At 63.6% G+C, this 55,813-nt stretch carries 60 protein-coding genes and 4 tRNA genes (2 of these 64 cut by a window edge); 23 read left to right on the top strand and 41 right to left on the bottom strand.

Annotated features, from left to right (window positions below; all coding sequences use genetic code 11):
- The 4 genes in view from thrS to F600_RS0110960 are tightly spaced (at most 45 nt apart) and all read right to left on the bottom strand, a layout consistent with a single transcriptional unit that may run on beyond the window.
- Positions 1-1,824 carry the 5' portion of a threonine--tRNA ligase gene (thrS, locus tag F600_RS0110945; RefSeq protein WP_018160658.1) on the bottom strand. 195 nt of this gene lie to the left of the window's left edge, so only the first 1,824 of its 2,019 coding nucleotides appear in the window; its start codon is at positions 1,822-1,824; the stop codon falls past the left edge of the window.
- A gap of 45 nt (positions 1,825-1,869) precedes the next feature.
- Positions 1,870-2,301: a (2Fe-2S)-binding protein gene (locus F600_RS27775; protein ID WP_018160659.1), complete on the bottom strand. Its 432-nt coding sequence runs from the start codon at positions 2,299-2,301 to the stop codon at positions 1,870-1,872.
- Entirely contained in the window at positions 2,274-2,693 is a 420-nt protein-coding gene (locus tag F600_RS0110955) for a TIGR02611 family protein (protein ID WP_018160660.1), read from the bottom strand. Before F600_RS0110955 ends, F600_RS27775 begins: the two co-directional genes overlap by 28 nt.
- Positions 2,694-2,709: 16 nt before the next feature.
- Positions 2,710-3,174 (bottom strand): SRPBCC family protein, encoded by a 465-nt coding sequence (locus F600_RS0110960; RefSeq protein ID WP_018160661.1) that lies wholly within the window; start codon positions 3,172-3,174, stop codon positions 2,710-2,712.
- Positions 3,175-3,362: 188 nt separating this feature from the next.
- Here F600_RS0110960 and dhaK point away from each other — a divergent pair, with 188 nt between their 5' ends.
- The 6 genes from dhaK to F600_RS0110990 all read left to right on the top strand — a co-directional run bounded on the left by dhaK (position 3,363) and on the right by F600_RS0110990 (position 9,610).
- Positions 3,363-4,352 (top strand): dihydroxyacetone kinase subunit DhaK, encoded by a 990-nt coding sequence (gene dhaK / locus F600_RS0110965; protein ID WP_018160662.1) that lies wholly within the window; start codon positions 3,363-3,365, stop codon positions 4,350-4,352.
- The gene (gene dhaL, locus F600_RS0110970; RefSeq protein WP_018160663.1) at positions 4,353-4,925 is read left to right on the top strand and encodes a dihydroxyacetone kinase subunit DhaL; all 573 of its coding nucleotides are present in this window, start codon (positions 4,353-4,355) and stop codon (positions 4,923-4,925) included.
- A complete protein-coding gene (dhaM, locus tag F600_RS27780; RefSeq protein ID WP_018160664.1) occupies positions 4,922-6,184 on the top strand; it encodes a dihydroxyacetone kinase phosphoryl donor subunit DhaM in 1,263 nt (420 codons plus the stop codon). The genes dhaL and dhaM overlap by 4 nt, the downstream gene beginning before the upstream one ends.
- Before the next feature lie 11 nt (positions 6,185-6,195).
- Complete coding sequence (locus tag F600_RS0110980; RefSeq protein ID WP_018160665.1) at positions 6,196-7,161, top strand: zinc-binding dehydrogenase; 966 nt, start codon at positions 6,196-6,198, stop codon at positions 7,159-7,161.
- Between the two features lie 66 nt (positions 7,162-7,227).
- Positions 7,228-9,039 carry a patatin-like phospholipase family protein gene (locus F600_RS0110985; RefSeq protein ID WP_018160666.1) on the top strand — a complete coding sequence of 604 codons (1,812 nt, stop codon included), beginning with the start codon at positions 7,228-7,230 and terminating at the stop codon, positions 9,037-9,039.
- A gap of 85 nt (positions 9,040-9,124) precedes the next feature.
- The gene (locus F600_RS0110990; RefSeq protein WP_018160667.1) at positions 9,125-9,610 is read left to right on the top strand and encodes a GNAT family N-acetyltransferase; all 486 of its coding nucleotides are present in this window, start codon (positions 9,125-9,127) and stop codon (positions 9,608-9,610) included.
- Here the strand turns inward: F600_RS0110990 and F600_RS0110995 are convergent.
- From F600_RS0110995 to F600_RS0111010, 4 genes are all read right to left on the bottom strand, one after another.
- On the bottom strand, positions 9,599-10,792 hold the full coding sequence (locus tag F600_RS0110995; RefSeq protein ID WP_018160668.1) for a hypothetical protein: 1,194 nt from the start codon (positions 10,790-10,792) through the stop codon (positions 9,599-9,601). The two genes, F600_RS0110990 and F600_RS0110995, sit on opposite strands and share 12 nt — an antisense overlap.
- Positions 10,789-11,013 (bottom strand): hypothetical protein, encoded by a 225-nt coding sequence (locus tag F600_RS0111000; RefSeq protein ID WP_018160669.1) that lies wholly within the window; start codon positions 11,011-11,013, stop codon positions 10,789-10,791. Before F600_RS0111000 ends, F600_RS0110995 begins: the two co-directional genes overlap by 4 nt.
- A gap of 70 nt (positions 11,014-11,083) precedes the next feature.
- Complete coding sequence (locus tag F600_RS0111005) at positions 11,084-11,368, bottom strand: DUF1876 domain-containing protein (protein WP_018160670.1); 285 nt, start codon at positions 11,366-11,368, stop codon at positions 11,084-11,086.
- Between the two features lie 39 nt (positions 11,369-11,407).
- Positions 11,408-12,181, bottom strand: coding sequence for an HAD-IIA family hydrolase (locus F600_RS0111010; protein ID WP_018160671.1), 774 nt, complete (start codon positions 12,179-12,181; stop codon positions 11,408-11,410).
- 139 nt (positions 12,182-12,320) lie between these two features.
- On the opposite strand from F600_RS0111010, the gene F600_RS0111015 reads away from it, so the two are divergent.
- A complete protein-coding gene (locus tag F600_RS0111015) occupies positions 12,321-13,760 on the top strand; it encodes an acyltransferase family protein (RefSeq protein ID WP_081628805.1) in 1,440 nt (479 codons plus the stop codon).
- A gap of 4 nt (positions 13,761-13,764) precedes the next feature.
- On the opposite strand, the gene F600_RS0111020 is transcribed toward F600_RS0111015, so the two are convergent.
- A complete protein-coding gene (locus F600_RS0111020; protein ID WP_026306419.1) occupies positions 13,765-14,604 on the bottom strand; it encodes an alpha/beta fold hydrolase in 840 nt (279 codons plus the stop codon).
- Positions 14,605-14,793: 189 nt separating this feature from the next.
- On the opposite strand from F600_RS0111020, the gene F600_RS0111025 reads away from it, so the two are divergent.
- The gene (locus tag F600_RS0111025; RefSeq protein ID WP_018160674.1) at positions 14,794-15,003 is read left to right on the top strand and encodes a hypothetical protein; all 210 of its coding nucleotides are present in this window, start codon (positions 14,794-14,796) and stop codon (positions 15,001-15,003) included.
- Positions 15,004-15,056: 53 nt separating this feature from the next.
- Here the strand turns inward: F600_RS0111025 and F600_RS30320 are convergent, their stop codons facing one another.
- The 5 genes from F600_RS30320 to F600_RS0111050 all read right to left on the bottom strand — a co-directional run bounded on the left by F600_RS30320 (position 15,057) and on the right by F600_RS0111050 (position 19,017).
- A complete protein-coding gene (locus F600_RS30320; RefSeq protein ID WP_018160675.1) occupies positions 15,057-15,653 on the bottom strand; it encodes a TetR family transcriptional regulator in 597 nt (198 codons plus the stop codon).
- A 27-nt stretch (positions 15,654-15,680) separates the two neighbouring features.
- Positions 15,681-16,928 carry a ferritin-like domain-containing protein gene (locus F600_RS0111035; protein WP_018160676.1) on the bottom strand — a complete coding sequence of 416 codons (1,248 nt, stop codon included), beginning with the start codon at positions 16,926-16,928 and terminating at the stop codon, positions 15,681-15,683.
- Between the two features lie 12 nt (positions 16,929-16,940).
- Positions 16,941-18,083 carry a ferredoxin--NADP reductase gene (locus F600_RS27790; RefSeq protein ID WP_162141411.1) on the bottom strand — a complete coding sequence of 381 codons (1,143 nt, stop codon included), beginning with the start codon at positions 18,081-18,083 and terminating at the stop codon, positions 16,941-16,943.
- Positions 18,084-18,194: 111 nt separating this feature from the next.
- Complete coding sequence (locus tag F600_RS0111045) at positions 18,195-18,662, bottom strand: hypothetical protein (protein ID WP_018160678.1); 468 nt, start codon at positions 18,660-18,662, stop codon at positions 18,195-18,197.
- Complete coding sequence (locus F600_RS0111050) at positions 18,649-19,017, bottom strand: hypothetical protein (protein WP_018160679.1); 369 nt, start codon at positions 19,015-19,017, stop codon at positions 18,649-18,651. The genes F600_RS0111045 and F600_RS0111050 overlap by 14 nt, the downstream gene beginning before the upstream one ends.
- A gap of 108 nt (positions 19,018-19,125) precedes the next feature.
- On the opposite strand from F600_RS0111050, the gene F600_RS0111055 reads away from it, so the two are divergent.
- Positions 19,126-19,908: an SDR family oxidoreductase gene (locus tag F600_RS0111055; RefSeq protein WP_018160680.1), complete on the top strand. Its 783-nt coding sequence runs from the start codon at positions 19,126-19,128 to the stop codon at positions 19,906-19,908.
- Here F600_RS0111055 and F600_RS0111060 read toward each other — a convergent pair.
- The 3 genes from F600_RS0111060 to F600_RS0111070 are packed head-to-tail and all read right to left on the bottom strand — an operon-like array spanning position 19,893 to position 22,098.
- Positions 19,893-20,936: a sulfate/molybdate ABC transporter ATP-binding protein gene (locus tag F600_RS0111060; protein WP_018160681.1), complete on the bottom strand. Its 1,044-nt coding sequence runs from the start codon at positions 20,934-20,936 to the stop codon at positions 19,893-19,895. The genes F600_RS0111055 and F600_RS0111060 overlap by 16 nt on opposite strands.
- On the bottom strand, positions 20,933-21,697 hold the full coding sequence (locus F600_RS0111065) for an ABC transporter permease (RefSeq protein ID WP_018160682.1): 765 nt from the start codon (positions 21,695-21,697) through the stop codon (positions 20,933-20,935). The genes F600_RS0111060 and F600_RS0111065 overlap by 4 nt, the downstream gene beginning before the upstream one ends.
- A complete protein-coding gene (locus F600_RS0111070; protein WP_018160683.1) occupies positions 21,694-22,098 on the bottom strand; it encodes a TOBE domain-containing protein in 405 nt (134 codons plus the stop codon). Before F600_RS0111070 ends, F600_RS0111065 begins: the two co-directional genes overlap by 4 nt.
- A 70-nt stretch (positions 22,099-22,168) precedes the next feature.
- Here F600_RS0111070 and F600_RS0111075 point away from each other — a divergent pair, with 70 nt between their 5' ends.
- The gene (locus F600_RS0111075) at positions 22,169-22,711 is read left to right on the top strand and encodes a GNAT family N-acetyltransferase (protein ID WP_018160684.1); all 543 of its coding nucleotides are present in this window, start codon (positions 22,169-22,171) and stop codon (positions 22,709-22,711) included.
- Between the two features lie 11 nt (positions 22,712-22,722).
- Here the strand turns inward: F600_RS0111075 and F600_RS0111080 are convergent, their stop codons facing one another.
- The 4 genes from F600_RS0111080 to F600_RS0111095 all read right to left on the bottom strand — a co-directional run bounded on the left by F600_RS0111080 (position 22,723) and on the right by F600_RS0111095 (position 24,749).
- Complete coding sequence (locus tag F600_RS0111080) at positions 22,723-22,995, bottom strand: helix-turn-helix domain-containing protein (RefSeq protein ID WP_018160685.1); 273 nt, start codon at positions 22,993-22,995, stop codon at positions 22,723-22,725.
- A gap of 226 nt (positions 22,996-23,221) precedes the next feature.
- The gene (locus F600_RS31600) at positions 23,222-23,398 is read right to left on the bottom strand and encodes a hypothetical protein (protein WP_018160686.1); all 177 of its coding nucleotides are present in this window, start codon (positions 23,396-23,398) and stop codon (positions 23,222-23,224) included.
- A gap of 205 nt (positions 23,399-23,603) precedes the next feature.
- A complete protein-coding gene (locus tag F600_RS0111090) occupies positions 23,604-24,545 on the bottom strand; it encodes an enoyl-CoA hydratase/isomerase family protein (protein ID WP_018160687.1) in 942 nt (313 codons plus the stop codon).
- Between the two features lie 132 nt (positions 24,546-24,677).
- A tRNA-Val gene (locus tag F600_RS0111095) sits at positions 24,678-24,749 on the bottom strand.
- 216 nt (positions 24,750-24,965) lie between these two features.
- On the opposite strand from F600_RS0111095, the gene F600_RS0111100 reads away from it, so the two are divergent.
- From F600_RS0111100 to F600_RS0111120, 5 genes are all read left to right on the top strand, one after another.
- A tRNA-Gly gene (locus F600_RS0111100) sits at positions 24,966-25,038 on the top strand.
- Positions 25,039-25,063: 25 nt separating this feature from the next.
- Positions 25,064-25,134, top strand: a tRNA-Cys gene (locus tag F600_RS0111105).
- Position 25,135: 1 nt separating this feature from the next.
- A tRNA-Val gene (locus F600_RS0111110) sits at positions 25,136-25,210 on the top strand.
- Between the two features lie 72 nt (positions 25,211-25,282).
- Entirely contained in the window at positions 25,283-25,786 is a 504-nt protein-coding gene (locus F600_RS0111115) for a hypothetical protein (protein ID WP_156024532.1), read from the top strand.
- 75 nt (positions 25,787-25,861) lie between these two features.
- On the top strand, positions 25,862-26,086 hold the full coding sequence (locus F600_RS0111120; protein WP_018160689.1) for a hypothetical protein: 225 nt from the start codon (positions 25,862-25,864) through the stop codon (positions 26,084-26,086).
- Between the two features lie 54 nt (positions 26,087-26,140).
- On the opposite strand, the gene F600_RS0111125 is transcribed toward F600_RS0111120, so the two are convergent.
- From F600_RS0111125 to F600_RS32370, 9 genes are all read right to left on the bottom strand, one after another.
- Entirely contained in the window at positions 26,141-26,557 is a 417-nt protein-coding gene (locus tag F600_RS0111125; protein ID WP_018160690.1) for a YkvA family protein, read from the bottom strand.
- Between the two features lie 66 nt (positions 26,558-26,623).
- Positions 26,624-28,591: a hypothetical protein gene (locus F600_RS0111130; RefSeq protein ID WP_018160691.1), complete on the bottom strand. Its 1,968-nt coding sequence runs from the start codon at positions 28,589-28,591 to the stop codon at positions 26,624-26,626.
- Between the two features lie 4 nt (positions 28,592-28,595).
- On the bottom strand, positions 28,596-28,811 hold the full coding sequence (locus tag F600_RS0111135) for a hypothetical protein (RefSeq protein ID WP_018160692.1): 216 nt from the start codon (positions 28,809-28,811) through the stop codon (positions 28,596-28,598).
- 24 nt (positions 28,812-28,835) lie between these two features.
- Positions 28,836-29,624, bottom strand: coding sequence for a universal stress protein (locus tag F600_RS0111140; RefSeq protein ID WP_018160693.1), 789 nt, complete (start codon positions 29,622-29,624; stop codon positions 28,836-28,838).
- A 9-nt stretch (positions 29,625-29,633) separates the two neighbouring features.
- The gene (locus F600_RS0111145; RefSeq protein ID WP_018160694.1) at positions 29,634-31,064 is read right to left on the bottom strand and encodes a DUF445 domain-containing protein; all 1,431 of its coding nucleotides are present in this window, start codon (positions 31,062-31,064) and stop codon (positions 29,634-29,636) included.
- A gap of 45 nt (positions 31,065-31,109) precedes the next feature.
- Positions 31,110-32,147 carry an Abi-alpha family protein gene (locus F600_RS30325; protein WP_018160695.1) on the bottom strand — a complete coding sequence of 346 codons (1,038 nt, stop codon included), beginning with the start codon at positions 32,145-32,147 and terminating at the stop codon, positions 31,110-31,112.
- A gap of 191 nt (positions 32,148-32,338) precedes the next feature.
- Positions 32,339-33,388, bottom strand: coding sequence for a Rieske 2Fe-2S domain-containing protein (locus tag F600_RS0111155; RefSeq protein WP_018160696.1), 1,050 nt, complete (start codon positions 33,386-33,388; stop codon positions 32,339-32,341).
- Complete coding sequence (locus tag F600_RS0111160) at positions 33,385-34,359, bottom strand: PDR/VanB family oxidoreductase (protein WP_018160697.1); 975 nt, start codon at positions 34,357-34,359, stop codon at positions 33,385-33,387. Before F600_RS0111160 ends, F600_RS0111155 begins: the two co-directional genes overlap by 4 nt.
- A 71-nt stretch (positions 34,360-34,430) precedes the next feature.
- Positions 34,431-35,591: a PucR family transcriptional regulator gene (locus tag F600_RS32370; protein ID WP_018160698.1), complete on the bottom strand. Its 1,161-nt coding sequence runs from the start codon at positions 35,589-35,591 to the stop codon at positions 34,431-34,433.
- A gap of 255 nt (positions 35,592-35,846) precedes the next feature.
- Between F600_RS32370 and F600_RS0111170 the strand changes: the two genes are divergently transcribed.
- Positions 35,847-37,124: a PucR family transcriptional regulator gene (locus tag F600_RS0111170; RefSeq protein ID WP_018160699.1), complete on the top strand. Its 1,278-nt coding sequence runs from the start codon at positions 35,847-35,849 to the stop codon at positions 37,122-37,124.
- Here F600_RS0111170 and ybaK read toward each other — a convergent pair.
- Positions 37,121-37,597, bottom strand: a complete 477-nt coding sequence (ybaK, locus tag F600_RS0111175) for a Cys-tRNA(Pro) deacylase (RefSeq protein ID WP_018160700.1) — start codon at positions 37,595-37,597, stop codon at positions 37,121-37,123. The genes F600_RS0111170 and ybaK overlap by 4 nt on opposite strands.
- Before the next feature lie 10 nt (positions 37,598-37,607).
- Positions 37,608-37,793, bottom strand: a complete 186-nt coding sequence (locus F600_RS0111180) for a hypothetical protein (RefSeq protein ID WP_156024533.1) — start codon at positions 37,791-37,793, stop codon at positions 37,608-37,610.
- Positions 37,794-37,935: 142 nt separating this feature from the next.
- Here F600_RS0111180 and F600_RS0111185 point away from each other — a divergent pair, with 142 nt between their 5' ends.
- The gene (locus tag F600_RS0111185) at positions 37,936-39,960 is read left to right on the top strand and encodes a glycoside hydrolase family 15 protein (RefSeq protein WP_018160702.1); all 2,025 of its coding nucleotides are present in this window, start codon (positions 37,936-37,938) and stop codon (positions 39,958-39,960) included.
- Between the two features lie 52 nt (positions 39,961-40,012).
- Here F600_RS0111185 and F600_RS0111190 read toward each other — a convergent pair whose 3' ends face one another.
- The 5 genes from F600_RS0111190 to zapE form a co-directional block, all read right to left on the bottom strand.
- Complete coding sequence (locus F600_RS0111190; RefSeq protein WP_162141412.1) at positions 40,013-41,005, bottom strand: LCP family protein; 993 nt, start codon at positions 41,003-41,005, stop codon at positions 40,013-40,015.
- A gap of 261 nt (positions 41,006-41,266) precedes the next feature.
- A complete protein-coding gene (gene gnd, locus F600_RS0111195) occupies positions 41,267-42,289 on the bottom strand; it encodes a phosphogluconate dehydrogenase (NAD(+)-dependent, decarboxylating) (RefSeq protein WP_018160704.1) in 1,023 nt (340 codons plus the stop codon).
- A 43-nt stretch (positions 42,290-42,332) separates the two neighbouring features.
- Positions 42,333-43,799: a glucose-6-phosphate dehydrogenase gene (gene zwf, locus F600_RS0111200; RefSeq protein WP_211220058.1), complete on the bottom strand. Its 1,467-nt coding sequence runs from the start codon at positions 43,797-43,799 to the stop codon at positions 42,333-42,335.
- 97 nt (positions 43,800-43,896) lie between these two features.
- Complete coding sequence (ppgK, locus tag F600_RS0111205) at positions 43,897-44,658, bottom strand: polyphosphate--glucose phosphotransferase (protein ID WP_018160706.1); 762 nt, start codon at positions 44,656-44,658, stop codon at positions 43,897-43,899.
- Positions 44,659-44,760: 102 nt separating this feature from the next.
- Positions 44,761-45,777 (bottom strand): cell division protein ZapE, encoded by a 1,017-nt coding sequence (gene zapE / locus F600_RS0111210; protein ID WP_026306425.1) that lies wholly within the window; start codon positions 45,775-45,777, stop codon positions 44,761-44,763.
- Between the two features lie 83 nt (positions 45,778-45,860).
- Between zapE and F600_RS0111215 the strand changes: the two genes are divergently transcribed.
- From F600_RS0111215 to msrB, 4 genes are all read left to right on the top strand, one after another.
- Complete coding sequence (locus tag F600_RS0111215) at positions 45,861-46,637, top strand: pyrimidine reductase family protein (RefSeq protein WP_018160708.1); 777 nt, start codon at positions 45,861-45,863, stop codon at positions 46,635-46,637.
- A 3-nt stretch (positions 46,638-46,640) separates the two neighbouring features.
- Positions 46,641-48,200 (top strand): alpha/beta hydrolase, encoded by a 1,560-nt coding sequence (locus tag F600_RS0111220; protein ID WP_018160709.1) that lies wholly within the window; start codon positions 46,641-46,643, stop codon positions 48,198-48,200.
- Between the two features lie 74 nt (positions 48,201-48,274).
- Positions 48,275-49,501, top strand: coding sequence for a glycosyltransferase family 87 protein (locus tag F600_RS27800; RefSeq protein ID WP_018160710.1), 1,227 nt, complete (start codon positions 48,275-48,277; stop codon positions 49,499-49,501).
- Between the two features lie 24 nt (positions 49,502-49,525).
- Complete coding sequence (gene msrB / locus F600_RS0111230; RefSeq protein ID WP_026306426.1) at positions 49,526-49,918, top strand: peptide-methionine (R)-S-oxide reductase MsrB; 393 nt, start codon at positions 49,526-49,528, stop codon at positions 49,916-49,918.
- Positions 49,919-49,968: 50 nt separating this feature from the next.
- Here msrB and F600_RS0111235 read toward each other — a convergent pair whose 3' ends face one another.
- The 4 genes from F600_RS0111235 to hemE form a co-directional block, all read right to left on the bottom strand.
- On the bottom strand, positions 49,969-50,538 hold the full coding sequence (locus F600_RS0111235) for a CBS domain-containing protein (protein ID WP_026306427.1): 570 nt from the start codon (positions 50,536-50,538) through the stop codon (positions 49,969-49,971).
- A gap of 102 nt (positions 50,539-50,640) precedes the next feature.
- On the bottom strand, positions 50,641-51,336 hold the full coding sequence (hemQ, locus tag F600_RS0111240) for a hydrogen peroxide-dependent heme synthase (RefSeq protein ID WP_018160713.1): 696 nt from the start codon (positions 51,334-51,336) through the stop codon (positions 50,641-50,643).
- A gap of 123 nt (positions 51,337-51,459) precedes the next feature.
- Entirely contained in the window at positions 51,460-52,836 is a 1,377-nt protein-coding gene (locus F600_RS0111245; RefSeq protein ID WP_245541519.1) for a protoporphyrinogen oxidase, read from the bottom strand.
- A gap of 90 nt (positions 52,837-52,926) precedes the next feature.
- Complete coding sequence (gene hemE, locus F600_RS0111250; protein WP_018160715.1) at positions 52,927-53,997, bottom strand: uroporphyrinogen decarboxylase; 1,071 nt, start codon at positions 53,995-53,997, stop codon at positions 52,927-52,929.
- 107 nt (positions 53,998-54,104) lie between these two features.
- Between hemE and F600_RS0111255 the strand changes: the two genes are divergently transcribed.
- Both F600_RS0111255 and F600_RS0111260 read left to right on the top strand, forming a co-directional pair.
- Positions 54,105-54,725, top strand: coding sequence for a DUF3000 domain-containing protein (locus tag F600_RS0111255; RefSeq protein ID WP_018160716.1), 621 nt, complete (start codon positions 54,105-54,107; stop codon positions 54,723-54,725).
- 40 nt (positions 54,726-54,765) lie between these two features.
- Positions 54,766-55,813: the 5' portion of a wax ester/triacylglycerol synthase family O-acyltransferase gene (locus tag F600_RS0111260; protein ID WP_018160717.1), read on the top strand. 311 nt of this gene lie beyond the right edge of the window; 1,048 of the gene's 1,359 nt are visible here — the first part of the coding sequence; it begins with the start codon at positions 54,766-54,768; its stop codon lies beyond the right edge, outside the window.

Consider the following 55,813-nt stretch of genomic DNA (forward strand, 5'->3'; position numbering starts at 1 on the left):
GAAGATCTTCTTCTGCATGCGGTCGTCACTGCGGTCTAGCTCGGCGCGAATGCCGCGCGCCCGAAGCTCCGACACGACCTTCTCGAGGTGCTCTTCGAACGACTCGGCGACCGGAATTCCGACGACCTGAACCGGCGCCAGCCACGCCGGGAACGCGCCCGCGTAGTGCTCGGTCAGAACACCGAAGAACCGCTCGATCGACCCGAACAACGCACGGTGGATCATGACCGGACGCTGTTTGGTGCCATCCGCGGCGGTGTATTCGAGGCCGAAACGCTCCGGCAGGTTGAAGTCGAGCTGGATGGTCGACATCTGCCAAGTACGGCCGAGGGCGTCCTTCGCCTGGACCGAGATCTTCGGGCCATAGAACGCGGCGCCGCCCGGGTCCGGCACGAGGTCGAGACCGGAAGCCTGCGCGACCTCGGCGAGCGTGTTCGTCGCCTCTTCCCACACCTCGTCCGCGCCGACGAACTTCTTCGGGTCCTTGGTCGACAGCTCGAGGTAGAAGTCGTCGAGTCCGTAGTCCTTGAGGAGGTCGAGCACGAAGTTGAGGATGCTGGTCAGCTCGTCGCGCATCTGCTCCTTGGTGCAGTAGATGTGCGCGTCATCCTGGGTCATTCCGCGAACGCGAGTCAGACCGTGTACGACGCCCGACTTCTCGTAGCGGTACACCGAACCGAACTCGAACATCCGGAGCGGGAGCTCGCGGTACGAGCGACCGCGCGTGCGGAAGATCAGGTTGTGCATCGGGCAGTTCATGGGCTTGACGTAGTAGTCCTGCCCAGGCTTGCGGATCGTGCCGTCCTCGTTGTACTCGGCGTCGAGGTGCATCGCCGGGAACATGCCGTCCTTGTACCAGTCGAGGTGCCCGGAGACCTCGAACAGATGCCCCTTGGTGATGTGCGGGGTGTTCACGAACTCGTACCCGGCCTCGACGTGACGACGACGCGAGTAGTTCTCGAGTTCCTGGCGGATGATGCCGCCCTTCGGGTGGAACACCGGCAGACCCGAGCCGAGCTCATCCGGGAAACTGAACAGGTCGAGTTCGGTACCGAGCTTGCGGTGGTCGCGACGCTCGGCTTCCTTGAGCAGCTCGACGTGGTGGTCGAGCGCCTCCTGCGACTCCCATGCGGTGCCGTAGATGCGCTGCAGGTCCTCGCGTGACTGGTCACCACGCCAGTACGCCGCCGAGCTGCGGGTCAGCTTGAACGCCGGGATGTGCTTGGTGGTCGGGCAGTGCGGGCCGCGACAGAGATCGCCCCAGATCTTCTCGCCCGAACGCGGGTTGAGGTTGTCGTAGATCGTCAGCTCAGCGCCGCCGACCTCCATGACTTCCGGGTCGTCGATGCCGGACTTGTCGGTGATGAGCTCGAGCTTGAACGGCTCGTTCGCGAGCTCGACCTGGGCGTCCTCCACGGTCGTCACCCGACGACTGAAGCGCTGTCCGTCCTTGATGATCTTCTTCATCCGGGACTCGAGCTTGGTCAGGTCCTCGGGAGTGAACGGCCGGGCGACCTGGAAGTCGTAGTAGAAGCCGTCCTTGATGAAGGGGCCGATGCCGAGCTTGGCGTCCGGAAACTCCTGCTGAACAGCCTGGGCGAGCACGTGCGTGCACGAGTGCCGGATGACGTTGCGGCCATCCTGGGTGTTCGCGGCGACCGGCTCGATTTCGACGTCTTCCTCCGGAACCCACGACAGGTCCTTGAGTTCACCGTTGTAGCGGGCCACGACGATGGTGTCTTCGCCCTTGCTCGTGAACCCAGCCTCGAAGAGTGCGCGGCCGACGGCCGTTCCTGCTGGAATCCGGACAAGCGCGGAACTCACGAGTCAACACCTCTGTTTTGCAGGTTTCGGGGAACGCGCCCAACTCTATCGGGACCGGCGAACGAATTCCTCAAGGAGTCTCTCCCGCTCCGCAGGGAGATGCTTCGGGCAGCTCAGGCACAGGTCGGCCTGCGGAGTCTCGTAGATCAGACAACACGATTGGCGCTTGACGAACCAACGGCCCGCCACCTCGACGAACCGGGGTGCGAGCAGCGGCGACTCGACTTTCGCGTCCCGATTTCCCGACGCGAGGAGTTGTTTCGCGAGGTCGTCGCTGGCGATCGCCCACAGCGCCTGCGGACTGGCGCCGCTGACCTCGGCGAGTTCATCGATCACGGTCCGCTGATCTGCGAGCGCATAGTTGCCGCAGTTCATGTACCACCAGATCGTGCCCGCGACGCGAAGGTCTGGGGTGCCGAACTGGCGGGCGGTCTCCGCGACCGCCCGCGCTATCCGGCGAGGGGGCTCTTGAGCCATGGCCAGTCGAGTCCGACCCAGCCGCCGACGAGCGCGAGCGCGCCGAGCAGCCACAGACTGAGGAAGGTGATGGCCGTGACGCCTATTGCCGATACCAACTTGACCCACAGCGGCGACCGCTTGAACCACGCTTCGAAAGCCTCGTAGCGAGCCTTCGCCCACTTCAGGAGCCGGTGCGCCCACTCGAACTCGGTGGCCAGAATGGCCAGGCCGAAGAACACGATGAGCCAGCCCGGTCCCGGGTACGGAACCAACGCGATTCCGACGGCGACGACCACCACGCCGAGCGCTCCGACGCCGATCCGGTACGCCAGATTCAGGCTCGAGTTCGCTCGAATGTTTTCGCGCAACCGATGCCCACGACCTTTGGCTTCGGTTTGTCCGGTTTCCACTCCGCCAATCTTAGGACTAGGCGTTGGTGCGAGCCTTGTGGAAGTCGATGATCTGCTTCCGGAGGCTGTGGGTGCTGAACTTCACCGCGATCTTGATGAACGGCTCGATGGTGCGCCCCAGGACATTGCCCGCGATGCCCGACCCGACGCGGTACGTGACGAGCACGTCGACACGAGCCTTCTCGGCCTCGAGCTCGATGAACTCATAACGGAAGTCGACGTCGAACCCCTTGATCGTGTCGACGGCGATGACCTTGTTCTCTTCCCACTCCACCACGCGAACACGTGACTTCACCGTCACCGGGCCCAGACCCATGCCGCCGTCGAACGTCGCACCCTTACCGCGGGTGTGCTCGGTGACCGGAACCAACGGAAGCGATCCGTGCAGGAACTTCGGGTGGTTCGTGTAGTCATCGATGTACGCGAACGCAGACTCGACCGAGACGTCTTCCGTCTCACTGATGCGGATCTCGACAGACAAAGTGGAACTCCTCGACACCGGTGTTTTGGGTGGTACAGAACGTACCAACGCGAGAATCATAGACAAATCGGCGAGTTTGTCGACGTACGGATAACCACCGGGAAGTCGGCCCAAACCTCGTCGGAGTCGGCCTCGGCTGACCAGAATGGGCAGGGAGTGAGATCGCCGATGGCACAAGGGAGCCCGGGATGAAGAAGCTCATCAATGACCCAGCCGATGTCGTGGTCGACGCGCTGCGAGGCATGGCCGCCGCCCACCCGAATCTGCGAGTGGACGTCGAGAACAAGATCATCGTGCGCGCCGATGCCCCCGTCGCCGGCAAGGTGGGAATCGTTTCCGGTGGTGGGTCCGGGCACGAACCGATGCACGGCGGTTTCGTCGGCCTCGGCATGCTCGATGCCGCGTGTCCAGGTGAGGTGTTCACCTCCCCCGTGCCCGACCAGATCCTCGCGGCCACCAACGCCGTCGACAGCGGCGTGGGCGTGCTGCACATTGTGAAGAACTACACGGGCGACGTCATGAACTTCGAGATGGCGGCCGAACTCGCGGAGACCGAGATCGCGACGGTCATCACCCGCGACGACGTTGCCGTCGAAGACAGCCTGTACACCGCCGGCCGGCGCGGCGTCGGCGTGACCGTTCTCCTCGAGAAGATCGCCGGTGCAGCGGCGGAGGAACGTCGATCCCTCGCCGACGTGGCGGAGATCGCGCAGCGCGTCAGCGACAACGGACGCAGCATGGGAATCGCGCTGACATCGTGCACAGTCCCAGCGGCCGGCAAGCCTACGTTCGACCTCGGGGACGACGAAATCGAGGTCGGGATCGGCATCCATGGTGAGCCCGGACGTCGGCGGGAACCGCTCGCCAGCGCCAAAGAACTCGCGGGGAAGCTCGTCGATCCGATACTCGGCGACTACGACTTCACCGGTGGCGCCGGAGTCATCGCGCTCGTCAACGGCATGGGCGGGACTCCCCTCCTCGAGCTCTATGTTCTCTATGCCGAGATTGCGCAGCGGCTCGACAAAGCGGGAGTCCAGATCGCACGAAATCTCGTCGGCTCCTACATCACCAGCCTCGACATGGCAGGTTGCTCGCTCACGCTCCTGCGCGCCGACGACGAGATGCTTCGACTGTGGGACGCCCCGGTGCACACCCCGGCGCTGCGCTGGGGTTTGTAGATGCTGTCGGTTGACGAATTCATTTCGTGGATGAGGGAATTCGCGAGAAGTATCGCCGCGGAGAAGGACCACCTCACCGAACTCGACAGCCCGATTGGCGACGCCGACCACGGCAGCAACATGCATCGCGGAATGTCGGCGGTTGTCGCGGCGCTCGACCCGCCACCGAACACCGTCGCGGAAGCGGCGAAACTCGCCGGCATGAAGCTCGTCAGCACGGTCGGCGGCGCGAGCGGTCCGCTCTACGGCACCTTCTTCCTCCGGTTCGCGGCCGGTGCGACGTTCGCGCAGGCCTTTCGCGCAGGCGTCGACGGTGTCGCCGCGCGTGGAAAGTCGGCGCTTGGCGACAAGACGATGCTCGATGCGTTGATTCCCGCAGCCGTGGCGCTCGAAGCCGGTAAGACAGCCGCCGAGGCAGCGCAGGCCGCCAACGACGGCCGCGACGCCACCATCCCGCTCATCGCCCGCAAGGGACGCGCGAGCTACCTCGGCGAACGCAGCGCCGGACACCAGGATCCCGGGGCCACGAGCGCCGCACTCCTCGTCGAGGCTGCGGCCAAGGTTCTCGCGTGACCGGAATCGTCGTCGTGTCCCACAGCGCAGCGCTCGCGACGGCAGCGATCGAGCTGGCGCGGGAGATGGCCGGTGACGTCCGGATGGTCGCCGCAGCAGGCATCCCCGACGGATTCGGCACCGACGCCACGAAGATCGCCGAGGCGATGCAGGAGGCGGATGACGGCCAGGGCGTCGTCGTCCTCATGGACCTGGGCAGTGCCATCCTGTCGTCGGAATTGGCGCTGGAGTTCCTCGACGACGACCTTCGTGAACGCGTGATCCTGTGCGCAGCGCCGTTCGTCGAAGGTCTGGTCGCCGCGGGAGTAGCCGCTGCTGCCGGCGCCTCGCCCGGTGAGGTCCGCAGGAAGGCCGAGACCGCACTCGAACCCAAGCGCGCGGACATCGTCGGTGAATCCACCGACCGCACAGTCGTTTTGGAGAGTGGACTCCACGCGCGTCCGGCGGCGAGACTCGTGGCGGCGCTGCAGGGATTGAACGCAGTGGTCGAGCTGCGGAACATCACCCGCGGCTCCGACTGGGTCGACGGCGGGAGCGTCACCGGCGTCGCGCTTCTCGGCGGCACCAAGGGCGACGAGATCGAAGTCCGGGCCAGCGGTGACGACGCGGAGGCAGCAATCACGACGGTCGCATCGGTTCTGACGAACAATGGTCCGACCATCACGGGAACCGTCTGGCAGTACCGACGACAGTCGGCTTCTCTCCCGCAGCCCGGTCCGGACGAACAACGTCGACTCGACGAAGCCCGCGCGACGGCAGCTGAGGAGCTCCGCCGCATCCGCGACAACGCACCCGACGAGGTGAAGGAGATCTTCACCGCGCACCTGGCGTTCCTCGACGACATCGCTCTGGTTCGTCGGGCCCGGGTCTCGATCACGGTCGGCGAATCTGCAGAGAGTGCGTGGCTGCAGGCGACCGAAGCGACCGCGGCAGATTTCGCACGTATTCAAGACCCGTACCTACGCGCTCGCGCCGCCGACGTCCGCGCGATCGGCGACTCGGTTCTCCGCGCGCTTGGCGGTGTGGAACTACCAGCCGGCCACGACGTGGTGATCGCCCGCGAGTTGAACCCGGTCGAGGCGGCGACATTTGCGCTGGCAGGAGCGGTTCTCACCGAATCCGCGGCGACCGACCACGCAGTGATGATCCTCCGCGCGCGAGGCATCCCGACGGCACTGAACGGGGACCCATCGTTTCTCGACATTCCCGACGGTGCAACAGTGACAGTCGAACCGGGCACCGCCTCCGTCAAACAGTAAGGTTCCGAAACATGTTCGCCGTATACGCCGCTGAGCCAAACATGAACGACCCGCTCTCCTCGATCCGAGCGGGCGAGCGTCCGGACCCCGAGGTGCCGGCCGGTCATGTCCTGGTGAACGTCAAGGCCGCGAGTGTGAACATGCACGACATCTGGACCCTGCGCGGTGTCGGCATCAAGCCTGAGCAGTTCCCGATGATCCTCGGCTGCGACGGCTCTGGGGTTCTCGACGACGGCACTGAGGTCGTCATCCACTCGGTCATCACGTCCCCGGGTTACGTTGGCGAGGAGACGCTCGACCCGCGCCGCACGCTGCTCACCGAGAAGTACCAGGGCACGTTCGCCGAGAAGGTCGTCGTGCCGCAGCGCAACGTCGTGGTCAAGCCGGCCTCGGTGAGCTTCAGCGAGGCCGCGGTCATGGGCACGGCGTGGCTGACCGCGTACCGGATGCTGTTCGTGAAGTCGGGTCTGCGCCCGGGTCAGACGATGCTCGTGCAGGGCGCGTCCGGCGGTGTATCGACTGCCCTCATCCAGCTCGGCGCCGCCGCAGGAATGACCGTCTGGGTTACCGGACGAAGCGAGGAGAAGCGCGAACTCGCGCTCGGTCTCGGTGCGCACGCTGCGTTCGAGTCCGGCGCTCGACTCCCCGACCGCGTGGACGGTGTCTTCGAAACCGTCGGCAAGGCCACATGGTCGCATTCGATGCGTTCGCTCAAGCCCGGCGGCATCATCGTCGTCTCCGGTGCCACGACGGGCGACCCCACGGCGGCCGAACTTCAGCGCATCTTCTTTCTGCAGATGCGCGTCGTCGGCTCGACGATGGGCACCCGCGAGGAGATGGAGGGCATGCTCGCCTTCTGCGCGAACAAGGGAATCAAGCCGCAGATCGGCGCCGAATACGCACTCTCCGATGGTGCTGAAGCGTTGCGGGCGATGCACGACGGCGAGACCGCCGGAAAGATCGTGCTCACCGTTTAGCGCACACCAGGCCGCGGGGCGCGGCTAGGCTGCAGTCGACACCTGTCGTGAGAATTGGTGAGTCGAATGCTGCCGCAAACCCAACGTCGGACCGGCACCCGGTCCGACCTGCATCTAGCCGCCCTGCTGGCCGAGACTCCGGAGTTTGCCGGGCTCGCGCAAGACGAGATCGAGAAACTGGTCTCGATCAGTTCCGTCGCCGATCTCACAAGTGGCGCAACGCTTTACAGCGAGGGCGATCCGTCCGATCACATCTATGTGCTGATGCATGGTCGGCTCCGGGTCGCGCGCGGCGACGATCTCATCGGCTACATCAACCGACTCGAAACAGTCGGCGAGATGGGCGTTCTCACCGGTGAGAAGCGGACGTCGACCGTTCGGGCTATCCGCGACAGTGTGGTCCTGACGATCGACGCCGACGAGTATCGCCACTTCATGGACATGCATCCGGCGGGCTATCGGAGCCTCATGAAGGTCGCGATCGACCGGTTACGCCAGGATGGCGTCGCCTCGCGCCTGGGCACCACGACGAACGGCACATTCGCAGTTATCCCATCGGGTCCCGATGTGCCGGTTCGAGTGCTCGCCGAAACGATGGTCTCCCGCCTGTCGGGGTGGCCCGCGGCCCGTCTCATCACCGCCGAGCACGTCGACGCCGCCCTCGGTGAAGGCACCGCGCGCGCACCGCTGTGGGACAACGCCGCGAATGCCCGGATCGAGGACTGGCTCGCCGAACTCGAGCGTCGTCACCGCTACCTCGTGTTCGCCGCCGACAGTGGGCGCGATCCCTGGGCCGCGCGATGCCTGCACAATGCGGACCGCGTTCTCGTCCTCGCCGAGGCGATGTCGCAGCCGACGCCCGTTCCGGTGCTGCAGGAACTTCGCAACAAGGGCCTCATCGCGCCGGTCGAGTTGGTGCTGCTGCGTCCGGTCGGCGACGGCTCTCCGCACACGATGGCGTGGCGTGCCATGACAGGCGCCCGTGCACACTACTTCGTGCATCCGTGGGAGCGCGCCGAACTAGATTCGCTTGCGCGTCAGGTCACCAGTCGCGGCGTCACACTCGTGCTCGGCGGTGGTGGGGCCCGCGGATTCGCACACATTGGCTTGGTCCGAGCGATGGAAGAGGCCGGCATTCCGATCGACGTCACCGGCGGCACGTCGATGGGCGCGTTCATGGCGAGCCTCATCGCCTGCGGATTCAACAGCATGGACATGACGGAGATCGCGCGCGAGACGTTCGTGCGGGCCAACTACCTCAACGACTATGCGATCCCGCGGACGTCACTGCTCAAGGGCACGCGATTCTCCAATCGCCTCCACGACATCTTCGGGGAGCAACAGATCGAGGATCTGCGGCGGACGTTCTACTGCGTCGGCACGAACATCACCACCGGTCAGGCCATCATCGGCGACCGCGGGCCGCTTTACCGCTGGGTCGCGGTATCGATGGCAGTCCCGGGTGTCGCACCGCCGGTCGCCTTCGAAGGCGACCTCCTGTGTGACGGCGGCGTCGTCGACAACCTGCCGATCAATCAAATGCGCAAGCTCGAACGTGGCGCCATCATCGCCTGCAACGTCAGCACCGATGGCGCGCTGCGGGCGCCTGGCGCCGGTATTGGCGAGCCGGATCTCGCGGCGATGCTGAACTGGAAGGGCGCGACGAAGCCGCCGTCACTCGGCGAGATTCTCGTGCGTACGGCGATGCTGTCGAGTTCGGTGGCGGTCGAGCAGTCGGCACGAAACGTCGACGTCTACGTGAAGATGCCGGTCCAAGGCTTCGGCATGTTCGATTGGAAGGGACTCGACGCGCTTGTCGACCTCGGGTACGAGCACGCTCGGGAGCAGTTGGATCTGATCAAGGATCAGTTGCTCTGAGGGTGACCCTTCTCTCGCAGACTGGCTTGTACGAAACTAGGGGTTTTGTACAAGACACCCGTTGCGAGAATGGTTCCCCTGAGCGATGACGATGATCCGGCCGGCGACGGCCGACGACGCGGCCGCATGTGCGCAGATCTACGCGCCGGTCGTGACCGACACCGCGGTCACGTTCGAGTACGAGCCGCCCTCCGCCGAGGAGCTGGCACGCCGAATCGAGGCTGCGCACGTGTGGCTCGTGGCGGTCGAGAACGACACCGTGCTCGGATACGCCTACGGCGGACCCTTCGCTACCCGCGCCGCCTTCGCGCGAACGTGTGAGGTCAGCGTTTATCTCGCACCGGATGCACGTGGCAAGGGTCTTGGGCGACAGCTCTATACGGTCCTGCTCGAGCGACTACGCGACAATGGTCTCCACGTCGCCATCTCCGGGATCGCCCTCCCGAACGACGTGTCGATCGCTCTGCACACGAGCTTCGGATTCGAACTCGTCGGCATCTACCGCGAGGTCGGCCACAAGTTCAACCAGTGGCATGACCTTGCGCGCTACCAACTCCGGTTAGGCGACTAGCTCGGCCGGCTCCGGCAACATTTCGCGCGAAATCCCAGCCTCGACCGCCATTTCCACGATTCGGGTGTGAAGCGTCGGATCGACCTCACCGATCGCCTGCAGCACCCGCCCGAACTCGGCCTGCTTCGTCTCCTCCATGCGCGTCACGAGATCCAGGAGCACCGGCCAGCACTCGCCCATCAGAGCGGCTTCGGTAGCTGCCTGCATCGACGTCGCGCCGAGCGACACCATGATCTCCGAGACCGCGGCCCGGTTTTCGTCCCCCATCTGGCCGATCATCGGGAGAACGACACCCCACATGTCGTGTTCCTCCGCGGCCAGGAGAATCGATCGTTGCACCTCGTCTTCCCGCAAGGCCGGAAGATTGACGACGCGGTGTTGCGAAGGCGGTGACATGGCGGACACCACCGGGAGCACATCGATCCACAGTCCGCGGCGATGGGCTTCGAGGATGTATTCGTTGATCAGGCCTTCCGCCTGGTTGGCGAAGATGTCTCCGAGTTCGCGCTTGAACCCATAGCTGACGTGAACGAGAAGCGAGAGGAACTCGGACAGCAGTCCCGCCGGGTCCTGCTGAATCCGCTGGAGCAGCCGCTCGATCCGCTCGCGCGGCAGCATCCGGAAAATATGGTCGACCCGGTTCTTCGACTCCATCATGAACGCGACCTTGAGCAACGCGGTCTCGTCCGGGAGCGCTTCTTCGACGGCCCGCAGCGTCTCATCGGAGACGTAGTCGATGAATTTGCTGATGGTCGAGAAGTCGCCGCGAGCCTCGAGTTCCAGTGCCACGTCGACGATCACGTCAGCGGGCAGGAGTCGAAGCACTTCCCGAACCCGGCGAGGGTCAACGTAGACGCCGACATCGGCAAGCATCGGGATCGGGAACGCACAGGCGTAGGTGACCATCCGGCTCGGCTTCAGTAGTGCTGCGATTCCGCCCAGCAACACCGGGTGCACTCGACCGGCGACTTTGACGGCAAGCTTGGTCGGCACCCTCCCGACAATCGGCGCCAATGCGCGGAACATCGGCTGGTCTTCTTCGTACAGGTACTCCGTGATCGACTCTCGGAGGAGGCGAAGCGCGTCCGGTTGAATGCCGACCAGGAACTCGACCTCATCGGGATCGACATCGAACAGGCGGGCAAGTTTGAGAACTTCGGCCTGGGTCGCGAGTTGGCTCATCGACGATCCCTCGCAAAGACGAACTTGTAGGCGGCGTTCGTCACTCGGCCGCCGAGATCGGTCATGGATTGCTCGATCTGCGTGCGGTGCAAGGCCCGCGCATTGTCGATCAATTCCGTCAGCTTGGCGACCTCGTCCAGAGACAGGCCACGCAGCGACGCGAGACTGGATGGGGGCAGGCGGAGCTGAGCCGCGAGATAGCTGATCGAAGTCACTCGCATGCTGGGACCCTAACGTCCGGCGGGCGGTGACGACCGCGGGTTCGCGGGATTGGTTCACTGTGTGCGCAGGTCAGTGGGTCAAGTGGGCGTGCTCGTGGGTCGTGCCCTCGATGTCCTTCGAAGTGCGGTGGAGCAGCACATTCCCAAGGTCCGTCAACGCCCGCGAGACCGCGAGTTCGTCGCCGATCGCGGGTACGTCGTCGTCGCTCGGATTGAGACGTGCAAAGCCGACGCCCACCAGCCGCTCGCCGGCGAGATCCAGCCGCGCACGTGCCCGCGTGTAGTTGTCGTGCTCGTCGATGTCGACGTCAATCGACCAGATCTTCTTCATCGGGTTGTTCGAACGAAAGTCCATACCCCAAGAGTCCGCTGGTATGCGACCTACCGCCAGCCCTCAGAGCTCGGCGATCAAATCCGGCAGCTGTGCAATCGAATCGATGATGTAGTCCGGCTGCGGGTTTGCCTCGCGCGCGAGGCAAACCCGATACTTTCCGGTCCGGACCAGCACGCCGATCAGCCCTGCCTTCTGTGCGGCCTGGACGTCAGCTTCGACGTCGTCGCCGATCATCAAGACACTGTCAATCGGAACGCCCAGCACTCCGGCCGCCGTTTCGAACGCGGTGGTCGAAGGCTTTCCGATCGCCGGGATCGCAGCGTTCCCCGCCTCTTCGAGGCCGGGGAGGTAACCGCCCACGTCGAGACGGAGCCCCTCGGTCGTCATCCAGGTGCGGGCTCGGTGCATGGCGATCACCGGGATGCCGTCGAGCATGAGTTCGGCGACGCGACTCAACGCGAGATGACTGAACTCGGGGCCCGCGCCACCGAGTACGACGACGTCTGGAGACGTGTCGTCAGTCAGTTCGATCCCGGCGAAGTCCTCGTCGATGGAACCGCTGTTGAGAATCCAGCAGCGTGCGCCCGCGTGGTGACTCTTGAGGTACTCGGCAGTGAGGCTGCCTGCGGTCAGAACCTCGTCGACGTCCACGGACATCCCGCAGTCGGTCAGCTTCTGCGCAATGTCCGACCGGGTACTCGACGTCGTGTTCGTCAGGAACGCGCGCGGAAGTCCGGACAACTGGATGAGCGCATCAGCCGCGCCACCGATAGGGTGCCAGGAGGTAACCAGCACGCCGTCGATGTCAAACAGGACTCCGCGGATTCCGGTCATAATCCGATGTTAGGAGCGCGTGCGCCCGTGGTTTGCTTTACCCAGAGCTTCGGCCCCCACAGCCGCTCACAGTCAAGCGATACGCGATCGCAATTCGGACGTTTCCGACAGGCAACTAGCCGGTCGGTAAGTTAACGTCGTGTCGTCTCCCACTGATATCCGCAGTGACTTCCGACCTGCCGAAAACGAAGCGAGTTTCGCCCCCACGGAGAGCCCTGTCATTGACAGTGCTCGTACCGGTCGGGGTACTGACAGGGCGCGAACGTGGCTCGGAATCGGCCAGTCGTCAGGTCCCCGCGATCGGTACTTGGATGGCCTCCGCGCGGTTGCCGTCACATCGGTGGTTGCGTACCACTCCTGGCAGTTTGCTGGGATGCCGAACATCGGCTGGTGGAGAATCCCGATCTCGTGCGGCTACCTGGGCGTGGATTTGTTCTTCGTCCTCAGCGGATTCCTGCTTGCACGACCGTGGTTCTCATCCGAACTGACGGGCAAGCCGAAGCCCTCGCTGCGCACATTCTGGTCCCGCCGCCTTCGGCGTATCGCGCCCGCCTATTACGCCTCAGTCATTGTGGTTTTGACGCTGGGCCTGGGCACCCCGCTACTCCCCCGGTCAGCCATCGAGGGCTCGCTCGGCGCCTGGAACCTCGGCAGCATTCTGTTGTTGGTCCAGAACTACGTTCCGCTGGCGTCCAACAACCTGGGTGGAATCGGCGGCCCATGGTGGACTCTGAGCCTCGAGCTCACGTGGTACGTGGTCTTGCCCGTTGTCGTCCTCGGCTTCATCGGGCGGCGGTGGCGCGTGACTCTCCCGGTGTTGCTGGCGGTATCGGTCGCATGGATCTTTCTGTCGGCCAACTGGTTCGATCCGCTGATCCATTTCATGCAGAGCACCATCAGTCCGACGACGTCCACCACCCTCGGTGTCCCGAACGATGAACTCCGCATGCGCCAATTGCTTTTGAAGCAGTTGCCGGCCTATCTGTTCGAGTTCGGGATTGGCGTTGCGCTCGCTCGCCTCGAAGTGATCAAGCGATTGGCCCCGGCGAAGTCGACCCTGTGGTGGACCTGGCCGGCGATTCCGGTAGCGGCGTTCTGCGCCGGAGTGTTCTGGCTGGCAGCGACCCAGATTTCGCTGTTCATGACGTGGATTCATCCCACCGCTGGCGGGGTTCAATGGATTCGCTATTCACACACGGTGTTTGCGATCGGAATCGGGCTGTGCGTCTTCGGAATCGCCTTCGGACCGAAGGTACTGAGGGCGCCGTTCACGATCCTTCCCGCTCGATACATCGGGTGGGTCAGCTATGGCATTTACCTCTACCACGTGCCGATCTGGTTTTGGACATCACAACACTGGCACCGTAGTCCCGACTCGGCGGCCGAGGCCTATCTGACGGTCTTTCTCGCAGTACTCGGGGCGTCGACCCTCGCCGCGACGATCTCGTGGCTTCTTATCGAGCGTCCGTTTCTCGCGGGATCCGGAGTTCGGTCCCGGTCCGCCGTGGCGGTGGTCGTCGTGTTGGCGGTCGCGCTCGTCGCCACGTGTTTGTTCAGCGGCCGAGCCCTACTGTCGTAAGCCGTCAGTGTTGACCGGCGAACTCTGCCGTCAGCCGCGCAATCAACGCCGGATCATCCGCCACGATCCAGTGCTTACCCGGCACCCGCTTGACGGTCAGATTCGACGTGTACGGAGTCGCACTGCGAATTTGAACCGCCGGCTTCACGAACTCGTCTTGCTCCGGCGCGATCAGGAGTACCGGAACATCGGAGTGCCGCTCCTGCGGTGCCCCAAGCTTCCGAAGCATATTGGCGCGGTACAACTCCAGACCATTGATGACGTTGCGCTCGGCGAGCGGGTCGTCGACGTGGGGCGATCCCGCCGCGACCGGGGTGACCTTGCCAAGAATGCCGGCGCGCGCCGCCAATTCAGGCAGCTGTGGCAGTTGGAACAGCGCCAAGTAGTACGACGACACGATCTGCCGGGCCACCGGGATCGGCTCGAGCAGCAACCGCCGAATCCACTTACCCGCGTGATCGAGCGACATGCACGACACCGATGTGTACGAGGCCACCCGCGGTGCGAACTCTGGTGTGGTGACCGCTTCCCAGCACTGGATCGAACCCCAGTCATGGCCGAGCAGATGAACCTTGCGCCCCGGCGCGACCTCGTCGGCGACCGCCTGCAGGTCGAGCACGAGCTGCTCGAGACGGTAACCGCGACGAGAATCCGGAGCCTCGGATTCCCCGCAACCACGGACGTCGTAGGTGACGACGTAGAAGCGGTCCTGGAGGATCTCGACGATCGGGTCCCACAGGACATGACTGTCGGGGTACCCGTGAACGGCGATGAGGACGGGGTTCGCGGGATCTCCCGACGTCTGAACGGCGAGGGCCAATCCGTCGGAGGTTCTTACATACATGAAGCTCCTTGACTCACAGAAACAGAGGTACAGCGCGGCCACAGTGTAGATTCGGCGGCCACCCGATACCAGCGCCATTTGGCCCCGAATTCGACCTGTCGGTCTCTTTCCACGGCGTTGTTCGAAGAGGAGAATTTCAAGTGCAGACCACCTCTGTGACCTGCGCTTTTCTCCAAGGAAGCAACGACGATGAAGAAGTCCACAACCTCTCGCATCGCAGCGACCGGCAAGTTCGCAGCCGAGCTCGTTGCAGCATCCGCAATCCTGGCAGGATCGGGCGCTTTCGCCTTCGCGAATCCGACGCCAACGACTCCCACGACTTCCGACGTGCAGACCGTCGCCTGGGGCCACCACGGTGGCGGGTATGGGTACTACTACTACTACGACCACGGCTGCTAAGGAGCCAATCAGCCCGACGGGACCCGCGGACGCACCGTTCGCGCGCTCGCGAACTACTTCTCATCCACCTGGTACGTGTTGATCACGAACATCGCCAGGTGGATGAGTCGGTTAATCGCATCGTTGCGCTCGACCGCGGGAACGACCGCATGGCTGATCGCGATCCGGGCCATCGAGTCGCCGAACATGACGGCATCGTAATCAGTCATGGTCGGACACAACGCCTTCAACACGTTCGACAGTCGGGACGTGGCACGCGCGTTCGTCTCGCGCACGAGCTCGACCAACTCCCCCATGTCGCCGGTGAGGACGATCTGGATGAGCGGTTCGTCGATCATGTCGAAGAACAGGTTGAACGCGTCCCGGAGTCCGGTTTCGGAATCGGGTGCGTCGGCCATGATCTTGTCGACGGCGTCCATCAGATCGTCGAGTCGGTTCACGATGTACGCATCGGCCAGCGACCGGCGCGAGCCGAACTCCTTGTAGATCGTCTGGCGGCTCACACCGGCCGCCGCCGCAACAGCCGCGACGCTCGTGGCGGCCCAGCCGTTGCGGCGAATCAGCTCATCGACAGCCGTCATCACCGAATCGCGCAGTAGGTCGCGCGCGGCCTCTGCGTAGGGAATCCGGGGAAATGGGTTCGCGATCATTCTCGCCTTACGGGTTGGACGGATCAGTCACATGTTCTGGGCGATTTCCCGAAGCTCATCGGGCATCTCGTCGTCGGCCGTGTCCTCGGCGGTGAGGTCGTCTTCAGTGAGCTGAGTGGCGTTCAGACCACCCAGGTATCGCGTCAGACCCGCCTTGTCGTAATGCTCCTTGATGCGATCGCTCATGAGACCGATGTACTCGAGGTTGGGCACCAGACGCTGGAACATAGTACTTCGGAACGACAGCATCGACGGTGCCTGCAGGATTTCCGCGTCCCATGTCTTGAGCGGAATCTTGTGTGAGAACCACTCGTCGTAGATCTCGCGAAGCTTGAACCGGTTTCGCATGAGCAGCGCGACCTCGAACGCCCAGTCCTCGCGCTCGCGACGCTCGGCCTCGGAGACGTTCTTCGTGATGTGCTCGCGCAGAGCCAGCACGCCGTAGTGAACGTGCCGCGCTTCATCCTGGATGACGTACTTCAGCAATTGCTTCACCAGCGGCTCCCGGGTCTGCTGGTACATCGTCGTGAACGCGCCGAGCGCCAGGCCCTCGATCATGATCTGCATGCCCAGGAACTTGATGTCCCAGCGGCCGTCGGTCATCAGGTCGTCAATGATGACGAACAGGTTGTCGTTGACGGTGTAGATCTTTTCCATCTTGGTGTCGAGATACCGCAGGAAAACCTCGAGGTGCCTGCCCTCGTCCATCACCTGAGTGGCGCCGTAGAGCTTGCCGTCCATCCATTGCACGCACTCGGTGACCTGCGCCGCGGCATACAACGCGCCCTGCTCGCCGTGCATGAACTGGCTCAGCAGCCAAGCCGCGACATCCCACGTGAGCTGCTGCTCTTCCTTCTTGTTGAGCTTCATGCCGTACTTCTCCGGCACCTCGAACGGGATGAACTTGCGCGGCAGGATCGGGGTGTTCGGATTGTCCGGCGTAACCTGCGTCCCCCACGGCAGATCGGCATCGCCGTCCCACTGGTGCGACACCGCGCGGCGGTAGAGCTCGTACATCTCGGTGAAGTCGCCCTGGTAGTTCAGCGTGTAGTAGGCCGAGTGGTTCGCCTTCAGGTCGACGTGGTCGGCACCCTTGTTCTCTTTGAGTACCAGCCCGCGGATGGCCGACGGTGCCATGGCCGCGGCGACCTTCGGGTTCTGAATCGACAGCATCGTTCCGACGTTGTCGAGAGCTTGATGAATCTCGTTCTGCGCCTTCATGGGCAGTCCGTGCATGAGCGAATCGAACGAAATCCTAGGCGTGGTGAAGACCATGATCGTGACTCCCTACGCGTCGAGTACGGCGCTGGTGTTGGCGTAAGCGGAGCAAGTGAGGACGTAGCCGTCGGCTTTTTCGGCGTCCGTGAGGCAGTTGGGTTCGTCGACTGTGACGTCACCTTCGAGAACCCGCACCTTGCAGTGAGCGCAGCCACCGACGGTGCAGCTGAAATCGAGCTTGACGCTGTTGCGTAGGCCCGCATCGAGAATCGTTTCGCCGGGCTTTTGCACGGCATGCTTGCCTGACTTCTGGAACAGGAGCTGCTGCGGTTCCGTCGGCATGGCCGACGTGTGTTTCGGTGCCGCGTAGAACTTTTCGGAGTGAATGCGGTCTGCGGTGATGCCTGCGTCGCGGAGCGCCCGCGACGACGAGTCCATGAGATCAGCCGGACCGCACAGGAACACATGGGTGTTCGCGCCCGGCGACAGCAGTTTCGCGACCCGTTCGCCGGTCAGTCGGCCGGTCTCCCCCGACCAGCCCGAACTGGGCTGACTCAGAACGTGGAAGACCGAGAAGTGCGGGTACTCCTCCTCGAGCGCCGCGAGCCGGGCACCGAAGATGATCTCCGACTGACGTCGCGAGCCGTAGAGCAGGCGGACCGACCGCTGCGGGTTGGTGTGTAATGCCGTCTCGATGAGGCTGATGACCGGAGTGATCCCACTTCCGGCCGCCAGGAACGCCAGGTTGGCGTCCGGGTCGGCCGGAAGTTCGAAATCTCCCGACGGCCCGAGCACGGTGTACTCATAGCCGACGGCGATGTTTCCGTTGACGAACTGCGAAACCCGACCGCCATCAACAGCTTTGATGGTGCACGCGAGGTGGTCACCCTCGCGCGTGCTGATCGAGTACGCGCGCTTGACGATGTCACTTCCGATGCCGAAGCAGTGCGTCAGGTACTGGCCAGCGCGGAACGAGATCTTGTTTGAACCGGTGTCTTCGAGGATCAACGTGACGGCGTCGGTCGTTTCACGGACCACATCGACAACCCGTACGTGGTGCTGAGCGATTGCTGTGGCCGACTGACCCCACCGCTTGGACGGTCCGTTGGGCCTGGCGATCAGGTATCCGTGTTCCCGGAACGGGTTGACGCGGCCGACGAGTCTCCTGCCGCTTGCCAATCCGGGCAATCGGCCGACGACGCTATTGATCATCAGCACCCCCTGCGCCATTGCAGCTATGAGGTGGACACTACGCCCCGAACTGTCCCACGGCTAGACATTCCGGGCAGTTTGTAAACTTTCTAGGCAACCGACCTTGTTTGTCTACTTGTCCTTCGGCTGGTCCGACGGCGGTGGCGTCTGCGGTTGACGCGCGGACGGGTTCGTCAGCCCCTTCAGCAGACCACCAACAGCCTTATTGACCTCGGAAATTGCGGTGTAAACACCCTCGGCGGTGGCGTCATGGACCTCACGTGCGGCCCCCGCGCCCTGCTTTGTCTGCGGGATGGCGTCGAGGATTCCGAACACGCTCGACGCGATGACACCGTGCGTACTTTGGACGACGTCGGTCCCCAAGGCGACTGCCTGTGTTCCGGCTTCGAGCGTCTTGCCGATCTGCTCGGCCCGCTTGATGACCAGTGCCCGCTCGACAGTGACCGCGTTGAGGCGGTTCACCTCGTCCGCGGCGGTCTGGATTGCACGCCGGGTCTTGAGCCACGACCGCAGCGCGACCAGGCTCAGGAGCAGAACAACGACGGCACCGACGACGGCGATGAGTTCAGTTTGCGACATGGATCCTCACGTCAGCCTTGACGCCCTCTTTCTCGAACTGTTCTTTCATCATCTTCACGGCCTGCTCGTAGACGACCTTTCGAATCGCGCCCGGAGCAATACCGCCCACGACCCCGGCGAACTTGACCTGCGAGGACGCCAATTCAACGGGGTTGAGGATCTCGATGGCAATCACCCGGTTGCGTCCACCGGCGAGTTCCTGAGCGACCGACACCGGCGCCACGACCGCCGCCGATGCCACCGCCGCGTTGGCCCCGATGTCATCGGCCCGCTTTCGGGCCTTGCTCGATAGCGCCAGCAGAACCAGCAGTAAAACGAGATTCACGGCTGTCAAAACGACCGCGACCGCCGCCATGGCGATCCTCCTCAAATCGGTGAGAAATGTGCCTCCAGCCTAAGCTGCTCCGGAGGGCAGCGCCGCCGATACGACCAGAGGACCGAACGGGTGACCTAGGCTTCGCGTATGACGACTCGTTCCGTGTTCATCACCGGCGCAGCGGCGGGTATTGGTCGTGCCACCGCGCTGCAATTCGCGCGAGAAGGCTTCCACGTCGGCATATACGATGTGGATTCGCGCGGGCTCGAAGAGTTGAGTCAGCAGATCCTGGCCGCCGGCGGAAGCGTACGCGCGGGACTGCTCGACGTCACCAATGTCGATCAGTGGCGGTCGGCGCTCGAGGAGTTCTACAACGACACCGACAGCCTCGACGTGCTCATCAACAATGCGGGGATTCTGTCGTCGGGCAAGTTCGCCGAGATTCCGCTCATGCGACAGAAATTGATCGTCGACGTGAACGTCAACGGCGTCATCAATGGCTCCCACACCGCGTACCACTACCTCCGGGACACCCCGGGTTCGGTGGTCGTGAACCTGTGTTCCGCATCGGCGATCTACGGTCAGGCCGACCTCGCTACCTACGGCGCGACCAAGGCTGCGGTCAAGAGCCTGACGGAGGCGCTCGACATCGAGTGGAGTCGGCACGGAATCCGCGTCATCGCCGTGTGGCCACTGTTCGTCAAGACCGCGATGACCGAGGACATGGACGCCGCGTCGATTCGCCACCTGGGCATCCACCTCACGCCCGAGGATGTCGCGGGCGAGATCTTCAAAGCCGCCACCCACCGGCCGAAGATTCCGAAGGTTCACTACGACATCGGTTTCGGCACGAAGGTGTTCTCGATCGTCACGAAGCTGTCGCCGAACATGGTGACGCGCGCGTTCAACCGGTACTACCTGAGTTCCTGACCCAACTCGTAAAGCTGAGTCTCAGCCGCTTTGACGACGAAGTGCACCGCTGATCCCGGTGCCAGCTCGAGTTCCGCCGCGGATGCCAGCGAGATGTCGGCCATCAGATCGCCCGCGCGAACTCGTACCCCCGAACCGTGCGGCTCGACTCCGGTGACGGTGACCAGGAAATGATTGCGCGGACTTCCGTGCGGAGTTTCGAGAAAGACCGATACCGCGGCGGGCGTGAACGCCGCGAAGGCTGCGGCACCGACAGGCAGTTGCTCGTCGCTCACGCCGAAGATCGTGCCGATCGTGGTGTCGAGCGTCGCCTCCCGCACCACGGTTCCGGCGACGAGGTTGACCCCGGCGAGCTGTGCCGCGAACGAACTCCGGGGCCGGGTCAGGACCTCACGGGTCGGACCGAACTCGGCGACCCGGCCATCTTCGATCACGATCACGTGGTCCGCGAGAGTCATGGCATCAAGGGGATCGTGCGTGACCAAGAGAGCGGTCAATCCCGGCGTTCGTAGCACCTGCCGCAGAACTGCACGGACTTCCGGCACCGCTGTCGCATCAAGCGCCGCCATCGGCTCGTCGAGGAGAATCAGCGCCGGCTCGGCGGCCAGCGCCCGGGCAATCGCGACGCGCTGCGCTTGCCCCCCGGACAGTTGTGACGGCTTTCGCGATTCGAAGCGCTCGACGCCGACCGTCGCGAGCCATTTCTGCGCGAGTCGGCGACTTTCCGCGCGTGACTTTCCGGCGCACCGCGGCGCGAACGCGACGTTGTCGAGCACGGTGAGGTGCGGAAACAACGTCGCATCCTGGTCAAGCAGCGCCACACCTCGACGATGTGCCCGAAGTCCGGTCAACTGACGACCGGCCAGCACCACGTCGCCGTCAATGGAATGGACACCGGCGATCGCGTCGAGAACTGTCGACTTGCCGGCGCCGTTCGGGCCGAGGATTGCCGTCACCGAACCAGACTCTGCACTGAACTCAACGTCGATCCCACGCGAGGGGTCATTGAGGCACACCGTGAGGGTCATCCCCGCCTCCCCCGGATCGCCGCGATCACGATGGCGGCGACAACGATCAGCACCAGGGACAGCGCGATCGCGGCGTCGGGGTCGGCCTCACGCTGCAGGTAGATCTCGAGCGGCATCGTCCGGGTGACGCCCTGCAGGCTTCCGGCGAAGGTGATAGTCGCGCCGAACTCGCCCAACGCCCGAGCGAAGGCGAGGACCGTGCCCGAGATGAGGCCGGGCATCACCAGCGGAATCGTCACGCGATACAACACCGTCGTCGGACCGGCACCCAGCGTCGCCGCAATGCGCTCGTACCGCTGACCCGACGTGCGCAGCGCCGCTTCCAGGCTCGTGACGAGGAACGGCAGCGCGACGAAGGCCTGGGCCAGGACGACGGCCGTCGTGGTGAAGGCGATCGAGATCCCGAACGCTTCGAGGTGCTTTCCGATGAGCCCTTGCCGCCCAAACGTGTACAGCAGCGCGATACCGCCGACGACCGGCGGGAGAACCAGCGGCAGAACAATTGCCGAGCGGAGCACGACGATCCCGCGGGATTCGTTCCGAGCCAGGACAAAGGCCACGGGAACGCCGACAACCAGACACAGGATCGTGCTGGCGGAGGCCGTCTCGAGGCTCAGTTTCATTGCGGCAAGAGAGGATTCGGACGCGATGAGATCGAAGAAGTGTGGCCAGTCGACCGACCCGGTGAGCGCAACCAACGGCAGCAGCACAAACAGCGCGCCGAGCGTCGCAGGGAGGTAGATCCACCGGGGCAGCGTCACGGGCCTGGGGTCTCCACGATGACGGTGGTCGCCTTGACGACCGCAACCGCGAGGCTGCCTGGCTGGAGACCGAGTTCGCGGACCGCCTCGGAGCTCATCAACGACACGACCGTGAACGGACCGCACTGCAGCTCGACCTGCGCCATCACGGTGTCGGCCACAACCTTGGTGACCAGACCGGTGAACCGGTTACGTGCCGAACTACCCACCCCCAGAGGTTCGAGTCCCGGCACGCTCGCACGGTCCCGCGCGAACTCGGCGAGCGTCGCACCGTCGATGACCTGTCGGCCCGACGAATCCTTCGATGCCGGGAGGGTGCCCGAGTCGACCCACCGACGGACTGTGTCGTCACTGACGGCCAAGAGAAGCGCTGCTTCCTTGATCCGGTACTGCGGAACCATGGGAGTTAGGTTATTCCGTTGATCACCGCGCCTCGTCCAAGACCACACTTCACCTGGCAATAATCGAAAGGTGCGCGATATCCCAGACACCGCAACAATCCGGCTCGCTTCGATTGCCGACGCGCAATCGTTGAGCGAGTTGGCTGCCGAGACATTTCCGCTCGCCTGTCCCCCGTTTGCGACGGCAGAAGACATCGCGCTGTTCATCGCCGACGTGTTGTCGCCGGCGCGCTTCGAGGAGTACCTCACCGATCCCGGGCGCGTTCTCTTCGTCGCGGAGACGGACCGGATGACGGGTTACGCCATGCTCGTGACGAGCGCTCCGGCCGATCCCGAAGTCGCAGCACTGGTTTCCGGACGCCCCACGGCCGAAGTCAGCAAGATGTACGTGCTGCCGAGCGCACACGGGACAGGCCCGGCGACGGAGTTGATGCAGGCAGCGTTCGAGGCGGCTCGCGCTGCCGGGGCCCGGAGCGCCTGGCTTGGCGTCAACCAACTGAACGAGCGGGCCCAACGGTTCTACCGCAAATGCGGCTTCGAGATCGTCGGCACGAAGTCGTTCTGGGTCGGTCACCAGCGGCACGACGACTACGTCATGGAGCGCACATTCTGACCGGACGGTGACTACAACTCGTCGAGCTCGATGATGCTGTCCTGAAGGGCACGCACCAACAGAGACGACTTGCTCGACGCTGCCCGTCCGGCGAGTTCGTACTTGGCACGAATTCGGAGCAGATGGGTGTTCACGGTGCCGATCGACAGAAACAGTTTCTGGGCGACATCCTGCTTTGAATCCGATAGGAGCCATTCCCGAAGCACTTCTCGCTCACGTCGCGACAGCACGGGCGTTGCTTCGCCGGCTGCCACGTCGTCCGGCCGGTCAGGTTGCTGGTCCACTCGTTCCCTAGCTCATTCATCGCGGACGCAACATTGCGCCGAATGCTTAGGAGCGTAAGCGGTCATAACCACAGGTGAGGGGGTCGAAAGCCGCACCTATGCGACATTCGCACCAAAGATCCTTTGAACGCAGGACAGTTCCAGACCACAGCGTCATTCGCTGAAACGACAGCTGCCCTGCCTCATCCGAGGCAGGGCAGCTGTCGTTCCCCTGTGCGATGTTCGTCTATGCCGCCCGATCCAAACTGCGTCGCGGCTCCGGCTTGACGACGGTGCGCGGGGTCGGCACAGGTTCGTCATTGTACTTCAGGAACAGGGACAAGGAGACACCTGCTCCGGCCAGAATCAGTACCAACGAAATGCCGGCTGCCAAGCCGACCAACAGCTGCTCGAGATCGCTCACGGCGCCCTCCTACGTCTCTACTGGGGCAGTTACCTCGGGTTCATCGCGAGACTGGATGACCCTCGTTTCCGATCTTGAACGACGCATGCATCACGTTGAAATCGAAGGGATCAAGGTAGCGATACGGCCCGCTGTGAACTCGCTGGAGCTGCGGTTTTGGACAAAGGGGAAAGGTCACGATTTCGCCGTCGGAGACCGGCTTTTGTCAGTGGGGATAAAACGGTGCAAACGTGCCGCCCAAGAGCTGCTTCCGAACTTCGGGGTCATCCGAGGGCATCGCCCCGTGCTCATCGATGTAATCGACATATGTCTTCATCGACTGCTGTGCCCCCTTCTCCCCGAGCATCGCAAGAAGGCCGGCTTGCTCCAGGAGGAGGCCTGCCTCCAATGGTTGCGACGCTCCCTCGAGCGCCGCCCGTTTGATCACCCCAACCGCCGGCTTGAATCTCGTCGCCAACGAGTTGGCGACTTTGAGAACCTCATCCAGGAATCGGTCAGCGGGAAACAGTCCGGTGACCAGGCCGATGCGAAGCGCCTCGTCCGCCGGGACGACTCGGGCCGTCAGCATGATCTCCAGCGCGGCTGCGCGACCGATCAGGCGGGTCAACCTCTGGGTACCGCCGCCGCCTGGGGGAAAGCCCAGGAGAACTTCCGGCTGCGCCAATTCGCCACCTTCTGTGAGGTAGCGCAAATCGCACGCGAGGGAGAGTTCAAGTCCGCCGCCCGCAGTCTCGCCGTTGATTGCGGCGATGAAGATCGCGCCGCTGCGGCCGATCTTGAGGAGGACCTTGTGCATGAGCTGCAGATCGAGAACCCCGCGAGCGGGCGAATGCGCCAGCAGCACCCTGGCGCCGGGCAACGACGATGCTCGGGAAGCAACTCTCAGCGCCGCGTGGGCTTGAGACTCCGACAGCGCCGGCGCTCCCTGCGCTGCCTGCAGTAGTTCACGCACGTCGAAATGGGCGAGAAACCGATCCGGCCGCGCTCCCGTTATGACTACGACACCGATGCCGTCGTCGGAATCCGCGCGGTCGACGATGGCATCGAGCTCGGCAACCATCTGAGTCGTCATCAGGGCATACGGTGGATTGTCGAGCCGGGCAATCAGCACACGTCCCACTTGCTCGGTCTTGACCTGCTGAACCACGCGACTCACCTCGGCTTATGCCTGAAGATCAGGCGCAGTCCTCAGTATTCAGCGTCCGTTAGGGGAAGTTTCGAGAAGTTCGAGATGCGCTTCGACGAAAGGCATTCGCCTTGCAATACAAGGCAGTTCAAGTGGTTCTAGCTGGGTTCGAACCAGCGACCCCTCGCGTGTGAAGCGAGTGCTCTTCCACTGAGCTATAGAACCGAATCGGCGGGATCGAATCTAGCACGCCACTCCCCCGGGTTCCGAATTGGGTCCAGTGCCGCGCCCAGGGATCCGCGCGAGGGAACAAACAGCACGCGTACGGCGCTTGAAAAACAGGAGACACACCGTTAACCAGCGGATTTGTACGTCGCGCAGATCGTCGGCTAGTGTTCTCTTCGCACGCCACGGAGAGCGAAAAGCGAGCCGGGTGAGCATGCGGATGTAGCGCAGTTGGTAGCGCATCACCTTGCCAAGGTGAGGGTCGCGGGTTCGAATCCCGTCATCCGCTCGCAGGTTGGATTTCAACCCTGTGCGGTGGGGTGGCCGAGTGGTGAGGCAACGGCCTGCAAAGCCGTGCACACGGGTTCGATTCCCGTTCCCACCTCGCGCGATTAGCTCAGCGGGAGAGCGCTTCCCTGACACGGAAGAGGTCACAGGTTCAATCCCTGTATCGCGCACCATGAAAGCCCCTGTCTAACAGGGGCTTTCGGTGTTTCTACGCCGACTCGCGAATGCGCTGTACCGTGCTCCGCATGCGAGACCTCTACTCCGCGGCGGGTCGCGGCGCAGCGTACGGATTGTTGATCACCATCGTGCTCGCCGTCATCGCTGTCTGGACGAACGTCATCGCGCCAGGTGGGCCTGACGAGAGTGATAGTGACCCCGAATACCGAGTCTGGTACCTGATCACGCTCATCGCGCTCGCTGCGGCATTTGCGGCTGTTGGCTGGTTGGTCCGCGGTGACCAAAAGTTCCGAACCGGTGGGATGGCGGGGGCATCTGCGGGAGCCGTCGTCGCGATCGGCGTCACCGTCACCTTTCTCGCTATCAACAACGCCTTCCTTGACCTCGTGATGCAACAGCACGACAAGCGCGTCGCGTTCGCCAGCAGTGGCTGGACCTCGGCACGCGCGTACCTCGCAACCGTCCAGATCGAAGGTGGAGCGGTCCTGCTACCCGTTCTCGCACTGTTCGGTGGAGGACTCGGACTGCTCGGCGGATTGGTGCGCGGACATCAGACAATTCGGAACCAATGACCCCGAACCGGCGCGGACCTTCTCGCAACTCGACAGAATGCCGCTGAGGAACCGTTCATTTCAGAAAGGGACACCATGGCAGTCAGCGTCAATCTCGAGAAGGCACTCGACAAGGCATTCGAGAACGCCACCATCGCGGAGGTTCTGGCCGCACCCCCGTCAGCACTCGCCGGCCTGACCGCAGCGCACGACGAGCAACTGCTCGCGGCACTCAAGGTCAAGACCATCGGCGAACTCGGCAACAACAAGTACATCCGCCTCGCGGTCGCGCTCGCGGACCTCGGTGGCAAAGAAGGCTGAGCAACAGCTCCCCTGGACAGCCCTGCCAACGTCGCACAGACTGGCGGGGCTGTCTCATGTCAGCCGGCAAATCCTTCGCACGGTCTCGAACCCGGCGTCCGATCCCGGCCACTGGTCTCGCACCGCATCGATTCCCACCCTGCGCACGATGCTGCGCAGAACCCAAGCGACGATGATCGCGTCGTCGGCGTATCCCAGAACGGGGATGAAGTCGGGCACCAGATCGATCGGCAAGGCGAGATAGACCATCAACAAGCCGAGTCGTACGCGCACGCCTCGCGGCTGTGAACGATCCGCGGACAGCCGACGAATAAGTCGCAGCAGGTCCGGCAGGATTCGCATCGCATCGCGGAGCACGACGCCCTTGGGGCGAATGACCGCCAGCGCGACGATCATCACGATCCACAGCAGAATCAGGGCGATGACAACGTCCACCAGAACGTCGAACACGCGCGAACCCGTCACGGTCACAACGTAACTCGTGACGGGTTCGGCAGTCCCTGCGGGCCCCTCAGCCGCGGGCGTCTTTCCCGGCGGTCAGTCGCCGCCAGACTTCTCCTTCTGCTCCTTCTGGGCCTCGACGGCCGCATCGCGCAGCGCCTTTCCAAACCCGAACAGCTTTCCGGCCACGCCCGAGACCTTGGCTGAAGCCTCGCCGGCGAGTTCGGACAGGGTCTTCTCCCCCGCCACACTGGCAGCCTTGCTCGTCGCCTCGGAGGCCGACTTGAACAGATCGAGAGAAACCGAGACGAGGGCGTCGGCGGGCGACGAGCCGTCCGACGAGGCAGAACTCAACCCGTGTTGCAGGCTGCCGAGCACGCCATCGGGCCCGGCGATGTTCCCGACGGAGTCGGTGACGGTCTTGAGCAATCCCATCGGCAGCGCGAACTCGACCGGCACCCCTTCACGTTCGGCGATTTTGTTGATCTCATCGAGCAAGGTGAAGCTCGTGGCAATCCGGCCTGTCGCCTGGCCCGCCTTCACGATGAACGGCAGCACGTCATCAAGCGACAGCATGGTCGCCTGCTCCCCGAGCTTCGACATCAGCTGCGAGGGCAAATCGTCGGTGAGCTTCAGGAGTCCATTCCACGTCTCCTGCTGATGCTCTGGTGTGCCTGAACTGCTGAGCAGATCGTCGTCGGGATTGTCGGCAATGATGGTGACGATCTTCTCCCGCGCTTCCCGCGGCATCTCGGCAGCAACCTGCAGCAGGTCAGGCAATACACCCCGATCGTTGGCATCGATCAAGGCTGTCCGGAGCTGGTCCGTGTCAAGGTTGGCGGTGATGTCAGCGACGACGGCCTGACGCGGTTGGGGTAGCAATCCGACCAAGGGAAGCAAAGCACCCGTCCCGCCGAACGCGATGCCTACTTCGACCGCTCGCCGGAAGGTCTGGTCGCTCGCCGCGGCAAGTGGTTCGGCAAACAGTCTGCGGTCCTCGGCAGGCATGCCATCGGTGAACTGCAGGAAGGACACGACGAGTTCAGGTTCGGTATCCAGGTGATCGAACGCCGTGTTCGCGGCCGCGCGCACCGTATCCGGATCGCTCCACAGCCGTGACGCCACCAGTTGCGCCCGCGACGCCGCCGGAAGCAGCGGGACCAGCCGCATGGCCGCGGCCCAGTTATCGGTCCGGCCGGCTGCCGCGAAGAGAGACTTGAGCGTTGGCAAAGCGGTCAACGCAGGATTGCGACCCAGCCGAATCAGTTCACTTCGGCCCATGAGCGGAATAGCCGACAACAGCAAGTCGAAACGATCCTCGGCCGCCAGTTCGATGAGGAAGCTCTCCAGGACCGAATCGCTCTGGTTCATCGCGATGTTCGTCGTGTGCGCCCGAATCTCCGGATCGACGTGCTCGAGAAGTTCGAAGATGATCGGCAGCTGTCCGAGTTCCTTTGCGGTGGTGATCAGCCGGCCGACCCGGACGTCGCTCACCAGCGGCATGATCGAGTTGAACTGATCTCGGTTCTCCGCCGTCTCGATGATCGTCAGCAGAGTCGCATCGTCGACGTAGGGCAACAACCCGTCGAGTTGTTCCTGCGTGACGTAATCGATGAACTGGCCCATCGCGGCGTGTTCATTCGCGGCGACGAGAAACGGCACGATCTCGCGCATCACCTCCACCGGGATCTTGGCGGCGAGCGGGCCGACCCGCCGTGGATCGATGTACGGAACAGCCTCGGCAAGCATCGACGGCGGCAGCTTCGGCACGAGCTTGAGGGCCTTATCCTCGTCGATAAGGCTCGCAAGTCCCGCCCCCATCCGCGGCTCGAATACCAGCGGGGCCAGCTTGACGATGACCTGAACCGGCACGAGTTTCGCGATGGCCGCGAGGTTTCGTAGCCGAGGTTCCCCGGCACCGAAGAAGTGGTCCGACACCAACTGACGAAGTTGCCGGATCTCCTGCCACCCTGCGGGTTCCAGGAACGCCAGCGACTTTGCGTCAACGCCGAGCAGACGCGACAGCTTGGCGATTTCGGCCCGTAGATCCGCTAGATCGCTCATGTGCTCACCCGCCGATGATCGCGCGGGCTGGTCCCCGAAGAATCATCGGCAGGTTTGCGACAACGTCCTTGCAACTCTGGTCGAGCGCGGCGACCTGAACTTGCGTCTGCTCCTGGATCGTGGCCAGCAGCCAACTCAGTCCATCCGCGCCGAGCTTGGCGATGCGCGGAGGCAACTCGGCGCCGAGTTCGCCCGCCAGAGACGTCTCCACATCACTCATCGCCAACCACCTACGCCGTCGACGTCAGTTGCGGGTCGTGTTGACGAGCAGGAGGTTGGTCTCGGCATTGTGCGTCACCGAGTTGGCGGTCGAACCCAGGACGCGAGCGATTCCACTCATTCCTCGGTTTCCGATCACCAACAGGTCGTAGGCCCCTGTCTCCTCGGCGAGTGCATCCGCAGGCTTCCCGGTGAGGATCTTCGGCTCGACCACCGCGTCGGGCACGTTGGCCTGAAGCGCCGCTTCGGCCTTCTCCAGAACCTGACTTCCTTCTTCGACCGAGTCTGCAACGGTCACCAGTGCGGCTCTCGCACCAAGGGCGGCAGCCAACTGGTAACCATGCGTGACCGCAACGATCGAGGTGTCCGACCCGTCGGTGGCAAGACCAACGGACTCGATCGGTCCCGGCTTTCGGACGAACAAGACGTCGCCACTGCTCTTGTGAGCCAACTGATTCGGAATGTTGCCCAGAAGTCGGCTCGAAGCTTTGTCGAGGCCGAGCGTCCCAACGACGATCAGACTGTCCGGCGCCCCGGACGCAGTGTCGAGGAGCGCGTCGACCGCATCACCGTGAACTTCGACCTTCTCCACTTCGGAGACACCCTCAGCGGTCAGATCGATGTCGGAGCCGGTCGTCGTGCGCTCGGCCCACGTCTGATCACGAGCGCCGAGAACCTCGATACTCGTCTTCCATGCCGTTACCGCAGTGACTGGTACCCCCAGCCCCGCCGCAACCTTGCCGGCCACGGCAACCGCTTCACGTGCCGTTTCCGATCCATCGGAGCCGACGACAACCCTCGAGTAGCTGGACATGTTTGACTCCTAGGCTCCGAAGATCAGGATGTGTACCGCGCCGACGAGGATTCCGAGCAGACCACCGTGTGCGTACAGCAGCCAGGCATCCTGTTCGATTGCGTTGAAGAGCATCTCGCCGAAGTCGTCCGGATCGAGCTGACGGAACTTCTCCGTTGCGTACTCCTCGATCTTCTTGGCCTTCTCCTTGTTCAACTCTTCGCTATACAGCACCGACGGTGCGAAGTCGACGACGGCCACCGCTCCGCCCTTCTCGAGCTCTTCGACATCGACGAACCCGAACGAGTTCCGTGCCATCACCATGAACGGACCCAGGATTCGCTTCGCCTCCTCGGAGACCGTCTCTTGGACGTAGGCGCGAGTCTTGTCTGCGCCCGAGCCGTTGAGCATCTCGTTGGTGAAGTTCGTGACGGTGAGAACCTCGATCGACAGCTGCTGGGCGAGCTCCCACGAGGCCTGGTGCTGGCGGGCTGCGAACAGGCCCTGCTTCCACAGGTACTTCGTCCGCGGCATCGGGTGCCCCGGAACGAACACGACCTTGATGGCAATGATGTTGACGATGATTCCGATGAGAGCCGCGCCGAGCAGCACCCACAACCAGGACGGGAAAATGTGCAGCAGCGTGTTGAGGAATCCGGGCAGCGGAATGTAGGCCGCGTTCGGGTCGAGCTCGTGTGCTTCTTTGACCTCATCGCTGCTGTAGTGGATGAACGACAGCCACAGCGCGAGAATCACACCGAACGGCGCACCCAGGGTCCCGATCCGGACCATGAACCGCAGTTCCGGAGCCGCCATGTTCTTGATGATCGACACCAGGATCGCCGGGTTCGTGCGTAGGTACTGGATGACCATCAGCTTGACGTCCAGTAGCTGGTCGATGTTCTCACCGATCTTCTTGAACGCCTTCTTCGACAGCGCCGGCAGCTCGGCATCGACCTTGCTGAGCACCTGTTCCTTGACCGGGCCAGGCAGCGTGCTCCACAGCTGCTTGTGCTCTTTCTCGATCACTTCGGTGGTGAGTCGCCGAATGTCGGGTCGAGCCTTCTCCGCGATGTTCATCGCAAGGCTGTCCGGATCAAGCTCCTGGTAGAAGTCGCCGACACCACCGATGCGGTAGATCGACTTGTCGACGATGATGCTCGCCATCTTCTCTGCACGGCAGGGGATGAAGCCCTGGAATCCGATGATTCCGTTCGGCGCCCAGCACGGCAGAATCTGGAGCTTTCGGGGCATGAACGGGAATATCCGTTTGACGCCCGGCATATAGAAACCGGTGAAGTTGATCGGGGCGAGCAGCATGATGACGCCGGTCCAGTTGGTGATCAAACCGGCGATTGCACTGAAGATGGGGACGGTGACGATGTCGACGACGAACTTCGACTGACCGGTCATTTCTTCCCAGTCGAGTAGGCCGAAGAAGCCTGTGGCTAGATAGCTCATTTCAGAGTCTCGAATTCTCTCGGAAAGGGACGGCGGCGGGACGGATCAGTGTCCGTGCTTCTTCAACTTCGGCGGCCCCGACCCCAGAATCTTGTCGCTACGGCCATCGGTGTCCCAGCCGCCGCCGGTGTAGCCGGTCATATCGAATGCCATTTCCGCGAACTGCTTGCCGAAATCCGAGAGGTAGATACTGCGGTAGACGGTGATTGCCGATTTCACCGACGCAATCGCCTCCATTGCCTCCGGCTGAACCTCGAGTAGCGAGTAGCGACGGATGTCCGCGACCGGCTCCGGCGAGAACCGGACCAACCCCAGACGATTGAGGTTTCCGAGGTACTCGGTTCCTTGCTTCGGCCAGCGGCAACTCGCCATCTCAGCGACCATGTTGATCCCGCCGAGGACGCGCTCCGAACCGATCTGGAAGAGCGTCTTGGTCCGCACGTCGATCGAGGGCTGTACGCCTACCGCGTAGAGGAACCGGACGATGCGTGCTTCGTCTGGATTGATCTGCTGAAGAATGTGATAGAACGCCGGGTGCCGGCCGCCGGCCGTGTACTTGGGAATTTGCGACTCGGCGATGAGCTTCTCGCCCATTTCGCGGACGTCCTCAGCGGAGTCGGCGCGGAGCCCGACGGTCTCCCCAACGGTCTCCGCCACGTTCCGCACCACACCCGTCGATTCGCCGACCCAGCGGCGTGGATCAAGGGGTGAACGCTGCCGTGCGGCTTCGGTGTCGGTGAGCATCTTCCAGATTCCGCTCACCGCGGTCGAGGCAGACGCCGCCGAGGCGATGACGTCCGACGCCGCGGCCGCGAGTTCGGCAGATTCATCCGAGTCATCGGACTTTGTCCCAGCCGCTTTGTCGCGTTTGGAGCGATCCGCCAACTTGTTGAGCGCATTCCACACGCGCTCCCGAGCGTGGTTGGCGGACTCCACCGCAGCGACAATTCCGTCCGCTGCGTCGACGCCGACCCTCACCGCCGGGCGGACCTTGTCACCGACAGCATCGGCGGCCGCGCCCAGATTTCGGGTGGCGTCGTCGAGGTTCTGCCGAGGTGATTTTGAATCAGTGTCTGGAATCATGTGATGCTCCCTCAACGCAATGTGCGCTCCCGACCGCAGCGACACAAATCGCTTGGGCCCCACTAAAGTCTTACGCCGGTTGCGCTTTCAAACAACGGAGTATTCACCGAAAATTTCGATGCGCTTTGGAACTTTCTCCAATAGTTGATCTAGAAATGGCGGCCCTATGGAGCCGCCATTTCCCGATCGGGTCAGGGCGCGAGAATCCGCCCTACATAGCGCGTTTCCTCGTCTACCATGTCCCGCGCAATTCGGCGGGCCCGCAATGCGGCTCGGTCCGCTTTGACGTTCAGATCCCGGCGAGGTTCGAGCTCCTCGTACTCCTCCTCGATCCGCACCTGCATCGATTCGAGCAGCTCGGCATCGCGCAGTGTCATCTCGTGGAACATCTCGCGCAGATACGCAGTGAGCTCCGCATTGTGCGGTGTGAAATCCCGCGCGATCCGGGTGAACGAATGAGTGACACCGCTGGACTCGGGCGTGAACGCCTGCACCCGCACCAGCGTCAGCGGCCGACTGCCTTGCGGATCGATCACATACCGCTGGACGTGCAAGCCGGGCGAGATGAATACGCCTTCCTCGAGTCGAGGCGACCGCGCATCCGGTGCGAGGCCCGTGACGTCCTTCTCCCACGGAGCCGGTCGCGTCGGGACGGTGATCCGAAGGTAGGACACCGATCGCTCGGAGACCTTCACCTCGTCGAGTGCCGGTAATCGCTGCAGGTCCGGCGGAACCGCTTCCGGATGCATGTGGAAAATGTTCGTGAGATCCAGGTAGTGCTCGTGCAGCAGCAGATAGTTCGCGGAAATCCGCGACACGTCCAACGAACTCGCCCAGGTGTGTTCCCCGGTCAGCCACGGAATCCGCGGCGGTGTCCGTAGGCCGGCGGCCCCGGGATCCCCGAGCCACACCCACACGAACGGCGCCTGCTCGAACACCGGATAGGTCCGCACTCGAATCCCGGGCGGGACATTCTCCTGTGATGGCACCTCGAGCAGCGTTCCGTCGGGGGCGTAGGTCATGCCGTGGTAACCGCACACGACCTTGTCTCCGTCGCGATGTCCGGTCGACAAGGCATGTGGTCGGTGGGCGCAGCGATCGTCCATGGCGACCACCGTGCCGTTGCCGACCCGATAGAGCAGGACATGCTTTCCGAGAGCGTGGCGGCTGAAGAGTTCCGCCTGTACCTCGTCGCTGGTTGCCAGCACATACCAGCAGTTCAGCGGGTAGTTGGGGCTCATATGTCCAGCACCAACCTTTCCGAACGGGATCGCGAAACGCAGATCATCATCGTTTGATTCTTTGCCTTCTCGGCATCGGTGAGAACGGAGTCACGGTGGTCGCCCAGCCCGCGGATGATGTCGCACTCACACGTTCCGCACACACCCTCCATGCACGAACCGATCACGTCGACGCCAGCCTGTTCGAGTGCGTCGTAGATCGATTGGGTCGCCGCGACGACGACGTCGATACCGGTCTGCGCGCACTCGACGACGAATTCGGTATCGCCCTCGGGGTTGGCTTCGACTGCCTTGGCGGCGAAGCGCTCGATGTGGAGGCTGCCGTCCGGCCAGTTTTCGCACGCTTCTTCGACCGCCGACAGCAGTCCGCTCGGACCGCAGCAGTAGACGAGGGTGTCCTCTTGCGGCGCGCCGAGGATCGAGTCCAGGTCCAGCCGACCGGTGACATCGTGCGGTGCGACCGACACGCGGTCGCCATGCTGTTCGAGCTCATCGAGGTACGCCATCGTCGAGCGCGAGCGACCGCCATAGAACAGCTGCCAGTCGGCACCCGTGGCGACCGCGGACGCGATCATCGCCTTGATCGGGGTGATGCCGATACCGCCGGCGATGAATACGTACTTCTGCGATCGCACGAGCGGAAAGTGGTTGCGCGGGCCGCGAACTCGGACCGTTACTCCCGCATCGAGCTTGTCGTGCACGTACTGGGAGCCACCCCGACTGTCGGGGTCGAGCAGCACTCCCACCTGCCACTCCGCTCGGTTCGCGGTGTCGCCGCACAAGGAGTACTGGCGAACGAGCCCGGGCGCGAGCATGAGGTCGATATGTGCGCCGGGTGTCCAATCCGGCAGGTCCGCACCGGTGGGATCAGCGAGCGTCAAAGTGACGACGCCGTCCGCAGCTACTTCACGACGCCGCACTTCGAGGTCGACTTCGACCTCGCGATAGGCGCCTTTGCCGGCATCAAACATCGAGATCGACCGTCCTCGGGTCGGTGACAAAGGTTGTCATTGGTGTCTCCTTTAGGTCGGTGCCAGAGGGGCTAGGCACCCAGGTCGGATAAAGCGAGCGCCCACCACAGTTCGGCGACGACCTGCGTGGACCGCAGACTCGTGCCGGTGAGCTCCTCGAACCGGGCAAGGCGGTACCGCACCGTGTTCTGGTGAACGAAAAGACGGGTTGCCGTGCGCTCGACGTGCAGGTCGCAGGCGAAGTAGGCCCGCAGCGTGCCCAGAAGCTCGCGTGCGGAATCTCCGACGGACAACGGTTCGAGGTAGCGCTGCCGGAGAACATCCCCGACATCCGGATCACCTACGACCGCTGCCTGCAGACCGACTGCGGAGAAGTCGCGCGATCCGTGAATTCCGAAAGCCTGCATTGTCGTCAGGGCCCGACTGGCCAGTCGGTAGGACTCCGCCAACTGCCGCAGTGAGCGCCGCGGTCCGACGCCAATGACGGTGCATGTCTCGGCCTGCGGTGACGCGGTGAGGAATCCGACGAGGGCACCGTCGACGACCGCGCACAATCCAGCGGAGGACTGTTCAAATCCCAAGGCCTGCTGGAGTTTTCGCTGTTGGTTGCGGTCCCCGAGGCGAGCGCGGATGGCCACGTATTCCGCGGCCGGGTCGAGCCCGTACGCCTCAACGCCGGCTTGCAGCTCATGGCTCGGCAGCGTTCCGAACAGCACTCCACGCACAAAAGCTTCTCGGCGCCGGCCATCAGCGTTGGTTCGCTCGACATCCGCGCCACAATGTCCGCGGACCGCAGCGACGACTGCCGCGTGCGACCACGTGTGGGCGGACTGTACGAATTGCAGGAGCTCGCCGTCTTCGACTCCGAGCTGCTGACCCGTCTCGCGAACATACGCGACCGCGGTGTCGATACCGGTGTGCCAATCGTGGAGCAGGTCGCCAAGGGAAATCCCGTGTAGGGCCCAGGACTCACCGGCTGAGTGCACGTACGCGAGTCCGTCGGCAGTGGGGACCGACCCGCTGGTGAGCGCTTCCGAAAGAAGGCGCACGACATTGCCGGCCATCTCCTTGTGGAGCGTGCCGAAGCGCAACGGTCGATCGGCGGCATGCTCTCGGCGGAGCGCAGCGTGGATGTGGTGGCCGAGGAAGTCCTGCTCCGCGAGGAGCGATTCGATCAGCAGATTCCACGCGGAGGTCAGCCGAGTGAGGGGTGCGGATATCGCAAGTGACATCGCGGCGTCGGCCTCCTCGCACGCTGTCGCGCACCTTGTAGCGAATGAATTTCCTTTGCCACAAATCCTTTTCGTGTGACCTGCGACACCAAGAACGCTACGGGCGCAACGGGGTCCGAACGATATACGCGAACTACCAACTTGCCGCCCGCGGTTGTACTCCGGATACAAAGACGGGCGCATTGGACTGTTCAGGCCCGTGGATGTTTGTACGATGCGGAGCCGGTCCAGACTGTCGACCGATAGGCTTGCACCATGGCGGATGGGCAATCGGAACGCGATGCCGTGATCACGGACATGGTTGGCCAGATCATCGGCCGCCTGACCGAACGACTGCCGGAAATCGCGCGTCGAACGCAGCAGATTCTCGTCAACGAACTCCAGGAGTTGCGCGAGGACAGTCAGATCCTCGCGTTGATGGCGGATACGGTGACCGCGAACATCGAGACGGTTTTCGCGGCCCTGCGAAACCGGATTCCGATGACGCAGATCGAACCGCCGACGGTGGCCGTTGAATATGCACGGCGGCTCGCCCAGCGGGATGTCCACGCCAACGTCATGATGCGGGCGTATCGAATCGGGCATCAAACGGTGCTGAAACTCATGCTCGGCGAACTTCGCCAGGTCGACCTCGACGTGACGACCGCGATCGACGTGACCGATCGAATCACCACGGAGAGCTTCGAATACATCGACTCGATCTCCCAGCGGGTCATGACGACCTACTACGACGAACGCGTTCGGTGGCAGGAAAGCCGCAACTACGACCGCGCGTCCCACGTCCGGGAATTACTCAAAGGTGGCGACGCCGACCTCGACGCGATGACCACGCTCGTCCAATATCCCTTCCGCCGAAAACATCTCGCGATCGTCGTATGGATTGGCGAATCGCCGGACGGGAGCGAGACCGCGACCCTGGAGCGCTTCATTCATCGGGTTGCCAAGGCGGTCTCACCCCAGGATTCCTGTTTGTACGTGCCCGCCGACCGGCTGACCGCCTGGGGCTGGATTCCGCTCCCCCAAGATCAGGATTCGACCACTATCTCGGCGCGAGTCGCTGACGTCCTCGCCTCGACTGAGCACCCGCCGTTCATCGCCATCGGGCGCGCAATTCCCGGTATCGAGGGTTTTCGACGGTCGCACGCGCAGGCTGTCGATGCCCGACGCGTCGCGCTCAGCGACGTCAATCGCACGAATCGGATGATCGAGGCTCGTGAACCGGGTGTGCTTCTCGCGGGCCTCCTCGCCGACAACCTCGACGACACCCGCGGGTGGGTGTGCGAGGTGCTCGGCCCGCTGGCGTCCGCAACCGAGAACGACGAACGCTTGCGCGACACTCTCCGTGCATTCCTGAGCGCGGGTTCGAGTTTCAAGGCGGCGGCGACCGACCTGCACTTGCACTTCAATACCGTGCGCTATCGAGTGGATCGCGCGGTCGAGCGCCGGGGGCGTCCGATTGACGAAGACCGTATCGACGTCGAACTCGCGCTTGGGTTGTGCCACCTGCTGGGCCCGGCCGTCCTCGCGGGCTAGCTCGCGGTGATGCTCGCCGTCACGGCTTTCGTCAGCTCCACGAGATCCGACGGCTTGAGTGAAATTTCCAATCCCCGCTTGCCGGCGCTGCAGAACACCGTCGGGAAGGTCAGCGCGGATTTGTCGATGACCGTCGGCAGCAGCCGCTTCTGCCCGAGCGGCGAGATGCCACCAAGCACATAGCCCGTGGTTCGTTGCGCCTTCGCCGGATCGGCCATGACAGCCTTCGGCGAGCCGAGTGCCGCGGCCGCCGATTTCAACGAAAGTTTCGCGGCCACGGGAAGCACCGCGACGGCAAGTTTGCCGTCCGCAAGTTCGATGACGAGCGTCTTGAAAACCTGGTCAGCCGAAACGCCCATGGCGGTCGCGGCTTCGTCTCCGTACGAGTGCACCCGTGGGTCGTGATCGTAGGAGTGGACCTGGTGCGGGATTTTCGCCGCGCTGAGGATCTTGGTTGCTGGTGTCGATGCCAATCTCGGTCAGTCAGTTGAAACCCGAAGCGCCGCGCAGTTCAGACCAGAACCGTTCCTGCGATTCGCTTTCCAGAATCATCTGGGCCACCCGTAGCTCACGTGCCTTGGAGGCGTCAGACAAATGACGCACATCGGCCCGGTGGTGCAAGGTGCCCATTGCCCGACTGACTTCGGCGGTATCCCGATCGTCGTTCATGAAACGATAATTGACCTGCACAAACAACATCGCAATACGTAGAGCGACCATTTTTCACGGTCGAATTCAAACCGTTGCAAACCGCCCGTTCGGTTACGGCATTTCGCCTACGGCGTACCGAGATGTCACACATGATTAACCAATGGCAACCACCAAGACGACGGCAGCGGCGCCGAAGATCACTTCTGGGCAGGATTTGCCCACCAATGGCTCGTCAGCTCCGACTCCGCAGCCGGATATGAGTGCCTCGCTCCCACACTCCCGCCGGAGTCCGTTCCCACCGATCGACGACTACGCATTCCTGTCCGACTGCGAAACCACCTGCCTCATCGCGCCCAGTGGTGCCGTCGAGTGGATGTGTGTCCCCCGACCTGATGCGCCAAGCATTTTCGGTGCGATTCTGGACCGCGGCGCCGGCCATTTCCGGGTCGGCCCGTACGGCCAGAGCGTGCCCGCGGCACGCGTCTACCGACCCGGCGGTTTGATCGTCGAGACCACGTGGCAGACCGAAACCGGTTGGCTCGTCGTTTATGACTGCCTCGCGATGGGTGGCTGGCACAACAACGACAAGCGCTCGGCAACCCACCGCCGTACCCCGACCGACTGGGATGCCGAGCACCTGCTGCTCCGCATCATCAGGTGCGTCAGCGGTGTCGTCGAGGTCGAGGTCAACTGCGAGCCGGCGTTCGACTACGCCCGCCAGAACGCGGTGTGGGAGTACTCGGGCGATGTCTACGCCGAGGCGACCGCCACGTGCCCGGGTAGCGCGGACGGCTCGATGCCGACCCTCAAACTGACGTCGAGCCTTCGGCTCGGACTCGAAGGGCGCGAGGCACAGGCCCGCACCCGGATGCGCGAAGGTGAGGAAGCGTTCGTCGCACTGACCTGGTCGCCGCTCCCCGCGCCACAGACGGTCGAGGAAGCGAAGGACAAGCTCAAGCAGACCTCGGAGTTCTGGCGTCAGTGGATCACGGTCGGCAAGTTCCCGGACCACCCGTGGCGTGGCTACCTGCAGCAGAGCGCACTCGCGTTGAAGGGTCTCACCTTCGCGCCGACCGGTGCCCTGATGGCCGCTTCGACCACATCGCTCCCGGAAACTCCAGGCGGCGTTCGCAACTGGGACTACCGCTACGCGTGGATCCGCGACTCCACGTTCGCGCTGTGGGGTCTCTACACCCTCGGCCTGGACCGCGAAGCGAACAACTTCTTCCACTTCATCGAGGACGTCACGCAGGACGCGAACGGTACCCCGCGGCCGCTGCAGATCATGTACGGCCTCGGCGGTGAAACGCAGCTGACCGAGGGCACGCTCGACCACCTCTCCGGCTATGACGACGCACGCCCCGTGCGCATCGGAAACGGCGCGTTCGATCAGCAGCAGCACGACGTGTGGGGCGCGATGCTCGACTCCGTGTATTTGCACGTGAAGTCCCGCGAGCACGTCCCCGAGAACCTGTGGCCGATCCTGAAACTGCAGGTCGAGCAGGCGATCAAGCACTGGCGTCTCCCGGACCGCGGCATCTGGGAAGTCCGTGGCGAGCCGAAACACTTCGTGAACTCCAAGATGATGTGCTGGGTCGCCCTCGACCGCGGGGCGAAACTCGCGCTGATGCACGGCGAGCAGGACCGGGCGGCCGAGTGGACGGCGATCGCCGACGAGATCAAGGAAGACATCCTCACGAACGGCCTCGACAAGCGCGGGGTCTTCACGCAGCACTACGACACCGACGCCCTCGATGCGGCCAACCTCATGATGCCGATGGTCCGTTTCCTGCCGCCCGATGACCCGCGGGTCAAGGCCACGGTACTGGCGATCGCCGACGAGCTGACGGTCGATGGCCTGGTCCTGCGCTACAAGGTCGAAGAGACCGACGACGGACTCGAAGGCGAAGAAGGCACGTTCACCATCTGTTCCTTCTGGCTGGTGTCAGCGCTCGTCGAAGTCGGTGAGTTCAAGCGGGCCAAGCAACTCTGTGAGCGCCTTCTGTCGTTCGCCAGCCCGCTCAAGCTGTACGCCGAGGAGATCGACACGAAGACCGGCCGGCACCTCGGCAATTTCCCGCAGGCGTTCACGCACCTGGCCCAGATCAACGCGGTGATGCACGTCATCCGCGCCGAGATGGACCTCGACGCGAGTGAGTTCGTCCCGGCCAGCCAGGCCAACTAATTCAGACGCCGAAGGGCCGTCCGGAGTCATCCGGACGGCCCTTCTGCGCCGACTACACCGCCGGATCGGGCGGCAGCGTCTCGAATCCCGAGTCCGCGCCGAGCTTCCCTTCCCGGAACAGCTTGAAGATGACGTCGCACTGAATGGCGTCCAGATAGACGACGCTCTGCTCGCCTTCCATTCCGTACCCGGCAACCGGGGCGAGGAAGAACGACATGTCCGACTCGTTCAGACCACCGAGGGTCATCGCGAGCTTGACCATCTCGGGGTACGACAAGTTGTCGTCCACCGCGATCGACGACGTTGCCGCTCGAAGAATCCGGTCGAGCTTCGCCGGGTCCTTGTAGACGTGCTGCGCCTTGACCTCACGAAGCATCGCGCGCAGGTAGACCTGCTGACGACGCACCCGGTCGAAGTCGCCATTCGGCAGGTGCTTGCGCTCCCGAACGTAGGCGAGCGCCTCTTCACCACTCATGTGATGGGCGCCCCGCGTCAGTCCGTACTCGCCGGCCGACACGATCGTCACGCCACCGACCAGGTCGGTGATGTTCTTGAAGCCCTGGAAGTCGACGACCGCGAAGTGATCAACGCGCACCTTGGTGACCTGCTCGACCGTCTTGATGAGCAGAGCCGGGCCACCGAACGCATACGCCGCGTTGATCTTGTTGTAGCCATAACCAGGGACGTCGACCCAACTGTCGCGCGGAATCGAGATCAGCTGCGACGACTTACCGTCGGCACTGATGCGCAGCAACATCAAGGTGTCGGCGCGCTGATTCGCGGGACCGTTCGCGCCGAGCGCCGCAACGTCGGTCTCGGGCTCGCGGGAGTCGCTGCCTGCGAGCAGGAACGTCGTGGCGTCATCGCCGACGGGCCGGTTGGAATCGACAAGTCCGGCGAAGACATCGGAGAGACGTTGGATATTGCCGAGATAGCGGGCGCCGGCGAAGACTGCGGCACTACCGGTGAGGACCAGGACCGCGATCAACGCGATCACGATCGGACGCACCCAGCGTTTCCGCGGTGCGGCTTCACTCAATTCCATCATTTCCTCCCTTACCAACTCTCAGCGCGTTATCAGCGAGCAAACGCGCGGCCCGATTTTGGGCACAGGGAGGCTGGCGTCATTGCCGTACTTAAGGGAGAAATCTGTTCGGCGGACCTGCACGTTAACGAAATCGGACGCGGGGTGACGCGACCCACACCCGGAAACAAGGCCGAAACAGTCAGAAAGAATAGCTGTTGCGAATTATTTGCCAACGAAAAACGCCCGGCCAGGTGGCCGGGCGTTCTCCGAAAGAAATGCTTATTCCTTCGGCAGTTCGTGGTGGCCACCGAAGGCCATACGCATCGCCGAGAGGATCTTGTTCGCCGTCAACGATTCACCGCGCGAATCGAAGCGGCTGTACAACGACGCGGTGAGAACCGGTGCCGGGATGCCCTCGTCAATGGCCGCTGCGACAGTCCATCGACCTTCACCCGAGTCCGACACGCGACCACCGAAGGTCTCGAGCGTGGGGTCGTCGTAGAGAGCCGAGGCCGTGAGGTCGAGCAGCCACGAAGCCACGACCGATCCACGACGCCACACCTCGGTGATCTCCTTGAGGTCGAGGTCGTACTGGTACAACTCGGGCTGCTCGAGCGGGGTGATCTCCGCCGAATGCTCGCCCTGGTCACCCTTGCCGCGGTTGGCGTTCGCAATGATGTTCAGGCCTTCGGCGTAGGCAGCCATGGCGCCGTACTCGATGCCGTTGTGCACCATCTTCACGAAGTGACCGGCACCAGCCGGACCGCAGTGCAAATACCCACGCTCCGACGTCGACAGCTCACCCGAGCGGCCCGGCGTGCGCTCGACGTCGCCGGCACCGGGCGCGATCGACGCCAGCAGCGGCTCGAGGTGCGCCACGGTCTCGGTCTCACCACCGACCATGAGGCAGAAGCCACGGCGGAGACCGAAGACACCGCCCGACGTGCCGATGTCGACGTAGTGGATCCCCTTGGGCGTCAGAGCCTTCGAGCGCTTGATGTCCTCGTGGTAGCGGCTGTTGCCACCGTCGATGATGATGTCACCCGGCTCCATGAGCTCGGCGAGCTGGTCGATGACCTTGCCGGTGATGCCGGCCGGGATCATGACCCAGGCAACGCGCGGCGTCTGCAGGTTGGCGACGAATTCCTTGAGGTCGGTGGTGCCGAACTCAGCGCCTTCGTCGACGAGTTCCTTGACCGGCCCCTCGTTGACGTCGAACACGACGGCGGTGTGGCCGTCCTTCATGATGCGGCGGACGATGTTGGCACCCATGCGGCCAAGCCCGACCATTCCGAGCTGCATATTCTCCCCTTCGGTTGGCACTTAGCCGTTGTTGCTGTGTCGACTACTTTTTGGACCGCCACACGCGCTCGAATGGCAGACGCCAAGCGCGAGGTGCGATGAGCTGGTGGATTGCGTTCGGGCCCCACGTGAACATCTCGTAGCCCTTGACCGGCGGCGGGTTGTCCAGCAGAGGCTGGCTGACCGCCCACAGACGCTCGATACCGTCGGCCGTGGTGAACAGCGTGTGGTCGCCGCGCATCGCGTCGAGAATGAGGCGCTCGTACGCTTCGAGCACGTCGCCGACGTTCTCGGTCTCCTGCATCGCGAACTGGAGGCTCAACTTGTCGAGCTTCATGCCCGGCCCCGGACGCTTGCCGTAGAACGACAGCGACACCTTCGACGCATCCGCGAGGTCGAATGTCAGGTGGTCCGGACCGTGTTCGCCGACACCCGAATTCGCCGGGAACATCGAGCTCGGCGGCTCGTGGAAGGCGATCGAAATGATGCGCTGACCCGCCGCAAGCGACTTTCCGGTGCGGAGGAAGAACGGCACACCAGCCCAGCGCCAGTTGTCGATGAAGCACTCGAGCGCGATGAACGTCTCGGTCTCGGACTCGGGGTCGACGCCCGGTTCGTCGCGGTAGCCCTTGTACTGTCCGCGAACCACGCGCTTGGGGTCGAGTGGGCGCATCGAGTCGAAGACCTTGGTCTTCTCGATGGTGATCGACTTCGCGTCCAGAGCGGTCGGCGATTCCATCGCGACGAACGCGAGGATCTGCATGAGGTGCGTGACGACCATGTCCTTGTAGGCGCCGGTCGGCTCGTAGAACACCGCGCGGCCCTCGAGCGTGAGCTTCTCCGGCACATCGATCTGGATGTGGTCGATGAAGTTGCGGTTCCAGATCGGCTCGAACAGACCGTTGGCAAAGCGGAACGCGAGAATGTTCTGCGCCGGTTCCTTGCCGAGGAAGTGGTCGATGCGGAAGATCTGGCGTTCCTTGAGCACTTCGTGGATCGAGGAGTTCAGCGACTTCGCGCTGGCCAGGTCGGTGCCGAACGGCTTCTCCATGATCACGTTCGCCTCTTGGGCCAGACCGGCCTTGTCGAGGGTCGTGATGGCCGCAAGCGCAGCCTTCGGCGGGACGCTGAGGTACGCAAGAACGCGCGTGCCCTCCGGCATCTGGCCGCGATGCTCCTTCACGGCTTTCGCGAGCGCGTCCGCGCCGGCACCAACGGGGACGTAACTCAGCCGGTCGACGAAGTCCTTCCACGACTCGTTGGTGATCTTGCGAGTCGAGAATTCCTTGCAGGCCTTTTCAGCAACCTTCTTGAAGCCCTCGGTGTCCAGATCATCGAGTGACGTCGCGACGATCCGGATTTCCGGAGCCAAATGCGAATTCGATAGGTGGAAGAGTCCCGGCAGAAGCTTGCGCTTCGCGAGATCTCCTGTCGCACCGAACAATACGACGACGTGCGGATCGGCCATGCCATGAACTGCCCCACGGGCCTCTACTACCACGACGGTCATCCTTCCATTCACAGCGCTGTGTTCGGGGCGAGTTCGACGACTTTGGCAGCAAAGCTGCCGCAATGGGACGGTTCAGCGTCGTTAACGCTTCAACCGGTCAGGAATTCGCCAGTGAATTTGCTGCCATAGCTGCGCCGACGATGCCGGCGGTGTTCAAAAGTTTGGCTGGGACGATCGGTGTCCGATTTGTCAGAAGAGGAATCCACTTCTCACTCTTCTTGCTGATACCCCCACCGGCGATGAACAAATCGGGCCAGAAGAGATTCTCGACCGTCGTGAGGACCTTCGAGACCTGCTTGCACCAGTCTTTGTAGGACATGTCGTTGTTCTCTTTGACCGATGCGGCGGCCCGATGCTCGGCTTCCTTGCCGCCCATCTCGAGGTGGCCCAGTTCGGAGTTCGGGATGAGAACACCGTTGTAGATGATCGCCGAACCGATGCCCGTGCCGAAGGTCAGCATGATGATGAGACCCTTCGCCTCGGCCGCGGCGCCGAAGCGGTCTTCGGCGAGGCCGGCGGCGTCGGCGTCGTTGAGAACGGCGACCGGTACTCCCCCGAGGGCTTCGGTGAAGATCTTCCCGGCGTCGGCGTTGACCCACGACTCGTCGATGTTCGCCGCGGACTTGGTGACGCCGTTGAGGACGACCGCCGGCATGGTCACTCCGACCGGGCCGGTCCAGCCGGCCTGCTTCGCGATCTCGGCGACCGTAGCGGCGACGGCTTCGGGAGTTGCGGGCTTCGGAGTCTCGATGCGAATGCGTTCACCAGCGAGTTCGCCGGTAGCCAGGTCGACAATCGCGCCTTTGATGCCGGTGCCGCCGACGTCGATTCCAAAACCCTGGCCAGCTGTTTCAGTCATCGCGACGACTCTCTTCTTCGACGAAGTACAGGATTTGTCAAACTGTAATCATCGAGAGCCGCCTATGTGGCCGACCTCACATTATTGGATGTACTCGGTCTGTCAGACAGCCGTGTTGCCTCGTCGGGACAGCGCAAGCAGCCGGGAAATGGCACGCAGGTACTTCTTTCGGTACCCGCCCTCGAGCATTTCCTTCGGGAAGATCTTGTCCAGCGGAGTGCCCGAGGCGACGACTGGGATGCTCGCGTCATACAAGCGGTCCGCCAGGACGACGATGCGCAACGCCATGCCCTGGTCGGTGACGGGCTTGATGTCGGAGATGAACACCGTCGACACGCCATCGATGAGGTGCAGGTACCGCGACGGGTGCAGTTGGGTGAGGTGCGCACACAGGCTGTCCCAGTCGTCGAGCGTCGCGCCCGGGGTCTCGGCTGCACGCTTCTTGAGTTCGACGGTGGTCGCCGGCTTCGGCGCCGGCGGAAGGTCGCGGTGACGGTAGTCCGGCCCGTCGACCCGGATCGACTGGAAGATGTCACCCAGCTTCTTGATTTCACGCATGAAGTCGGCGGCGGCGAAGCGCCCCTCACCGAGCTGGTGCGGAAGCGTGTTCGACGTGACCGCGATCGACACGCCCTGCGCCGAGAGTTCGGTCAGCAAGCGTGAGATGAGCATCGTGTCGCCGGGATCGTCGAGTTCGAACTCGTCGATGCACAGCAGGCTGTGGTCCTTGAACTCCTCGACAGCCTTCATGTAGCCGAGGGCTCCGACTGTGTGCGTGAGTTCGACGAACGTGCCGAACGACTTGGGCTCCGGAGCCTCCCGGAACGCCGAGGCGAGGAGGTGCGTCTTCCCGACGCCGAATCCGCCGTCGAGGTAGATGCCGGCGCCCGTGCCGCGGGTGCGCTTGCCCATGCCCCACTTGCGCTGGCCCTTGTGGATCGAGCCGATCTTGTTGACGAATTCCTTGGCCACCTTGACGGCCTCGACCTGCGTCGGTTCACCCGGAACGGGGTGGTAGGAGTCGAAGGTCGCGCCGTCGAAGATCGGTGGCGGCACGAGCTGCGCGATCAGCTCCGCCTGCGACATCTCCGGGAAGCGGTCGGTAAGACGGTCGGGCATGAAGTGAAACTTTAGTCCGTTCTCAGACACGCCCTGAATCGAACGAGAACACCTGGGCCTGCTGGACATGCTGAGATGTCACCGTGCGGACCATCTCCGAGCTCACTGACGACGATCTTCGTGACCTCTACGCCTACCCGGAACTTCCCGCGGTGCCGTGGGTGCGCGCGAACTTCATCACCACCCTCGACGGGGCCGCCTCCGTCGACGACTCGTCGACAGGTTTGGGTATCGATTCGGACCGTCGCGTCTTCGCCCTCCTGCGGGATCTCTCAGACGTGATTCTTGTTGGCGCCCAAACGGTTCGGGTGGAAGACTACGGCGGCGCACGCACCTCTGAACGCAAGCGCGAACGCCGTGAGGAGGACGGTCTCAGCCCGGTTCCGCCGATCGCGGTGGTGACCTCACGATGTGACCTCGACCCGTCGTCCCGGCTGTTCACCGACACGTCGGTTCCGCCGCTCATCCTGACCACCCATGAGGCCCCGTTCGAGAACCGTGCGCGCCTCGTTGCTGCTGGGGCGCAGGTGATGGAAATCACCGAGCAGACGATCACTCCCGAGCACATTTTGACGACGCTCGCGGCACTGAATCTCACCCGGGTGCTGTGCGAAGGTGGGCCGTTCCTTTTCGGTCAACTCATCGCCGACGACCTCGTCGACGATCTGTGCCTGACGATCCGGCCGCTCCTCGCGACCGGAAACGCGCCTCGAATCGCACATTCGGAACAGCCGAGCCTGCACCACATGGGCTGCGCATCGATCATCACCGACGACGACGGAACCCTGCTGACCCGGTGGATTCGTACCGAGTCAGCAGGCGCGGCGGGCATCGACTCCACCGCGTCTGGCACGCTTTAGGACATGGGGAGTCGTCACAGCGCGGGAATCGCCATTCTGGCGCTTGTCGTTGCGGGCTGTGGCGCGGGTCCGTCCCAGCGTCCCGAGATCGCCGTCGAGCAGCACAGCGCCGGGACCGCGACCACCACCGCCAAGAAGCCGGTGATTCCGGGGCCACCAGCACTACAGGTACCGAAGGTCGATCTCACCTGGACCGACTGTACCGATGACGAGATCAAGATCCACGGTTACGGTGCGGGACCGCAGGGTCTGCTGCTCGAATGTGCCACGTACCCAGTGCATCTCGAGGTCGACGACGCCCGGTCGCCGCAGATCGACCTCGGTGCGGTCCGCGCTCGTCTGCCCCAGACGCCGAAGGACGCGGCACCGATCGTCGTGAGTTCGGGAAGCGACCGGACGTCGATCGACACACTCGTCGCCATCTCGACCGGCCCGATATCGACGTTGCTGGCATCGCATCCGCTCGTCGCGGTCGATCGCCGTGGCGGCGGCGAGTCCGCCAACAACCGGTGCATCGACCCGCAGATCGCCCGTCAGATCAAGGACGGTGCACAGTTCCGCAATCCCGCGGTTCCGGTCACCGACCAGATGACCTACCTGAGTCAGCAGGCGACGACCAAGTGCAAGGACCTGCTCCAACCGCACGAACTCACCCACGACTCGACACATGCTGCGGACGACATCGAGCAACTCCGGAAGTTCTGGAAGGTCGACACGATCGCGTTCGTCGGCCTGGGTAACGGTGCGCGCGTCGGACTCGCGTACGCCGCTCAGTTCCCGACGCACCTGAGCCGACTCATCCTCGACTCCCCCGAACCCTTCGGCACCGATGCCGTCACCGTCGCCGAATCCCGCGCCGCTGGACTCGAAGCCGCCGTCAACGCATTCAGCACGCGGTGCAAAGCGATCCGCTGTGCGCTCGGCGCTGACCCGCGCGGAACCATCGCCGAACTTCTGACCAAAGCGCGCAACAACAAACTCGAGGGCATCTCGGTCAAGTCGGTCATCACCGCGCTGGTGGGATTCCTCGGATCGCCCGCCGGCGACTTGCCGAACCGGACCGCCGACTTCGCCCAGACACTCGAGTCGGCGAACAACGGCGACCTGACCGCACTCAAGGCCGAGATCGCCCGCGAAGAGACGATCAACGAGACCGACGGCCAGTTCATGATGCGGTGTTCGGACAGTCAGCAGGCCCCGCCTGGGGTGACGGTCAACGACCTGATGAACCAGTGGGCGAAGAAGTACCCGATCGGCGGCCGAGAGATCGCCCTCGACATGTTGGCGTGCGCAGCGTGGCCGACCCCGCCGGCGATCCCGGCGATCAAAGACCTTCGCCTTCCGGTGCTCGTCATCAACAGCGTGGCCGACCCGGTCGCCGGCCAGGCCGGATCGCCGACGGTGACCGGCGCCATCGCGAACGGCGGCGGCACGACGTCGGAATTGACGTGGTACGGATCAGGTCATCCGGTGCTCGCTCACTCGCAATGCGCTCAGCAGGCGGCCGTGAGCTACCTCGACACCGGAAAATTGCCGCCCAACGGCGGAGCGTGCCCGGCTTAGTCATTCGGCTCGTCATTCGGCGCTGCGGGGTGTCGCACCGTGCGCTCCTCGCAGGCCAGGTAACTTTTTCCTCGATGTTCCTCAACCGCCTTGAGCCCAAGACCGCGCGCACCAACGCGGAATTGGTGCGCTATGTAATGTGGCCACTCGCCATATTCACGTTCTTTCACCGCGTGCTCGTGCTCGCGGTGAACGGCCACATCACCGATGACTTCCGGCCCGTCTACCAGGCGGCGCTCAACTTCGCGAACCATCGCCCGGTGTACACGTCGGACCTGAGTTCGGTCGATCCGCACTACCTGTACCCGCCGAGCGGAACGTTGCTCATGACGCCGCTCGCGTACGTGGATCCCACGACCTCGCGGTACCTGTTCATTGTCGCCAACGCGCTCGCGATCCTCATGGCGTGGTACCTGCTGCTGCGCCTGTTCAACCGCAGCGTGTCGTCGGTCGCCGCGCCGGTGCTGCTGTTCGGCATGTTCTTCTCCGAGACCGTCACCAACACGCTGGTGTTCACGAACGTCAACGGAATCGTGCTGCTCGGCGAAGTCATCTTCCTGTTGCTGATGCTCAACAAACGCGAATGGTCGGCCGGTCTGGCGATCGGATTGACGCTGGCGATCAAGCCGATCCTTGCGCCGTTGCTGCTCATCGCGCTGGCCCGCCGTCAGTGGAAAATCCTTCCGGGCGCGATCGCGGTGCCCGCGGTCACGAACGCGATCGCCTGGCCCCTGGCGGTCGACCCGATGGCCTTCATCACCAAGACGATGCCGTACCTGTCGACCCCGCGCGATTACTTCAACAGCGCGATCGTCGGAAATGGTGCGTACTTCGGCGTCGCACCGTGGTTGCTGCTGGTCATGCGCACGGTCTTCATCGTGATGGTGGTGGTCACGTTGTGGCTGCTCTACCGGTACCACCGCGAGGACGAACTGTTCTTCGTCACGACCGCTACCGGCGTTCTCCTGACCGCATCGTTCCTGCTCGGTTCCCTCGGCCAGATGTACTACTCGATGATGCTGTTCCCGCTCATCGTGTCGGTCATGCTGCCGAACTCGGTGATGCGGAACTGGCCGGCGTGGGTCGCGGTGTACGGATTCATGTCCTTTGATCAATGGCTGTCGTGGAAGTACCAATGGCTCGGCCGCGATGTCGAGTACCTGCGGTCGACGCTCGGGTGGTCGCTGCTGCTCATCGTCGTCTTCGCGGTTCTGGTCGATCGATACTGGAATTCGCGCCGAAAGCCGGACGTTATCGTTCCGTCAGAGACTCGGGAGCCGGTCCTCGTCGCTGCGGGTTAACGTGGACTCATGCGTGACGCGAAGATTCAGCTGACCGATGAGCAGTGGCGCGAGAAGCTCACTCCGAACGAGTATGCGGTTCTGCGCAAAGCCGGAACCGAGCGCGCCTACACCGGCGAGTACACCGACACCGAAACCGAAGGCGTCTACACCTGCAAGGCGTGCGACGCCGAACTGTTCCGCAGCACCGAGAAGTTCCACTCGCACTGCGGCTGGCCCTCGTTCTTCGACCCGGCCGACACTGACGCCGTGATTCTGAAGCCGGACAACACCCTCGGAATGCGCCGCGTCGAGGTGCTGTGCGCCAACTGCCACAGCCACCTCGGGCACGTTTTCGAGGGCGAGGGATACAACACCCCGACCGATCAGCGGTATTGCATCAACTCGATTTCGCTGAAGTTGGTCCCGAAGGAATGAGCCAACGGCGCCCCACCGCGTGAACCGGTGGGGTGCCGTTTTCGACGTAGCTAGACGCCGGTCGTCACTGCCCCCGGAATCACCTCAACGTGCCGGACGCCCTCGATGATGTGGGCGAGCGACGCCACGAGTCGTTGCTCCTCGGAATCGGCGAAACCTCCGCCGATTTCGACTCGGCCTTCGTGGACCTCCACCGACCAGGCACGTCGGCTGCCGGCATATTCGTCCAGCAGTCCGCGGATCTTCGCGGCGATCGTCGCGTCGTCATTCGTCAGCAGACGCAGTACATCGCGGTGCGACACGATTCCGACGAGAAAACCCGCCTCGACGACAGGCATCGATCGCATGTGCCCACTGACCATCCGGTCCGCGATCGTGGCGATGTCGGTGTTGGGTGCCAGCACCTCGGCCGGAGCCGTCATCACCGCGTCGACGGTCGCGCCCGTTGACTCGGCGTTGAGGGCGTCAGTTTCCGCGAGAATTCCGATGACCTGCCCATCGTCGTCGACCACGGGCAGCGCCGCGAATCCATGCTTGACCAGGATCGCCGCCGCATCGCCCACCAACGTCGTCGGCGTCGTGGTGATCACCGGTCGGGTCATGATGTCGCGCGCTTTCATCTGTTCATCTCCTCGCGTGTGTGAACTGTCGTTGCTCACAGCCTGACCGAGATGAACCACCTGATCGAGGGCCTCAAGTCCTCAACTCGAGGCCCTTGTGCCTCAGGGCAGCGCGGCGATGAGCTGTGCCAACTCGACCCGCGGGCCCGTGTAGAACGGGATTTCTTCGCGCACGTGGAGTCGTGCCTCCGTCGCCCGGAGATCACGCATCAGGTCGACGATGCGATGCAACTCGGGAGCCTCGAACGCGAGAATCCACTCGTAGTCACCCAGCGCGAAGCTGCTGACCGTGTTGGCACGCACGTCCGGGTAGCCGCGTGCGGCCTTACCGTGGTCGGCGAGCATCTTGCGGCGCTCGTCGTCCGGCAGCAGGTACCACTCGTACGACCGGACGAACGGGTACACGCACACGTAATTGCCCGCCGCCTCACCGGCCAGGAAGGCGGGGATGTGGCTCTTGTTGAACTCCGCCGGGCGGTGAATCGCCGTGTTGCTCCACACCGGGACGCTGGCCTGACCGAGAGCAGTCGTGCGGCGGAAATCGTGGTACAGCTTCTGCAGGTCCTCGACACGCTCGGCGTGCGTCCAGATCATGAAGTCAGCATCCGCGCGCAGCCCCGCCACGTCGTAGATGCCGCGGACGATGACGTCGCCCTCTTCCGCCTCGGCGAAGAACTTCTCGGCCTCGGCGATCGCGGCATCGCGGTTCGCACCGAGAACGCCCGGCTGCACCCGGAAGACCGAGAACATCAGATAGCGGATTGTCGAATTGAGTGCCTGGAAGTCGAGTTTCGCCACGACCTCATCCTTTCATCTTGTTGTTGCACGTCTCCGTCCTCCCCTCCGCTCCTCGGTCCGTTCCTCGCTTCGCTGCGGTACTCCCTGCGATGCTCAGGTCGTCCTCTCGACGCGGGGCTGACTTCACCCGAGCAGCCGGTTCACTGCCTTCGTCGCCGTACCCACACAGGCCGGCACTCCGACGCCATTGAGGTAAGACCCGGCAATCGCGAGTCCGGGTTGGGCGTAGATGGCTTCCTCGATCTCGGCCACGACATCGAGATGACCGGGCAGGTACTGCGGCAGCGCCGATACCCAGCGCTGGACCACGTAGTCGGCCGCGGTGGTCTCGATCCCGGTGACGGTGCGAAGGTCCTCGAGCGCGTACTTCACGAGGTTCTCGTCGGTCTCGTCGAGAATGCTCTCGTCACCGAACTTTCCGAACGACACTCGAATAACCGGGTTCGGACGCTCGCGCAGGTGCGGCCATTTGCGGTCCGAGAACGTGAACGCCTTGGCCCGCAACGATTCACCGGACGCGACCAGGACCCCGGAGAGGTCCGGAAGAACGCTGTCCTGCAACGCCAGCGCGACGACCACTGCGGAAGCAGCGGGGATGCGACTGAGTGCACTCGCCGCGGCGGGCACTTCGCGATCGAGCAGTGCGGAAGCGATCGCGGGCCGAACCGCGACCACGACGATGTCGAACGTGCCGACATTCGTAACGGTCCACTGTGATCCGTACCGGACGATTCCTTGCGCCGCGACCGACGCGATCCGGGGTTCCGTCTGCCGGATCAGTTCCTCAACCAGACGCTGGTAACCGCCTTCGATTCCACTGAACACCGGGCCCGATTGAGGCGCCCCCATCGCGGTGACGACGGCTGCCGTGAGGTTCGGGGCACCGGCATCGAGCGCGGCGGCGAGCGTGGGCAGCGCGGCCCGGACGCCGGCCGTCTCCGACGTCCCGGCGTACACACCGCCGAGCAGCGGATCGACACAACGTTCGACGACTTCGGCACCGAACCGGTCACCGACCAGTTCCGCGACCGAACAATCCGATCCGGATTCCCAGGTGAATGGATGCGTGGGCTCGGAATTCACCCACTCGACTGCCTCGTCCGAGACGAAGCCTCGAATCGACTCACCCGAAGTCGGGAGCCCCATCAGACTTCCGGCCGGAAGGGAATGCGCTGCGCCGCCCGCCCACACGATGGGACGCAGGCCAGCCGGCAGCACCATCAGGTCGCTGAGACCGAGTTCCTCGAGCAGTTGCACCATCTCCGGCCGCCGCCGAACAAACGCTTCCGCACCGACGTCGAACGGCCCGCCACCGAGTTCGACAGTCCGAAGCTGGCCGCCGATTAGGTCCGGATCGACAAGGACGATGTCTGCCTCGGTTCCGAGCTTCTGCCGGAGCCGATAGGCGGCAACCAGCCCGGAGATTCCCGCGCCGATCACCGCTGCTGTTTTTTCTGCCTTCGCTTCGCTTCGGCGGTTCGCGGGCCCTATGAGTGCCACCTTCCCTCGTCGCACCGGGCACTCGTACCTCGCACCCGCCGACTCCTCAGTCCAGGTGGCACTCGCCCGCTCACAGTGTCGTCCCCGACATCAAAGCGAGTGAACCAGCTCGACTACCCGAGTCAGAACACTCGGGTCCGTCTCCGGGAGAACACCATGACCCAGGTTGAAGATATGACCGACCGCGCCCGCTTCGATGGCGTCGTCCGCGTCGGCAAGGACACGACGGACCTCGCGCTCGACGGCCGACCAGTCGCCAAGCAGAAGTGCGGGGTCCAGGTTGCCCTGCAGTGCCTTGCCCGGGCCGACGCGGCGCGCCGCCTCCGCGAGCGGAACCCGCCAGTCGACGCCAACCACGTCCGCGCCGGCTTCGCCCATCGCGCCGAGCAATTCGCCCGTTCCGACGCCGAAGTGAATACGCGGAATCCCGGCAGACTTCACCGCCTCGAAAACACGCTTGGAGTGCGGCATGACGAACGTGCGGTAATCCGCGAGCGACAGCGCGCCAGCCCACGAGTCGAACAGCTGGACCGCGTCGACGCCGGCCTCGATCTGGACCTGCAGGAAGGAGATCGTGATGTCGGTCAGCGCACCGAGCAGCGCGTGCCACGTCGTCGGGTCGCTGTGCATGAGCGACTTGGTGCGGTCGTGATGGCGACTCGGACCGCCCTCGACGAGGTAGGACGCCAAGGTGAACGGCGCACCCGCGAAACCGATGAGCGCAGTCTCGCCCAGCTCGGCCGTCAGCAGGCGGATCGCGGACGACACCGCTTCGACCTGAGCGGGCTCGAGTCGCGGCAGGCGCGCGACGTCCGCGGCCGAACGAATCGGCGACGCCACCACCGGCCCGACACCGCCAACGATGTCGAGGTCGATCCCGGCAGCCTTGAGCGGCACGACGATGTCAGAGAACAGAATTGCCGCATCGACGCCGTGGCGGCGCACCGGCTGCATCGTGATCTCACACACCAGCTCGGCGTTGAAGCACGACTCCAACATGCCCACTCCCGCGCGAATCTCGCGGTACTCCGGCAGCGAGCGGCCGGCCTGGCGCATGAACCACACCGGTCGGTGAACCGGCTTACGGCCCGCGGCCGCAGCCAACAGCGGAGCGGCCGGAAGTTCGCGTCGGCCTGAGGAAAGTTCGGATTGCGGAGTCATCGCCTTCGATCGTCTCATGCCTTCGACCTGGGACGGTTGTGCCGGGGCACAGTGGCACGGCGCGCCAGACTGCCGTACAGCCATTGACAGGACTAACCTGAGAATTTGTGACCAAGCCTGAGACGGGAGAACCACCGGAGTTTCGCGCCGCAATCGACGCGATGCACACCGCTGTCGTTCACCCGCGGATCGAGCTGAGTCCAATTCGCCCTCCGCAACGACTTGCTCCATATGCGTATGCGCTCGGCGCAGAAGTGCAACAGCCGGATGCCGGCGCAATTCCGGAGGAATCGGAAGGCGACGCATTCGGACGCCTGATTTTGCTTTACGACCCAAATGGCGGCGAAGCCTGGAATGGCACCATGCGGCTCGTCTCGTATTTTCAGGCGGACGTCGACGAAGATCTCGCCGTGGACCCGTTGTTGCCTGAGGTCGCGTGGAGTTGGCTGGTCGACGCATTGGCAAATCGCGGTCAGGACGTCAGCGCGCTAGGCGGCACGGTGACCGCCACGAGCTCGGTGCGCTTCGGTGACATCACCGGTCCGCCGCGGGCCCACCAGCTGGAACTTCGTGCGAGCTGGACGCCCCACACCGATCAACTCGGTCCGCATGTCGAGGCTTTCTGCGAGGTGCTCGCATCGGCCGCCGGCCTTCCGCCAGAGGGTATTACGTCGATTGCGCTTCCGAAACAACGCGGAACGACAACGAAATTCGGAATTCCTCACTAACAGACCTTGATCGAGTGGCGGCTCACTAGTATCACTCGATATGGCGCGGCTGAGCGAACTCCAATCTGGCTTTTTGAAGCTGGAGACTCCGGCGCAGCTGCTGCACGTTTGCTACGTGGCCGAACTCGACCCTGCAACCATTACCGGCGGATATTCCTTCGCAGCGTTCCAACCGGCCCTTGGTTCATACATCCGCGCAATTCCCGGAGCCCGCAGCAAAGTTTTCGATTCGCTGTTCAATCTCGACACTCCGGTTCTCGCGGACGACGACAACTTCGATATCGACCGCCATTGCCACCGCATCACAGTTCCGGCTCCTGGTGAGCCCGAGCAGCTTTCGGAAGCGATCGCCCACATCGCCGGCCAGCCGCTCGACCGTTCGCGGGCCCTGTGGGAAGCGTGGGTCATCGAAGGTTCGTCGTCCGGTCACATCGTTCTGCTGATGAAGATCCATCTCACGGTCCTGTCTGGCGACCCGGACCTGAACATCTTCGGGCGCCTCTGCAGTGCGACGGCCGATGCCGAACTGCCCGAGCCCGTCGTTCGGGAACAGCACCCGAATCCGCTCGGTCTTGCTCTCGGTGGGTTGTTCGGCGCCTCGCAGCGCCCGGTGCGCGCCCTGGGTGAATTCGCACTGTCGATCCCCCAGATTCCCGGCCAGCTCATCGGCAGCGTCCGCCGCCGCTCGGTTCCGCTGACCCCGTTCAACCGGACGATCACGGGCCGGCGCAACGTCGCCTACCTGCAGCTCGGCCTCAAAGAGGTCGACGTCATCACGAACGCGTTCGGTGTTCGCGTGAACGACGTCATCATCACGTTGGTTGCGCGCGCTCTCCGGATGTACCTCGAAGACCGCGGCGAACTTCCCTCGAAGGCACTTGGCGCTCTCGAGACCGTCGCCATCCGCAACAAGAAGAAGAACGCCAAAATCCGCCTGCAGGAGGCGGTGACGACCCTGCATTCGGAGATCGACGATCCGATCGAGCAGCTCAGTGCCACGGTCGCCGCGCATGAGTCGTCGATTCCGCTGACTGCGGTGCCGGCCGGCGAACTGCGCACCGCGGAACCGTTCACGAGTCCCGGTTACG

Origin of the sequence: Smaragdicoccus niigatensis DSM 44881 = NBRC 103563 (assembly GCF_000380645.1) — a bacterium.
GTDB classification, from domain to species: Bacteria; Actinomycetota; Actinomycetes; order Mycobacteriales; family Mycobacteriaceae; genus Smaragdicoccus; species Smaragdicoccus niigatensis.

Excerpts from the sequence above, each read along its gene's own strand:
- F600_RS0111155 (WP_018160696.1), bottom strand. The coding sequence starts at position 33,388 with ATGAGCCCCAACTACCCGCTGAACTGCTGGTATGTGCTGGCAACCAGC.
- F600_RS0111220 (WP_018160709.1), top strand. The coding sequence starts at position 46,641 with ATGGGGAGTCGTCACAGCGCGGGAATCGCCATTCTGGCGCTTGTCGTT.
- F600_RS27800 (WP_018160710.1), top strand. The coding sequence starts at position 48,275 with ATGTTCCTCAACCGCCTTGAGCCCAAGACCGCGCGCACCAACGCGGAA.
- F600_RS0111190 (WP_162141412.1), bottom strand. The coding sequence starts at position 41,005 with ATGGAATTGAGTGAAGCCGCACCGCGGAAACGCTGGGTGCGTCCGATC.
- hemE (WP_018160715.1), bottom strand. The coding sequence starts at position 53,997 with ATGACTCCGCAATCCGAACTTTCCTCAGGCCGACGCGAACTTCCGGCC.
- F600_RS0111045 (WP_018160678.1), bottom strand. The coding sequence starts at position 18,662 with ATGTCGCAAACTGAACTCATCGCCGTCGTCGGTGCCGTCGTTGTTCTG.
- ppgK (WP_018160706.1), bottom strand. The coding sequence starts at position 44,658 with ATGACTGAAACAGCTGGCCAGGGTTTTGGAATCGACGTCGGCGGCACC.
- gnd (WP_018160704.1), bottom strand. The coding sequence starts at position 42,289 with ATGCAGCTCGGAATGGTCGGGCTTGGCCGCATGGGTGCCAACATCGTC.
- F600_RS27775 (WP_018160659.1), bottom strand. The coding sequence starts at position 2,301 with ATGGCTCAAGAGCCCCCTCGCCGGATAGCGCGGGCGGTCGCGGAGACC.
- F600_RS0111035 (WP_018160676.1), bottom strand. The coding sequence starts at position 16,928 with ATGGTCTTCACCACGCCTAGGATTTCGTTCGATTCGCTCATGCACGGA.
- F600_RS0111120 (WP_018160689.1), top strand. The coding sequence starts at position 25,862 with ATGGCAGTCAGCGTCAATCTCGAGAAGGCACTCGACAAGGCATTCGAG.
- F600_RS0111055 (WP_018160680.1), top strand. The coding sequence starts at position 19,126 with ATGACGACTCGTTCCGTGTTCATCACCGGCGCAGCGGCGGGTATTGGT.
- F600_RS0110985 (WP_018160666.1), top strand. The coding sequence starts at position 7,228 with ATGCTGCCGCAAACCCAACGTCGGACCGGCACCCGGTCCGACCTGCAT.
- F600_RS0111070 (WP_018160683.1), bottom strand. The coding sequence starts at position 22,098 with ATGGTTCCGCAGTACCGGATCAAGGAAGCAGCGCTTCTCTTGGCCGTC.
- dhaL (WP_018160663.1), top strand. The coding sequence starts at position 4,353 with ATGCTGTCGGTTGACGAATTCATTTCGTGGATGAGGGAATTCGCGAGA.
- dhaK (WP_018160662.1), top strand. The coding sequence starts at position 3,363 with ATGAAGAAGCTCATCAATGACCCAGCCGATGTCGTGGTCGACGCGCTG.
- F600_RS0111140 (WP_018160693.1), bottom strand. The coding sequence starts at position 29,624 with ATGTCCAGCTACTCGAGGGTTGTCGTCGGCTCCGATGGATCGGAAACG.
- F600_RS0111130 (WP_018160691.1), bottom strand. The coding sequence starts at position 28,591 with ATGAGCGATCTAGCGGATCTACGGGCCGAAATCGCCAAGCTGTCGCGT.
- F600_RS0111185 (WP_018160702.1), top strand. The coding sequence starts at position 37,936 with ATGGCAACCACCAAGACGACGGCAGCGGCGCCGAAGATCACTTCTGGG.
- F600_RS32370 (WP_018160698.1), bottom strand. The coding sequence starts at position 35,591 with ATGTCACTTGCGATATCCGCACCCCTCACTCGGCTGACCTCCGCGTGG.
- zwf (WP_211220058.1), bottom strand. The coding sequence starts at position 43,799 with ATGACCGTCGTGGTAGTAGAGGCCCGTGGGGCAGTTCATGGCATGGCC.
- F600_RS0110995 (WP_018160668.1), bottom strand. The coding sequence starts at position 10,792 with ATGAGCCAACTCGCGACCCAGGCCGAAGTTCTCAAACTTGCCCGCCTG.
- F600_RS0111025 (WP_018160674.1), top strand. The coding sequence starts at position 14,794 with ATGAAGAAGTCCACAACCTCTCGCATCGCAGCGACCGGCAAGTTCGCA.
- F600_RS0111060 (WP_018160681.1), bottom strand. The coding sequence starts at position 20,936 with ATGACCCTCACGGTGTGCCTCAATGACCCCTCGCGTGGGATCGACGTT.
- F600_RS0110990 (WP_018160667.1), top strand. The coding sequence starts at position 9,125 with ATGACGATGATCCGGCCGGCGACGGCCGACGACGCGGCCGCATGTGCG.
- F600_RS0111170 (WP_018160699.1), top strand. The coding sequence starts at position 35,847 with ATGGCGGATGGGCAATCGGAACGCGATGCCGTGATCACGGACATGGTT.
- zapE (WP_026306425.1), bottom strand. The coding sequence starts at position 45,777 with ATGCCCGACCGTCTTACCGACCGCTTCCCGGAGATGTCGCAGGCGGAG.
- F600_RS0111235 (WP_026306427.1), bottom strand. The coding sequence starts at position 50,538 with ATGAAAGCGCGCGACATCATGACCCGACCGGTGATCACCACGACGCCG.
- F600_RS0111160 (WP_018160697.1), bottom strand. The coding sequence starts at position 34,359 with ATGTTTGATGCCGGCAAAGGCGCCTATCGCGAGGTCGAAGTCGACCTC.
- F600_RS0111145 (WP_018160694.1), bottom strand. The coding sequence starts at position 31,064 with ATGAGCTATCTAGCCACAGGCTTCTTCGGCCTACTCGACTGGGAAGAA.
- F600_RS0111050 (WP_018160679.1), bottom strand. The coding sequence starts at position 19,017 with ATGGCGGCGGTCGCGGTCGTTTTGACAGCCGTGAATCTCGTTTTACTG.
- F600_RS0111115 (WP_156024532.1), top strand. The coding sequence starts at position 25,283 with ATGCGAGACCTCTACTCCGCGGCGGGTCGCGGCGCAGCGTACGGATTG.
- F600_RS30325 (WP_018160695.1), bottom strand. The coding sequence starts at position 32,147 with ATGATTCCAGACACTGATTCAAAATCACCTCGGCAGAACCTCGACGAC.
- F600_RS30320 (WP_018160675.1), bottom strand. The coding sequence starts at position 15,653 with ATGATCGCGAACCCATTTCCCCGGATTCCCTACGCAGAGGCCGCGCGC.
- F600_RS0111000 (WP_018160669.1), bottom strand. The coding sequence starts at position 11,013 with ATGCGAGTGACTTCGATCAGCTATCTCGCGGCTCAGCTCCGCCTGCCC.
- F600_RS0110980 (WP_018160665.1), top strand. The coding sequence starts at position 6,196 with ATGTTCGCCGTATACGCCGCTGAGCCAAACATGAACGACCCGCTCTCC.
- F600_RS0111135 (WP_018160692.1), bottom strand. The coding sequence starts at position 28,811 with ATGAGTGATGTGGAGACGTCTCTGGCGGGCGAACTCGGCGCCGAGTTG.
- F600_RS0111005 (WP_018160670.1), bottom strand. The coding sequence starts at position 11,368 with ATGGACTTTCGTTCGAACAACCCGATGAAGAAGATCTGGTCGATTGAC.
- F600_RS0111010 (WP_018160671.1), bottom strand. The coding sequence starts at position 12,181 with ATGACCGGAATCCGCGGAGTCCTGTTTGACATCGACGGCGTGCTGGTT.
- F600_RS0111180 (WP_156024533.1), bottom strand. The coding sequence starts at position 37,793 with ATGAACGACGATCGGGATACCGCCGAAGTCAGTCGGGCAATGGGCACC.
- F600_RS27790 (WP_162141411.1), bottom strand. The coding sequence starts at position 18,083 with ATGATCAATAGCGTCGTCGGCCGATTGCCCGGATTGGCAAGCGGCAGG.
- F600_RS0111020 (WP_026306419.1), bottom strand. The coding sequence starts at position 14,604 with ATGTATGTAAGAACCTCCGACGGATTGGCCCTCGCCGTTCAGACGTCG.